The organism is Actinomyces sp. ZJ308, assembly GCF_011752065.1.
In the GTDB taxonomy this organism is placed as follows: Bacteria; Actinomycetota; Actinomycetes; order Actinomycetales; family Actinomycetaceae; genus Actinomyces.
The window spans coordinates 1-55455 of record NZ_JAAIJY010000019.1 but is presented as its reverse complement, the minus strand read 5'-3'; the positions used below and the strand labels follow the sequence as shown (position 1 = coordinate 55455).

At 69.0% G+C, this 55455-nt stretch carries 60 protein-coding genes (1 of these 60 only partly in view); 38 read left to right on the top strand and 22 right to left on the bottom strand.

All coding sequences use genetic code 11. The annotated features are described in order from the left end of the window. Both HCR68_RS09235 and HCR68_RS09230 read right to left on the bottom strand, forming a co-directional pair. Positions 1-223, bottom strand: partial view of an ABC transporter permease gene (locus tag HCR68_RS09235; RefSeq protein WP_167148801.1) — the 5' end (the start) only. Its footprint begins 920 nt before the window's first position; only the first 223 of its 1143 coding nucleotides appear in the window; its start codon is at positions 221-223; its stop codon lies off the left edge, out of view. A 1-nt stretch (position 224) separates the two neighbouring features. Further along, positions 225-1208: an ABC transporter ATP-binding protein gene (locus tag HCR68_RS09230; protein WP_167148799.1), complete on the bottom strand. Its 984-nt coding sequence runs from the start codon at positions 1206-1208 to the stop codon at positions 225-227. A gap of 193 nt (positions 1209-1401) precedes the next feature. Here HCR68_RS09230 and HCR68_RS09225 point away from each other — a divergent pair, with 193 nt between their 5' ends. Together HCR68_RS09225 and HCR68_RS09220 are read left to right on the top strand one after the other, a co-directional pair. Next, positions 1402-2538 (top strand): histidine kinase, encoded by a 1137-nt coding sequence (locus HCR68_RS09225; protein WP_243859028.1) that lies wholly within the window; start codon positions 1402-1404, stop codon positions 2536-2538. After that, positions 2535-3209 (top strand): response regulator transcription factor, encoded by a 675-nt coding sequence (locus HCR68_RS09220; protein WP_167148796.1) that lies wholly within the window; start codon positions 2535-2537, stop codon positions 3207-3209. The genes HCR68_RS09225 and HCR68_RS09220 overlap by 4 nt, the downstream gene beginning before the upstream one ends. A gap of 204 nt (positions 3210-3413) precedes the next feature. Here HCR68_RS09220 and HCR68_RS09215 read toward each other — a convergent pair whose 3' ends face one another. After that, positions 3414-4286 carry an alpha/beta hydrolase gene (locus HCR68_RS09215; protein ID WP_167148794.1) on the bottom strand — a complete coding sequence of 291 codons (873 nt, stop codon included), beginning with the start codon at positions 4284-4286 and terminating at the stop codon, positions 3414-3416. Positions 4287-4570: 284 nt separating this feature from the next. Here HCR68_RS09215 and HCR68_RS09210 point away from each other — a divergent pair, with 284 nt between their 5' ends. Both HCR68_RS09210 and HCR68_RS09205 read left to right on the top strand, forming a co-directional pair. Then, entirely contained in the window at positions 4571-4852 is a 282-nt protein-coding gene (locus HCR68_RS09210; protein ID WP_126412955.1) for a type II toxin-antitoxin system RelB/DinJ family antitoxin, read from the top strand. Next, entirely contained in the window at positions 4849-5127 is a 279-nt protein-coding gene (locus HCR68_RS09205; protein WP_347878325.1) for a type II toxin-antitoxin system YafQ family toxin, read from the top strand. The genes HCR68_RS09210 and HCR68_RS09205 overlap by 4 nt, the downstream gene beginning before the upstream one ends. 40 nt (positions 5128-5167) lie before the next feature. Here HCR68_RS09205 and HCR68_RS09200 read toward each other — a convergent pair whose 3' ends face one another. From HCR68_RS09200 to HCR68_RS09165, 8 genes are all read right to left on the bottom strand, one after another. Then, positions 5168-5638 (bottom strand): NAD(P)H-dependent oxidoreductase, encoded by a 471-nt coding sequence (locus HCR68_RS09200; RefSeq protein ID WP_167148790.1) that lies wholly within the window; start codon positions 5636-5638, stop codon positions 5168-5170. A 99-nt stretch (positions 5639-5737) separates the two neighbouring features. After that, entirely contained in the window at positions 5738-6463 is a 726-nt protein-coding gene (locus tag HCR68_RS09195) for a prolyl oligopeptidase family serine peptidase (protein WP_208320555.1), read from the bottom strand. 13 nt (positions 6464-6476) lie between these two features. Beyond that, positions 6477-7172 (bottom strand): flavodoxin, encoded by a 696-nt coding sequence (locus HCR68_RS09190; RefSeq protein ID WP_167148788.1) that lies wholly within the window; start codon positions 7170-7172, stop codon positions 6477-6479. A 36-nt stretch (positions 7173-7208) separates the two neighbouring features. After that, the gene (locus tag HCR68_RS09185; protein WP_167148786.1) at positions 7209-7952 is read right to left on the bottom strand and encodes an NAD(P)H-binding protein; all 744 of its coding nucleotides are present in this window, start codon (positions 7950-7952) and stop codon (positions 7209-7211) included. A 56-nt stretch (positions 7953-8008) separates the two neighbouring features. Next, positions 8009-9022, bottom strand: coding sequence for an alpha/beta hydrolase (locus HCR68_RS09180; protein ID WP_167148784.1), 1014 nt, complete (start codon positions 9020-9022; stop codon positions 8009-8011). Positions 9023-9034: 12 nt separating this feature from the next. Beyond that, positions 9035-9940, bottom strand: coding sequence for an alpha/beta hydrolase (locus HCR68_RS09175; RefSeq protein ID WP_167148782.1), 906 nt, complete (start codon positions 9938-9940; stop codon positions 9035-9037). 146 nt (positions 9941-10086) lie between these two features. Next, complete coding sequence (locus HCR68_RS09170; RefSeq protein WP_208320554.1) at positions 10087-11235, bottom strand: alpha/beta fold hydrolase; 1149 nt, start codon at positions 11233-11235, stop codon at positions 10087-10089. 136 nt (positions 11236-11371) lie between these two features. Continuing rightward, a complete protein-coding gene (locus HCR68_RS09165) occupies positions 11372-12250 on the bottom strand; it encodes an aldo/keto reductase (RefSeq protein ID WP_167148780.1) in 879 nt (292 codons plus the stop codon). Positions 12251-12374: 124 nt separating this feature from the next. On the opposite strand from HCR68_RS09165, the gene HCR68_RS09160 reads away from it, so the two are divergent. Together HCR68_RS09160 and HCR68_RS09155 are read left to right on the top strand one after the other, a co-directional pair. After that, the gene (locus HCR68_RS09160) at positions 12375-13226 is read left to right on the top strand and encodes a LysR family transcriptional regulator (protein ID WP_167148778.1); all 852 of its coding nucleotides are present in this window, start codon (positions 12375-12377) and stop codon (positions 13224-13226) included. 241 nt (positions 13227-13467) lie between these two features. Beyond that, the gene (locus HCR68_RS09155) at positions 13468-13965 is read left to right on the top strand and encodes a zinc ribbon domain-containing protein (RefSeq protein WP_243859027.1); all 498 of its coding nucleotides are present in this window, start codon (positions 13468-13470) and stop codon (positions 13963-13965) included. Positions 13966-14013: 48 nt separating this feature from the next. Here HCR68_RS09155 and HCR68_RS09150 read toward each other — a convergent pair whose 3' ends face one another. After that, positions 14014-14982 (bottom strand): Fic family protein, encoded by a 969-nt coding sequence (locus HCR68_RS09150; RefSeq protein ID WP_167148776.1) that lies wholly within the window; start codon positions 14980-14982, stop codon positions 14014-14016. A 103-nt stretch (positions 14983-15085) separates the two neighbouring features. After that, positions 15086-16102, bottom strand: coding sequence for an alpha/beta hydrolase (locus tag HCR68_RS09145; RefSeq protein ID WP_167148774.1), 1017 nt, complete (start codon positions 16100-16102; stop codon positions 15086-15088). Between the two features lie 355 nt (positions 16103-16457). Between HCR68_RS09145 and HCR68_RS14260 the strand changes: the two genes are divergently transcribed. The 7 genes from HCR68_RS14260 to HCR68_RS09110 all read left to right on the top strand — a co-directional run bounded on the left by HCR68_RS14260 (position 16458) and on the right by HCR68_RS09110 (position 24310). Continuing rightward, a complete protein-coding gene (locus tag HCR68_RS14260; protein WP_243859026.1) occupies positions 16458-17477 on the top strand; it encodes a DUF6199 family natural product biosynthesis protein in 1020 nt (339 codons plus the stop codon). Positions 17478-17524: 47 nt separating this feature from the next. Then, on the top strand, positions 17525-20026 hold the full coding sequence (locus tag HCR68_RS09135; protein ID WP_208320553.1) for a glycoside hydrolase family 3 protein: 2502 nt from the start codon (positions 17525-17527) through the stop codon (positions 20024-20026). 72 nt (positions 20027-20098) lie between these two features. Further along, positions 20099-20878, top strand: a complete 780-nt coding sequence (locus HCR68_RS09130; protein WP_167148772.1) for a carboxymuconolactone decarboxylase family protein — start codon at positions 20099-20101, stop codon at positions 20876-20878. A gap of 197 nt (positions 20879-21075) precedes the next feature. Further along, positions 21076-21942: an SDR family NAD(P)-dependent oxidoreductase gene (locus tag HCR68_RS09125; RefSeq protein ID WP_167148771.1), complete on the top strand. Its 867-nt coding sequence runs from the start codon at positions 21076-21078 to the stop codon at positions 21940-21942. A 49-nt stretch (positions 21943-21991) separates the two neighbouring features. Next, the gene (locus tag HCR68_RS09120) at positions 21992-22729 is read left to right on the top strand and encodes a TetR family transcriptional regulator (RefSeq protein WP_167148769.1); all 738 of its coding nucleotides are present in this window, start codon (positions 21992-21994) and stop codon (positions 22727-22729) included. A gap of 25 nt (positions 22730-22754) precedes the next feature. After that, on the top strand, positions 22755-23234 hold the full coding sequence (locus HCR68_RS09115; RefSeq protein ID WP_167148767.1) for a nuclear transport factor 2 family protein: 480 nt from the start codon (positions 22755-22757) through the stop codon (positions 23232-23234). Positions 23235-23527: 293 nt separating this feature from the next. After that, entirely contained in the window at positions 23528-24310 is a 783-nt protein-coding gene (locus tag HCR68_RS09110; protein ID WP_243859025.1) for an SDR family oxidoreductase, read from the top strand. 102 nt (positions 24311-24412) lie between these two features. Here the strand turns inward: HCR68_RS09110 and HCR68_RS09105 are convergent, their stop codons facing one another. Further along, positions 24413-24814: a helix-turn-helix domain-containing protein gene (locus tag HCR68_RS09105; protein WP_167148763.1), complete on the bottom strand. Its 402-nt coding sequence runs from the start codon at positions 24812-24814 to the stop codon at positions 24413-24415. A gap of 109 nt (positions 24815-24923) precedes the next feature. On the opposite strand from HCR68_RS09105, the gene HCR68_RS09100 reads away from it, so the two are divergent. From HCR68_RS09100 to HCR68_RS09090, 3 genes are all read left to right on the top strand, one after another. Continuing rightward, entirely contained in the window at positions 24924-25949 is a 1026-nt protein-coding gene (locus HCR68_RS09100) for an NADP-dependent oxidoreductase (RefSeq protein WP_167148761.1), read from the top strand. Next, positions 25942-26820: an alpha/beta hydrolase gene (locus HCR68_RS09095; protein ID WP_167148759.1), complete on the top strand. Its 879-nt coding sequence runs from the start codon at positions 25942-25944 to the stop codon at positions 26818-26820. The genes HCR68_RS09100 and HCR68_RS09095 overlap by 8 nt, the downstream gene beginning before the upstream one ends. Before the next feature lie 109 nt (positions 26821-26929). Next, positions 26930-27712, top strand: coding sequence for an alpha/beta fold hydrolase (locus HCR68_RS09090; RefSeq protein ID WP_167148757.1), 783 nt, complete (start codon positions 26930-26932; stop codon positions 27710-27712). A 117-nt stretch (positions 27713-27829) separates the two neighbouring features. Here the strand turns inward: HCR68_RS09090 and HCR68_RS09085 are convergent, their stop codons facing one another. Continuing rightward, positions 27830-28123: a YciI family protein gene (locus HCR68_RS09085; RefSeq protein ID WP_167148755.1), complete on the bottom strand. Its 294-nt coding sequence runs from the start codon at positions 28121-28123 to the stop codon at positions 27830-27832. A gap of 81 nt (positions 28124-28204) precedes the next feature. Beyond that, entirely contained in the window at positions 28205-29182 is a 978-nt protein-coding gene (locus HCR68_RS09080) for an aldo/keto reductase (RefSeq protein WP_208320552.1), read from the bottom strand. 184 nt (positions 29183-29366) lie between these two features. On the opposite strand from HCR68_RS09080, the gene HCR68_RS09075 reads away from it, so the two are divergent. The 4 genes from HCR68_RS09075 (at position 29367) to HCR68_RS09060 (ending at position 33610) form a co-directional block, all read left to right on the top strand. Beyond that, positions 29367-29849, top strand: coding sequence for a MerR family transcriptional regulator (locus tag HCR68_RS09075; protein ID WP_167148753.1), 483 nt, complete (start codon positions 29367-29369; stop codon positions 29847-29849). A gap of 92 nt (positions 29850-29941) precedes the next feature. Continuing rightward, a complete protein-coding gene (locus HCR68_RS09070) occupies positions 29942-30769 on the top strand; it encodes a class I SAM-dependent methyltransferase (RefSeq protein WP_167148751.1) in 828 nt (275 codons plus the stop codon). A 256-nt stretch (positions 30770-31025) separates the two neighbouring features. Continuing rightward, complete coding sequence (locus tag HCR68_RS09065) at positions 31026-32495, top strand: AAA family ATPase (RefSeq protein ID WP_167148749.1); 1470 nt, start codon at positions 31026-31028, stop codon at positions 32493-32495. Then, positions 32492-33610 carry a restriction endonuclease gene (locus HCR68_RS09060; protein ID WP_208320551.1) on the top strand — a complete coding sequence of 373 codons (1119 nt, stop codon included), beginning with the start codon at positions 32492-32494 and terminating at the stop codon, positions 33608-33610. Before HCR68_RS09065 ends, HCR68_RS09060 begins: the two co-directional genes overlap by 4 nt. Positions 33611-33622: 12 nt before the next feature. Here HCR68_RS09060 and HCR68_RS09055 read toward each other — a convergent pair whose 3' ends face one another. Next, positions 33623-34000, bottom strand: coding sequence for a type II toxin-antitoxin system death-on-curing family toxin (locus HCR68_RS09055; RefSeq protein ID WP_167148747.1), 378 nt, complete (start codon positions 33998-34000; stop codon positions 33623-33625). Between the two features lie 21 nt (positions 34001-34021). Further along, complete coding sequence (locus tag HCR68_RS09050; protein WP_243859030.1) at positions 34022-34219, bottom strand: CopG family transcriptional regulator; 198 nt, start codon at positions 34217-34219, stop codon at positions 34022-34024. A gap of 238 nt (positions 34220-34457) precedes the next feature. Between HCR68_RS09050 and HCR68_RS09045 the strand changes: the two genes are divergently transcribed. After that, complete coding sequence (locus HCR68_RS09045; protein WP_167148743.1) at positions 34458-35990, top strand: alpha-amylase; 1533 nt, start codon at positions 34458-34460, stop codon at positions 35988-35990. Between the two features lie 98 nt (positions 35991-36088). Further along, entirely contained in the window at positions 36089-36682 is a 594-nt protein-coding gene (locus tag HCR68_RS09040; RefSeq protein WP_167148741.1) for a DJ-1 family glyoxalase III, read from the top strand. 71 nt (positions 36683-36753) lie between these two features. Here the strand turns inward: HCR68_RS09040 and HCR68_RS09035 are convergent, their stop codons facing one another. The 4 genes from HCR68_RS09035 to HCR68_RS09020 form a co-directional block, all read right to left on the bottom strand. Then, the gene (locus HCR68_RS09035; RefSeq protein WP_167148739.1) at positions 36754-37479 is read right to left on the bottom strand and encodes a hypothetical protein; all 726 of its coding nucleotides are present in this window, start codon (positions 37477-37479) and stop codon (positions 36754-36756) included. A gap of 376 nt (positions 37480-37855) precedes the next feature. Further along, complete coding sequence (locus HCR68_RS09030) at positions 37856-38230, bottom strand: SdpI family protein (RefSeq protein ID WP_167148737.1); 375 nt, start codon at positions 38228-38230, stop codon at positions 37856-37858. Between the two features lie 170 nt (positions 38231-38400). Continuing rightward, the gene (locus tag HCR68_RS09025) at positions 38401-39123 is read right to left on the bottom strand and encodes a hypothetical protein (RefSeq protein ID WP_167148735.1); all 723 of its coding nucleotides are present in this window, start codon (positions 39121-39123) and stop codon (positions 38401-38403) included. Positions 39124-39212: 89 nt separating this feature from the next. Continuing rightward, the gene (locus tag HCR68_RS09020) at positions 39213-41303 is read right to left on the bottom strand and encodes a PspC domain-containing protein (RefSeq protein WP_167148733.1); all 2091 of its coding nucleotides are present in this window, start codon (positions 41301-41303) and stop codon (positions 39213-39215) included. A 125-nt stretch (positions 41304-41428) separates the two neighbouring features. On the opposite strand from HCR68_RS09020, the gene HCR68_RS09015 reads away from it, so the two are divergent. From HCR68_RS09015 to HCR68_RS08940, 16 genes are all read left to right on the top strand, one after another. Beyond that, positions 41429-42772 carry an ATP-binding protein gene (locus HCR68_RS09015; RefSeq protein WP_243859024.1) on the top strand — a complete coding sequence of 448 codons (1344 nt, stop codon included), beginning with the start codon at positions 41429-41431 and terminating at the stop codon, positions 42770-42772. Positions 42773-42856: 84 nt separating this feature from the next. After that, positions 42857-43570 (top strand): response regulator transcription factor, encoded by a 714-nt coding sequence (locus tag HCR68_RS09010; RefSeq protein ID WP_208320550.1) that lies wholly within the window; start codon positions 42857-42859, stop codon positions 43568-43570. A 129-nt stretch (positions 43571-43699) separates the two neighbouring features. Further along, the gene (locus HCR68_RS09005) at positions 43700-44455 is read left to right on the top strand and encodes an L-threonylcarbamoyladenylate synthase (protein WP_167148731.1); all 756 of its coding nucleotides are present in this window, start codon (positions 43700-43702) and stop codon (positions 44453-44455) included. Further along, positions 44452-45702, top strand: coding sequence for an MraY family glycosyltransferase (locus HCR68_RS09000; protein WP_167148729.1), 1251 nt, complete (start codon positions 44452-44454; stop codon positions 45700-45702). Before HCR68_RS09005 ends, HCR68_RS09000 begins: the two co-directional genes overlap by 4 nt. After that, the gene (locus tag HCR68_RS08995) at positions 45699-46169 is read left to right on the top strand and encodes a pseudouridine synthase (protein ID WP_347878323.1); all 471 of its coding nucleotides are present in this window, start codon (positions 45699-45701) and stop codon (positions 46167-46169) included. Before HCR68_RS09000 ends, HCR68_RS08995 begins: the two co-directional genes overlap by 4 nt. 249 nt (positions 46170-46418) lie before the next feature. Next, positions 46419-47252: a F0F1 ATP synthase subunit A gene (gene atpB, locus HCR68_RS08990; protein WP_243859029.1), complete on the top strand. Its 834-nt coding sequence runs from the start codon at positions 46419-46421 to the stop codon at positions 47250-47252. Positions 47253-47333: 81 nt separating this feature from the next. Continuing rightward, entirely contained in the window at positions 47334-47543 is a 210-nt protein-coding gene (gene atpE, locus HCR68_RS08985) for an ATP synthase F0 subunit C (RefSeq protein WP_126412978.1), read from the top strand. Next, the gene (locus HCR68_RS08980) at positions 47543-48148 is read left to right on the top strand and encodes a F0F1 ATP synthase subunit B (protein ID WP_167148727.1); all 606 of its coding nucleotides are present in this window, start codon (positions 47543-47545) and stop codon (positions 48146-48148) included. Before atpE ends, HCR68_RS08980 begins: the two co-directional genes overlap by 1 nt. After that, positions 48145-48960 (top strand): F0F1 ATP synthase subunit delta, encoded by an 816-nt coding sequence (locus tag HCR68_RS08975; protein ID WP_167148725.1) that lies wholly within the window; start codon positions 48145-48147, stop codon positions 48958-48960. Before HCR68_RS08980 ends, HCR68_RS08975 begins: the two co-directional genes overlap by 4 nt. A 130-nt stretch (positions 48961-49090) precedes the next feature. Further along, positions 49091-50722, top strand: a complete 1632-nt coding sequence (gene atpA / locus HCR68_RS08970) for a F0F1 ATP synthase subunit alpha (RefSeq protein WP_167148723.1) — start codon at positions 49091-49093, stop codon at positions 50720-50722. Position 50723: 1 nt separating this feature from the next. Beyond that, positions 50724-51668, top strand: a complete 945-nt coding sequence (locus HCR68_RS08965; RefSeq protein ID WP_167148721.1) for a F0F1 ATP synthase subunit gamma — start codon at positions 50724-50726, stop codon at positions 51666-51668. A 95-nt stretch (positions 51669-51763) separates the two neighbouring features. After that, positions 51764-53200: a F0F1 ATP synthase subunit beta gene (atpD, locus tag HCR68_RS08960; protein ID WP_167148719.1), complete on the top strand. Its 1437-nt coding sequence runs from the start codon at positions 51764-51766 to the stop codon at positions 53198-53200. A 53-nt stretch (positions 53201-53253) separates the two neighbouring features. After that, positions 53254-53523 carry an ATP synthase F1 subunit epsilon gene (gene atpC / locus HCR68_RS08955; RefSeq protein WP_167148717.1) on the top strand — a complete coding sequence of 90 codons (270 nt, stop codon included), beginning with the start codon at positions 53254-53256 and terminating at the stop codon, positions 53521-53523. Between the two features lie 3 nt (positions 53524-53526). Further along, positions 53527-53943 (top strand): DUF2550 family protein, encoded by a 417-nt coding sequence (locus tag HCR68_RS08950; RefSeq protein ID WP_167148715.1) that lies wholly within the window; start codon positions 53527-53529, stop codon positions 53941-53943. A gap of 491 nt (positions 53944-54434) precedes the next feature. Continuing rightward, positions 54435-55130 carry an endonuclease NucS gene (gene nucS, locus HCR68_RS08945; protein ID WP_167148713.1) on the top strand — a complete coding sequence of 232 codons (696 nt, stop codon included), beginning with the start codon at positions 54435-54437 and terminating at the stop codon, positions 55128-55130. A gap of 12 nt (positions 55131-55142) precedes the next feature. Then, entirely contained in the window at positions 55143-55361 is a 219-nt protein-coding gene (locus HCR68_RS08940; protein ID WP_243859023.1) for a hypothetical protein, read from the top strand. The last annotated feature ends 94 nt before the right edge of the window (positions 55362-55455 follow it).

Sequence of the window (55455 nt, the reverse complement as noted above, 5' to 3'; positions counted from 1 at the left end):
CGGCGGAGATCTGCTCGACGACGGCGTCCAGCCCGGGTGCCGTCCGGTAGGCCTCGTCCTGGACGATGCCGAAGCTCATGGGGGTGGCCTCGTAGGCCTTGTCCAGGTTGGAGAACATCGCCATGAAGATGAGGGACAGGACGACCGGGAAGCCGAGGGTCCACACGAGCAGGACCCGGTCGCGCAGGAGCCTGAGCACCTGGTAGGAGAAGACGGTCAGCATCTCAGGCCGCCTCGTCGCGCAGGGCCCGCCCGGTGATCTCCAGGAAGACGTCGTTGAGGGTCGGGGGCTCTGAGGTCACCCGGCCGCAGGTCGCCCCCGCCTCGTCCAGCGCCCGCATGACGTCGGAGAGGTTGTGCGAGCCGGAGGAGCACTCGACGGTGACCTCTCCCTCCCGATAGGTCGCCGTGCGCACGTGCTCCAGGCGCCGCAGCGTCTCCAGCGCCTCCTCTCCCAGGGGGACGGGGTCGACGATCCCGACCCGGATGCGCTCACCGGTTCCGATCATGGCCTTGAGCTCATCGGAGGTGCCGGAGGCGACCTGCCGGCCGGAGTCCATGATGACGATCCGGTCGCACAGCTGCTCCACCTCCTCCATGTAGTGGCTCGTGTAGATGACGGTGGCGCCCCGCTCGTTGAGGCGCTTGATGCCGTCGAGGATGGCGCTCCGGCTCTGCGGGTCGACGGCGACCGTGGGCTCGTCCAGGATGATGAGGTCAGGGCCGTGGGCGATCCCGCAGGCGATGTTGAGGCGGCGCAGCAGGCCTCCGGAGAGCTTTTTTGGCTTGAACCTCACGAATTTCTCCAGGCCCACGAAGGCGATCGCCTCGGCCACCAGGCGACGCCGCTCGGCGCGGTCACGCACATAGAGGGCGCAGAAGGCGTTGACGTTCTCCGCCACGGTCAGCTCATCGAAGACGGCCACGTCCTGGGGTACCACGCCGATGCGGCGCTTGAGCCCGTAGGCGGTGGGCGTCATCGGCTCACCGAAGACGCGGATCGAGCCCTTGTCATAGGTGAGCAGCTGGAGGATGCAGCTGATCGTCGTCGTCTTGCCCGAGCCGTTGGGGCCGAGCAGCCCCAGCACCTGCCCGCGCGGGATCCTCAGGGACAGGCCGTCGACCGCGACCAGCTCCCCGTAGCGCTTGACCAGGGACTCGACCTCGACGGCCTGGCCGGTGTCCCCGTCCTTGTCCTTGACTTCCATCTCGGCTCCTCTTCTCCTCCACCGGTGTCTGCCGGCTCATGACTCCCATGCTCCTGCGGGAGCAGCCGGCTCAGAAGTGCCCGCTGTCATGACCTGGGCGGGCAGCCATGACTTCTGTCATGAGATTCGCGAGCGGGGTCACCGAAGCTGCTTGCCGGCTCCATGCGCTGCGGCGATCGTCGATAATCGAGGTGTGAAGGTCCTGGTCGACAAAGGCGTGATCCTGTGCGGCTGCCTCCTGCTGGCCCTGCTCATCGGGGAGGCGGACGCGGCCGGCGTGGTCTGGCTGCTCGCGGCCGTGACCGCCGGCGGGCTGAGTACGCTCGCCGATCAGCACCGCTGGGTCGTCGCCGTCCCGGCCGCCTACCTCCTGCTGGGCATCCTCACGACGGCCTCCGTGCCCGGGGCGCCATTGGTCGCCTACGACCTGTCCCGCCTCGCCGTCGTCGGGTCCCGGAGAGAACGGATGGTGGCGGCCATCGGCTGCCTCCCGTTCGTGGTTGTCGTGGCCCGGCAGGTTCCGGGCACTCCCGTGTTGGCCCTCGCCCTGGTCGTCTGCGCGCTCGCGGTTCTCCTGGCGCTGCGCACCACCCAGGAGGAGGAGACGCGCAGGAGCCTGCACACCGTGCGAGACGACCTGCGTGAGAAGGTCCTGACCCTGCAGGACACGAACGCCCGGCTGCTCCAGGCCCAGGACCACGAGCTGCGCGCCGCCGCCCTGTCCGAGCGCACCAGGATCGCCCGGGAGATCCACGACGGCGTCGGGCACCTGCTCACCCGCCTCCTGCTGCAGGTCAAGGCCCTGCAGGTCACCCACCGGGGCGAGCCGGGCGTCGTCGACGACCTGGCTGTTCTCGATGAGGGGCTCGACGAGGCCCTGGACTCCATGCGCCGATCCGTCCACGCCCTGTCCGATGAGGGCGAGGAGCTGGCCACCTCCCTCAACCTGCTGGGCTCGCGCTGCGGTATCGCCGCCGTGAGCGTCGAGTGCTCCACCGACGTCGAGCCGCCGCCGGCGGTGGCTCGCTGCGTCGTCGCCGTGGTGCGCGAGGCCCTCACCAACGCCGCCCGCCACGGCGGGGCCCACTCGGCCCGCGTGGCGGTCACCGACTACCCTGCGTTCTGGCAGGTCGCGGTCGACAATGACGGCATCGTCCCCGCCGAGGGCGAGCCGGCCGTCGATGGTGGTGGGAGCTCGGGCCTGGGCCTGCGCTCCATGACCGAGCGGGTCGAGGCGCTGGGCGGCCGGGTCCGGATCACCCCGCGGCCACGGTTCACGGTCTTCGCCACGATCCCCAGGAACCAGGCAGACAGGGAAGGAACATCATGAAGGTCCTCATCGTCGACGACGACGCCCTCGTCGCCCAGTCCCTGTCCACGATCCTGTCGGTCGAGGACGACGTCGACGTCGTCGGCCTGGGAGGATCGGGGCCGGAGGCCGTCGAGCGGTACCGGGAGCTGGCCCCCGACATCCTCCTCATGGACATCCAAATGCCCGGCGGCGACGGGCTCAGCGCGGCCGAGCGGATCCTGGCCGAGGACGCAGGAGCGCGCATCGTCTTCCTCACCACCTTCTCCGACGACGAGTACATCGTGCGCGCCCTCAAGATGGGGTCGCGCGGCTACCTCATCAAGCAGGACGTCGCCCAGGTGGCCCCGGCGTTGCGCTCGGTCATGGCCGGGGTGTGCGTGCTGGAGGGGGAGGTGCTTGAGCGCAGCGCCACCATGGGGCTGAGTGCGCGGTCGGGTCAGCAGAGTCAGGCGCAGCCGGGCGGGAGCCGCGAGGACCTGCGGGGCACGGTCTTCGCGGCCCTGACCGACCGTGAGTACGAGGTGGTCGAGGCCGTGGCCGAGGGCCTGGACAACGCCGAGGCGGCGGCGCGGCTGTTCATGAGCGAGGGCACGGTGCGCAACCACATCAGCTCGATCCTGGCCAAGCTGGGCCTGCGCAACCGCACCCAGGTCGCGGTCATGTACTACCGCTCCGCCCAGACCGGGTAGAGAGGGGCCGGCTGCGCCTATCGAGGACTGCGTTATCCGTCCGGGACGTACTTCTCTCGCAGATGACTGGGACCAGACCCCAGTCATCTGCGGGAAAACGCAGTCCTCGGAGAAGGTCGCAGTCCCCGATATGCGCGTGGCAGCCCCGAGTTGACGTGACTTCTTAGGACCCGACGACGGACCTTGTAGGACAGTCCGTGATCGTCACAGGTTCTCGGCGAAGAAGGGGCCGATGACCTCGAAGGCCTTGGAGACGTAAGGGGCCAGGTCGTACATGTCGAAGTGGCCCGCCTCGCCGATGACGTGCATCTGCTTGTTCTGCCCCGGTACGGCCTCGAAGACCTCAGTGGAGGCCTCACGGTTCCAGGCGTTCTCGCCGGTGACGACGAGGTAGGGCTTGGTCATGCCCTTCATGATCTCGGGGACGTTGTAGGAGACCAGTTCGAGTTGGCTCCAGGCGACGACGTCGTTGCTCCAGCGAGGGTGGGTGCCGCGGGTGGAGTAGTAGTAGGCGGCGCCCTCCTCGAAGGCGCGCGGCATGAAGTTGAGGTGCTCCAGCTCGCCCTCGCCCTTCTCGTAGGCGGTCTTGGCGGCCCGCACCTCCTCCTCGGGCCTGAAGAAGCCGGCCATCGCCGAGGTCGAGATGTCGGAGATCGCGGGAACGATCGCGGTGATCGCCTTCAGTCGCGGCTCCTTGACGCCCGCGACGGACATGTAGGAGCCGGAGCCGCAGATGCCCAGGCCGCCGATGCGCTCGTCGTCGACGAAGGGAAGGGACTGGAGGAAGTCGACTGCTCCCTCGATGTCGGTCTCCTTGACGTCGGGCAGCTCCAGCTGACGCGGCGTGCCCTCGCTCTGGCCGAAGTAGGAACCGTCGAAGACGAGGGTCACGTAGCCGAGCTCGGTCAGGCGCTCGGCGTAGATGCTCTGCGCCTGCTCCTTGACCGAGAGCATCGGCCCGGTGACGACGACGGCCGGGTAGTTCCGGCTGAGGTCGAAGTCGCTGGGCAGGCGGAGCAGCCCCGCCAGGCGCAGGTCCAGGTCCTTGTTGGTGAAAACGACCTTCTGAGTGTCCATGCTGGTCTCCCTGGTCTCCGTTTCCTCGGGGTTACAGTCAATCAAATGACGATCCGTCACTTGTTGATGAGTTGAAATTACGTGACGGAACAGAACCACGGCTACCTGTGCCCCGAGGTTGCTGGCATTCCCCTGCCCAAGAGGGTTGACAGGAGAGCTCGTGGAGTTCGTTGAGACGTACCTGACCGGCGTCGCTCGGCGCTTCCCGCGGCGCCTATCCGCCGCCGAGTTGTGTCTCAGTGTGATACTTCGTGTTACCCTCGCCGTGGAGGGAGGAGGACACGATGTCGACTGCTATGGAGAATCTCAACGTCAAGATCGACGCCGAGGACAAGCGTCTGTTCGTTGAGCTCGCTCATCGGATGGGGACGACCCCCTCCAACGCCGTACGTATGTTCGTGCGTGCGTTCAATGACTTCCAGGGCTTCCCCTTCGACACCTCTCGCCCTTACGGCATGAGTGCTGAGGCGCGCCGTGCCTACGAGGAGGCTGACGCGGCTATCGCCGCAGGTACCGCCAAGCGCTATCGCAGTGTTGCTGACCTGCGCAAAGACCTGGATCTGTGATGCTCGAGATCGTCCTCTCGAACAAGTGCAAGAAGGACCTTAAGCGAGCGAAGAAGCGTGGTCTTGACCTGAATGAGTTCTTCGCCGTCGTTGAGATGCTCCAGCGCCAGGAGACGTTGCCCGCCCGCTACCGTGACCATGCGCTCACGGCGGATCGGATCGGATTGAGGGACTGCCATATCCGGCCCGACTGGGTGCTGATCTACGAGGTTCGAGAGGCAGAGCTCGTGCTGCTCCTGGTGGAGACCGGAAGTCATTTCGATCTTCGACTGTGACCGGTGCCGACGGCGGACCTTGTAGGGCAGCCCGCGATCGTCACAGGTTCTCGGCGAAGAAGGGCCCGACGATTCGCTGGCGCAGGGCCGGGATGCCGCGGGCGCCGTCGGCGATGCCGAGCAGCGGCATCCGGTACAGGTCAGTGAGTCGCTCGATCGTCGTGTGCATGACCTCGGTGACGGCCCTTCCGGGCCCTGAGCCCTGGAAGAAGAAGGCCAGGGGAGTGCCGGCGATCCGCTCGGCGGGCTCGTCGTTCATCCGCTCGATGAGGGTCTTGAGGGTGCCGGTCATGCCGTGCCAGTAGACGGGGGTGCCCCATACGAGCACGTCCGCCGCGCACATGCGCTCCCAGACCCGGGGCCACTGGTCCCCGGGCAGCGATGAGCCGCGAGCGTGGATGGCGTAGTCGATGAGGTGGAGCGTCTCGTAACCGGTGCCTTCAAGCAGCCTCTCCGCCATGGCGGTCGTGTTGCCGTCGCGCTTGGAGGAGGCGTTGACGAACAGCAGCATGTCAGTCCTTTCAACGTGGCCGGCCCAAGAGTAGCCGCCTGCCCCGGTCAACGAGTTCGGCCGCTGCTCGTGTCTGGGACGCGGTCTCCATGAGCACGGTCAGCGGTTGAAGAGCCAGGCCATGACCTCCCGGTCCCGGGCGAACAGGGTGTTGCCGGCGCCGTGCTGGTCGGAGGCGCCGCGCTGGGAGAAGTAGGAGCCCGGCTTGACGTCGAGCACCGCCAGCCGCGCCGTCTCATCCGTACTGACACCCCGTGCCTCATAGAGCGAGACCAGCTGGCGGTGGCTGGCCCGGTCGGGCTCGGCGCCGTAGTACTCGTCGTTCTCTCCCACCACGAGGCGCACGGGCAGCCGCGCATCGGCCACGGCCGCCAGGTCGCCGTCCCACCGGGAGGCGCAGTGCAGCACCGCGCAGAACAGGTCGGGTCGCGTGGCCGCCGCGAGTGAGGCCGTCTCGCCGCCCCCTGAGTACCCCTCGAGGAACACGTGGGTGCGGTCGATCGAGTACGCCCCCAGCAGGTACTCGACGAGCGCGATGGTCTGGTCCGCCGAGGTCTGTCCCCAGTCGCTGAGCTGCGGCGCCACGATGATCATGTCGTCGCGGTACGCCGGAGCCTCGAAGGCGAAGTCCTCGGTCTGCAGGTTGACGCCCACGCCCTGGAAGTAGAGCCCCTGCCACCCGGGCAGGGTGACGAACAGCGCGTGAGGTCTGGACGCGTCGTAGCCGGACGGAACGCTCAGGTGGAAGTGGATGTCTCCGTGTGCCGAGGAGTGCAGCACGTTGTCCATCGTGAACCCGCGGTAGGTCTGCGTCCCCTGAGTCACCGTGTCCTGGGAGTCAGGGGCGAAACTGCCTCGCCCACTGGGCGACCTCCTCAGTGCTCACGTTCTCCTCGAAACGTATGCCCTCCTGCCACGTTCCGGAGCCGCCGGCCATCTCAGCCAGCTCGGTGCCGCTGCTGCTGAGCGGCGAGGACAGCGACGTGCAGAAAGGAATGACGGTCTTTCCGGTGAAGTCGTTCTGGCGGGCGAAGTCCGTCATCGCCCAGGAGGCGCTCTGCCACCAGATGGGGTAACCGACGAACACCGTGTCGTAGCTCGAGAAGTCGGCCGGTGCGTTGGACGCGAGCTGGGTGGAGCGCTGGTCGGGATTCTCGTACTCGGTGACGACGCGACTCGAGCTGTCCCTCCAGTTGAGGTCGTCCTGGCTGAAGGGGTTGGCCGGCTCGATCACGAAGGTGCTGGCGCCGAGCTCGCCGGCGATGGTCTCGGCGACGGTCTTCGTGTGTCCCTGCGCCGAGTAGTAGGCGACCAGGACGCTGCTCCCCGAGGGCAGGGGCGAGGCGCTGCTCGACGACGAGGCTGCTGGCGCCGAGCCACTGGCGGCACTTGAGCCGGCGGAGGACGAGGATGAGCGTCCGCAGGCGGCGAGCAGGGCTCCTGACGCCGCGGTGGCCAGCACCCCGGCTCCGGTCAGGAAGGTTCTGCGGCTTGCGGAGGCGCCGACGGCGCGGGGCGTGTGTGCTGTTGTCATGACTGCTTTCTCAATCGTGTTTCTCAATTGTGGTGGTCAGGCGCCGAAGCGGGCGATATCGCTTTGAACCCGCGCCGGCTCGTCGGTGAGGGGGACGAGGACCCGGTCGAGGGCGCCGCGGCCGGTCTCGGTGTCCGGTCGGGTGCCGGCGAGGAGCGCCTCGAAGTCCGTGACCGGTTCACCGGCGCGCGAGAAGACCTCGACGGTGCGGTGCTCGCCCGAGGGGTTGAGCGCTCCCTCGATGAGCACCTGGGCGATGTGGCGCCGGTCCACGCCGGGCCTGCCCTCGACGAGGTCGCCCTGACGCAGATCGATTTGGGTGTCCTGCGGCCCCTGGTAGTCGAACCAGCCGGGACGCACGATCGTGTAGGGGTGGCCGCCGGCGCGCACCAGGCGCTCGGCGCGGCGCTTCCAGTCCCAGGACTCACCCGACGGGCGCGAGATGTACATGGAGGTCATGAAGCTGATGTGAACCTCCGGCCGGCCCTCCAGCGCCTCCAGCAGGGCAGGGACGACGGCGTAGAAGTTGTTCTCCAGATCGTCGTCGCCTCCTCCAGTGAAGATAACGGCGTCGACGCCCTCCACCGCCCTGGCCAGGGAGGCGGCGTCGGTGGGGGAGGCCTCGACGACCTCCGTGCCGGCGGGCAGCACGGCTGCGGCGCGGGAGGCGTTGCGGGACTGGGCGCGGACGCTCAGGCCGCGGGCCAGGGCCTCCTCGACGACGACGCGGCCGACCTGGCCGGTGGCACCGATGACGAGGGCGGTGCGGGGCTTGGACATGGGGTTTCCTCTCGTGAGTTGTGTGGACCTGCTGCGGGGTTTGGGGCGGTCGGTGGTCAGGTGGTCGCGAGGACCTCCTGCATGAACGCGTCGTACTCCTCGATCCAGCCTCCCTCGGCGCCGAATCCGTGCGGCCAGCCGTCGAGCACCCGGGCGCGCAGGGTGTCGCCGCGGCCCGCCAGGAGCTCGACCTGCGCCTCGAACTGGTCGTAGAAGGGGTCCTTCGTGCCGTAGCAGTAGTAGGTCGGCACGACTCCGGTCAGGCGGTCCGGGTTGAGCTCCGCCACGGACAGGCGACCGTAGAAGGAGTAGATCATCGCCGTCGCGGCGGCGTCGGCACTGGTCGCGTCGAGCTCGTCGGGCACGTAGCCGGCGTCGAGGACGGAGGGTGAGACGGTGCCAGACCAGTTGAGGATCGTCTCGCCGCACAGGATCCCGCCGGCGGAGTAGCCGCCCAGCGCGATGGCGTCCTGGCTGGGAAGACCGTAGTCGGCCGCGTGAGCGCGCACGAAGCGGATCGCCCGGGCCAGGTCGCACCCGGCCTCGGCCTGCGTGGAGGGCCGCACCCGGTAGTCGACGACGAAGCAGTGGTAGCCGCGGGCGGTCAGCTGCTCCGCCGTCGGGTAGCAGTCGGAGTTGTCCCCGCGCAGGGCGAAGGCCCCGCCCGCGCACAGCAGCACGGCGCCCTTGACGGCGTTGCCCCCTGTGGCGGGGACGCTGGTGACCGTGGGGCGGAAGCCGGCCGGGTCGTAGCCGCTGCCGCTGGGAGCCGTGGTGGCCGGGACCCTGCCGTCCTCCCACAGGAAGAGGCACTGCCTGCGGCCGGGATCAACCTTCGCGGTGAGGACCGTGCCCTCCGCCGTGGCCGGATTCGGGCTCACGTGGCCCAGGTCGACTCCGCTGAAGCCGGGGGTGGGGTTCCCCCTGACGTAGTCGCGTACCCCGCCCAGGTCCGCGCTGGCGGAGGAGCCGGCGGCCCTGGTGCCTGCGCGCCCGCAGGAGCTCAGGACCTGGGCCGCGGCCAGGGCGGTCAGTCCCCGGCCGAGTGCTCGTCGCGTCATTGTTCTCATCCGTCCTTCCTCTCAGCCCGCGGGTGTGCGGGCCTCGACCTGCGCGCGCCAGAAGGCGGCGGCGCCCTCGATCCACCCCTCGGAGACCGTCCCGGTACCGAGCCCGAAACCGTGGGGAAGGCCCTCGTAGGAGTGGAACTCCGACGCCGTCCCCGCGGCCGCGATGGCGTCGGTGCGCGCCTGCATGGTGCGCCAGGGCGCGATCGTGTCGGCCGTGCCCACGCAGGCGTAGGTGGGCGGCTCACTCCCGGTGACCTCGCTCAGACCCGTGTACTGCATGACGACGGCGCCCGCGCGGGGCACGTCGTCGCCCCCGAACCGGGTGGGGCCGTAGGAGCCGAGGGCAGCGGCCAGGCGCGCTCCCGCTGATCCTCCCCACAGCGAGTAGCCGGTCGGGTCCACGCCGAGCTCGGCGGCGCGGGAGTGGATGAAGGAGACGGCGCGAGCCAGGTCCTGGCAGCCGAGCCGGAAGTCGGGGCGGTACTGCAACGTGAAGGCCGTGTACCCGTGACGGGCCAGCCACAGGGCGTGCGGCATCGAGTCGTGGATGGAGCCCACGTAGGCGAAGCCGCCGCCCGCGCAGCACACCGCGACGCGGGGGAGCCGGCCGTCGGCGAGGCCCTGAGCCGGGAAGACGAACAGCCCGGTGTCCCTCAGGGTGGGGTCGGCGGCCTTTTCCGCCTCGGTGTAGATGTCGTGGAAGACCGTCTTGCCGGCTCGACGGCGCGAGAGCACGTCGTTCACGACGTCGACCGTGGCCCCGACGTCCACGTGGGAGTACCACGTGAGCAGCTTTCCGGCGTCGGCCAGCGTGTCTCCCCGCCCGGGCGGGCGGTGGGTGATGGGGAACAGGAAGCGGCCGTAGTCCTCCAGAAGAGGATCGTCGACGACGTCGGCGATGAGGGTGCTGCCGTCCACTGCTGCTTCACCTCCTGGGGATCGTGAGCCTGGTTCGTTCCTGGTCCGCCGGCCGGGCGCCGGCGAGCAGCCCGAGGCCAGTGCCGCCCCGGCGCTCGCCACAGCGGCGCCCGCCGCGACGCACAGGCCTCGCCTGCTCAGCATCCTCAGGACAGGCCCTTCGTCTTGAGCCAGGAGTGGATGTGCTCGGCCACCTCGTCGGAGTTGCGGTCCTGGAACATGAAGTGGTCGTTGCCGTGGATGCCCGCCTCCGGCAGGACGATGACCTCGCAGTCGCCCCCGTGGGCGTTGACGACGCGCTCGAACTCGCGGGCGATCTTGAGGTTGGCGCGCCAGAACTGGTTGGCGGGCAGGTCCTCGGCCGCGCCCTCGGCGGGGATGAAGTCCCCGTAGTAGATGCGGATCGGGAACGTGGTGAGGGCCTCGAACTGCTCGAGCGGTACGGCGGTGCCTCCCGCAGGACCCGGGTAGTCGGTCACGATGGGCTCGGGGTTCTCGCCCTCGGGGAAGAGGAAGCTGCCGGGTTCGATCGCGACCACCGACTCGGTGTTCGTGCTCCGGGCGGCGATGTACCAGCCGGGGATGCCGCCCTGCGAGTGGGTGACGAGGGTGGAGGGGCCGGCCTTCTCCATGACGGCGACGAGCGCAGCGGTGATGACCTCGACGTCGAACTCGCCCGTGTCCGGCGTCATCTGACGGAAGAACTGATCCATCGAGGCCTCGTCGGTGGGGATCTGGACGCCCTCGTTGAACTCGGGCCAGCGCCCCATGCGGAACTGGGTGAACCAGTTGAGATCGTCGGGCGTCGCCGAGATCTGCGCCGGCACGGAGGACTGGCCGGCCTGCCCGCGGCGCGGCTGGTCAACCAGGTAGACGCCGTAGCCGCGGCGCAGAAAGAAGTCCGACCAGCCCTCGCGCCCGTCGGGGGTGGACTGCCAGCCGGCGAAGGACTGGCCGTAGCCGTGCAGGAAGACCACGTTGTGCTTGTTGGCCTCCTGGGGCAGCTGGTAGAAGACGTGGGCGTGGTCCGAGTGGCGGGTCTGCCCGGCCTCGGCCATCTGCCCGCGAACGGGGTCGAAGGTGCCCGGGGCCGTCTGGACGGTGCCGCCGGCCTGGAAGGTGCCCTGCCGGCTGATGCAGATGGGCTTGGCGCCGTTCGGGGAACCGGTCTTCGAGTTGGACGGGTTGGCCGAGGGGGAGCTCTGGGCGGCGGAGGCGGTGCTCATGCCCAGGGCCTGCACTGCGGCGAGGGCCCCAAGACCCTGTCCGAGTGCGCGTCGCGTCATAGGACTCATGCGTATGTTCCTCTCAGTGTCAGGGGATGGAGGTGCCGGCCGGTCGCGGTCAGGGCGTGGTGCCCTGTTACCGCCCGGTTACTCGTCGTCGGACACCGACTCGTACGGCGCCACTCGGCGATGAGGGCCTGGCCGCTCAGTACAGGGTTCCGCCGTTCAGCTGGGCGTTCTTGACGTAGTCGCGCAGCAGCCACATGACGGTCTTGGGGTCGTAGTGGTCGAAGATGCGCGGCAGGCTGCCGTCGTCGAGGGCGGTGAAGGTGGCCAGGTCCTGCGCGCTCAGCTCGAAGTCGAAGACGTCGAAGTTCTCCTCCATGCGCTCGCGGCGCACCGACTTGGGGATGACCACGACGCCCTTCTGCATCAGCGCCCGCAGGATCACCTGTCCGGGCTTCTTGCCGTACTTCTCGCCGATCTCGGTCAGGACCGGGTTGGCGAAGATGTTGTTCTGCCCCTCGGCGAAGGGCGCCCAGGCCTCGTGGACGACGCCGAGCTCGGCCATCACCTCGTGGGCGGCGTCCTGCTGACGGAAGGGGTGCGTCTCGATCTGGTTGACCGCCGGCGGCACCTCGGCGAGCAGGGCGACGTCGATGAGACGCTCGGGGTAGAAGTTGGACACCCCGATGGCGCGCAGCTTGCCGGCCCGGTAGGCCTCCTCCATGGCGCGGTAGGCGCCGGGGTAGTCGCCCATGGCCTGGTGCAGGAGCATGAGGTCGATGTAGTCGGTGCCCAGCTTGCGCAGCGACTCGTCGATGGAGGCGGTGGCCCGCTCGTAGCTCATGCTGGCCACCCAGATCTTGGAGGTGATGAAGACGTCCTCGCGCGGCAGGCCGCTGGCGCGCACCCCGGCGCCGACGCCCTCCTCGTTGCCGTAGGCCTGGGCGGTGTCGATGAGTCGGTAGCCGACCTCGAGGGCCTGGGTCACGCAGCGCTCGGTCTCATCGGGCGGGGTCTGAAAGACGCCGTATCCGAGCATCGGCATCTCGACGCCGTTGTTGAGGGTCTGGTAGAGCATGGGGCTTCCTCCCGGTCTCTTCTGTCGTGTGCTGTCTTGTGCATCAGTCTTCACCGTGTTTCCATGTCTGTAAAATGCAGATGTCGGAACTACTGATGCACTAGGCGCATCAAGGGGAGGGAATGTGGAGCTGGAGCAGCTCAGACAGCTCGAAGCGATCGAGCGTGAGGGAACCATGAGCGCCGCGGCCAGGGAGCTGCACCTCTCTCAGCCGGCCCTTTCCCGCTCACTGGGAAGGCTGGAGAGCGAGCTCGGCCAGCCGCTCTTCGACCGGATGGGGCGCCGCCTCGTCCTCAACGAGGCCGGTCGCGTGGCGCTGGAGCACGTCCATCAGATTCTCCGGACCGAGAGGGCCATGCGTGAGGCACTGGGCGACGTCGCCCGCCGAACCCGTGCCCTGCGCGTGGGCACTGTCGCCCCGGCGCCGCTGTGGCGCCTGACCGCCCTCATGACGGAGCGGTTTCCCGGACAGGTGTTGACCTCTCAGATGCTTGCTGACTCCGAGGTGGAGACCGGGGTCGTCAACGGCGATCTCGACCTGGGTATCAGCCTGCGGCCGCTCGCGCTGCCGATGGTGCGTTCGAGCCGGCTCATGGTGGAGAACCTCTCCGTGGTGCTGCCGTCCGGGCACGCGCTCGCGGGGCGGCAGAGCCTGAACGCCGCCGAGCTCGACGGCGAGACCTTCCTGATCCTGAAGGACATCGGCTTCTGGCGGCAGGTGTGCGACCGGTGCTTCCCGCACTCGGAGCTCGTGGTGCAGGAGGATCCGGGAGTCTTCAAGGAGCTGACGCGCAGCTCATCGCTGTCCTACTTCGTCACAGACGCACCCTCCTTCGCCGACTTCTCGTCGTCGTTGTCGGACCGGGCGGTTGTGCCGATCCGCGACACCGTGGCGCACGTGACCTTCTACCTGCTGGTGCGCTCCGGAGGCCGGCAGGAGGCCATCGATCTCTTCGACTGGGCGAGTGGCCGGTGAGTGGTGGGGCTGCCCGGAGGCAGTCCTGGGTAGTGGTGCGTCGTCGTCGGCCCGCGGACCGGTGCGCGCAGTGTGTGACCACATGGTTGAAAAACGCCAACTGCCGGGTCGAAACGGCGCCAACTGCCGGATCGAGGATGGTGGCCGCTGCCGATCTGCTTTTGGGCGGCGAGCGTTGAGGCCCAGTGATATCGGCGCAACAACATGTTGCTCGACGCCGGGGTCGGGCCGTGGTTTCCTGATGAAGGTGGCTGTGCAGAGGGTCGCGATAAAGAAAGGGATCAACATGAGTATCGGAGAAGTCATCGGTGCGGCCCGGGAGGCTCAGGGGATGACTCAGAGCGACCTGGCGGGCAAGGTGCTTGTCACCCGCCAAGCCGTCTCGAGGTGGGAAACCGGAGTCACGACTCCGGGCGTCGACATGTGCAAGCTTCTTGCTGGTGCGCTCGATGTTCCGGTCACACGGCTTCTGGAGATGCCTCCGGAGCCGTGCTGTCAGAGCTGCGCTCTCCCCTTGGGTAAGGAGGCGGACTACGGCGCCGAGTCCGACGGAACGAAGTCGGAGGAGTACTGCGTCTGGTGCTATCCGGACGGGTCCTTCGACGGAGAGGAGTCGCTCGATGCCTTCATTGAGCACAATGCCCCTTATGTGGCTGAGGGAGTCGGCATCTCTCGGGACGAGGCGGTCTCCTACCTGGCTGTCGTCCTGCCAACCCTCAAGCGGTGGGCTCCCCGGTGACGGGACGGGCCAGGTTGCAGCGGCCCCTGTGACCCTCGCAGTCGGAGATTATGCAGAGCCGTCGTCGTCGACCACTTGCCAGGCTCCTGCTCGGGCACTTCCCTTCCTCCTCAGGCGTCCTGAGCGACGCAGCTCGGAGACGATGCGCTCCGCCGTTCTACGTGAGCACGCCAGGTGCCCCGCCAGATCGGCGATCGTTGCACTCGGGTTGGCACCCAGGAACAAGAGTGTCCGCGCCTGGCGGTCCGGCACCGACGAGCCTGATGCGTAGGGGAGTAGCGCGTCTCGGATAACCGTAAGCATGAAGGTGGCAAAGGACTCGCTCGACCCCGCTGTGTTCGAGCCGGCGATTGCCGCGTAGTACCCGGCCTGGCGATCTCGGATCACACTCTCAATCGGCAGCCAGGCCAGTGGCGATCGCCAGTGCGACAGCAGTAGCGTGTGCCATAGGCGCCCGGTGCGGCCATTGCCGTCCGCAAAGGGGTGTATGAACTCGAACTCGTAGTGGAAGACACACGAGACCAGCAGAGGGTGAAGGTCGGTCGAGGACATCCAGTCGAACAGGTCGGCCATGACCTCGGGAACGTACTGAGCCGGCGTCCCCGCGTGGATGAGCCTGTCCCCCCTGAAGACGCCGGCGTTCCCGGAGCGATACTGTCCAGCGTCGTCGATGAGCCCTTGCATCATGACACCATGGGCTCGCAGCAGGTCATTGGCGGAATGAGGGTTGAGGTCATTCATGAGCTGATACGCGAGACGCGCGTTGTCCACCTCGAGAATCTGCTCGGCGGGACCGAGAACCCGCTTGCCGTCGAGGATTGCCGTGACCATCTCACGTGAGAGCGTGTTCCCCTCGATCATGAGGGAGGAGTGGATGGTGGTGATGCGCAGCTCGCGGTGAAGGACGGGACTCGTACTGAGAGGGGATGCTGTTCCGAGAGCGCCGACGAGCTCGGCGATCTCCATGCAGAGCTCGTCGATCTCGGCTGTGCGGTTCAGCGGTGGCTCGTAGGCCATCTGGTCTCCCTTATGCGTGCTCGGCCCATCTGACATCGTCGCACGTCCCGTGTGACGGCGATTACCGCCACACTTTACCGCCAGTGGCGGTAATCGAGCGCGGTCAGGCCAGCTCCCCGGTGATGAGACGGGCCAGGTCGCGGCGCGCCCGGTGACCCTCGGGGGTGGGGAACATCGGGTAGACGTGGTTGAGGCTCTCGCCGACGTGCAGCGTCGAGTCGACCCCGGCCTCCAGGAGCTTGGCGTGGAAGAGCGCGTTATCCGGCAGGAAGATCTCCCGGGTCCCCACGAAGGTGGTCACCTTCCGCAGGCCCGACAGCTCACCGTAGATGGGGGAGAGGTGCCAGTCGGTCAACGGGGTCTCGCCCGCCCAGGACCGGCCGATCTCGGTGAGGGGCTCGGGCGCCATGAGTGGGTCGGCGTCGACGTAGTCGGCGATATCCGGGTTCACGTGGGTGATGTCGACCCAGGGGGAGATGAGGGCGAGCTCGTCGGGCTGGGCTGCGCCCTCCTCGGCCAGGGACAGGGCGATGACCACCGCCAGGCCCCCGCCGGCGCTGTCACCCATGAGGATGATCCGCTTGCCCGGGTTCTCGGCGACCGTGCGCCGGTAGAGGTCCAGCACCAGGCGGTGCGCCTCCTCCCACGTGTGGTGGGGCGTCAGCGGGTAGAGCGGCATGATGAACTCCGCCCCCGTCCTGCGGGCGAGGTGGTCCACCAGCCAGGCGTGCGCCGAGGCCGCCGTCGAGATGTAGGTGCCGCCGTGGAGGTAGACGACGATCGTGTTCGACGGCGTGCGCCCACGGACGTAGTAGACGGGCATCCCCTCGTCCTCGCGCCTCTCCAGCTCGTAGAAGAGACGCGCCCAGACCGGGAAGGCGACGGCGCGGCGAGGTTCGGGGCGGCCGGCCAGATGAGCGATCCTCTTGGTGGTCGACATGCGGGCGCCCAGCACCTTGACCGGCCGGGTGCCGTACTCCGCGAGGGTCGCCGCGGCCGAGCGCCGGTAGCGCCTGCGCGAGTAGGCGCTGAAGGCTCCCAGCGCCAGGCTCGTACCCGCGATGCCGAGGGCGGTCTTCAGGGTCGTGCTCCGAGCGGCCTTCCGGGACTTCCGGCTCATCATCATTCCTCCACATCACCGGGCGCCGGATGTCGCATGAAAACGCCTCCGGATCCGGCACCCTCACGTCTATCGTAGGTCGTGGAGCCCTGCGATGACGGGGCAGACCCCGACCTTCCGCGCAGTGCTGAGTAGTGACGGGCCATTGTGGTCGGTTCCGGTGTACGGCGTAGGACGACGACGATCAGGATCGGAAATACAGGCACTCGGATGGCTCGATTGCAATACAGTGGTGCTGCTCAAGCGCTGGTCTGACTGATCCGTCATCCCACTGCTCCGCGAGGTGGGATCAGTATCTGGATGAGCGCGAGGTGCAAGGCGTGTCATGGGCTGAATCTCTGAAAGGTGTTTAGTTGTGCGGGGATTGCAGGCGCTCCTTATAATTGCTGCCATTATTTGGGGTCTGTTGGGGTTGTGGCAGATGGTCAATCCAAAAGGTTCGTGGAGGGCCACTGAGGGATGGAAGTATAAGAATCCTGAGGCTAACGAACCGTCGGAAGCCTCTTATGGCTTGCGGAGTCTCGGGGGGTTCTTCTCCATCATCATGGCGGCAGTTTTGGTCGGCTATGCCGCCCAGGTAGGGAAATTGGATTCTTCTGATTCTCGATCAACGAATCCTGCAGCGCTTCCACTGTCCAGCTATTACGGGGGGTACGACGACGGTTTGGCTGATTACACGGTCCCCGGGCGGACGGTTGATCCCTTCTCCTCGGCGTCTGCGAGCCCGGTCGCCAACGGTGCGCCTGTCACCCTCTTCACCCCGGTCGTTGAGGGGCTCTCCGAGCACGGTCGGTCCGACTCCTCGACGGAGGTCGCGGTGAAACCCATCTACTACCCGTGGACCTCGAGTGACCAGCCCGCAGCATTCGCCTCCGCCACAGTCGTCGACTCCAAGGTGGCTCTGGCGACCCTGGATCCATCGCAGGCCACGACCGAAGGCGCGGGCGCCGGTGTGCTGGGGGAGGGGGTCTATATCGTGGTGCAGCTCGGTCGGGCCGTCTGCGCCATCACGTCGGTGAATGCCTCCCTTTCAGACAGGCAGAACAGCATCTCGCTCTCGGTCTATGGGATTTCTGACCTTAGTCGTTGCGGGCAGCCGGTGGAGGGGGCTTTTGTGGCCATTCCTCTTAGTGAGGAGTTGATCCAGGCGGCTCAGGCCTACCAGTCACCGGATTATCATCCGCTGGCGACTCCGACAAGCACTGAGCTGAATCCCCCATATCGGCGCAGTTACGGCCTGAATAAAGGAGAGTATAGTCCCACGATCTTCCATGCCAGTCGTCGAACTGAGTTTGAGGACACCTGGAATGATCCTGCAACCGATGCTGAGATCGATCGTCGTGCGCTCGTCCCCTGGATTGCTCCCGGCTCATGATGTCGCCTGAAGATGTCCTGACACCTGGAACCGTGGAGTAAGTGCATATGGAAACCTACGAGACCGACCACCTCGATACCGTCCGCGACCTGGCGCCCGAGTGCATGGTGCTGCTGCGCTCCGACGGCGCCTTCCCCCTGGCGGAACCGGGCGAGATCGCCCTGTTCGGCTCCGGCGCCCGCCGCACCATCAAAGGCGGCACCGGCAGCGGCGACGTCAACTCCCGCCACGTCGCCACCATCGAGGAGGGCCTGGAGGCGGCCGGCTTCACCGTCGTCACCAAGCCCTGGCTGGACGCCTACGACCGCGTCCACGAGCAGGCCCACCAGGACTTCATCGCCGGCATCAGGGCCGAGGCCGCGAAGCGCGGCGTCCCCGCCATCATGATCGGCATGGGCTCGGTCATGCCCGAGCCCGAGCACGCGATCCCCCTCGACGTCGAGACCGACACCGACCCTCAAGTGGCCGTCTACGTCCTGGCCCGCACCTGCGGGGAGGGCAGCGACCGCACCCCCGATGCCGGTGACCTCAGGCTCACCGCCTCCGAGATCCGTGACATCCGCGCGCTGAGTGAGCGCTTCGAACGCTTCCTGCTCGTCCTCAACGTGGGCGGTGTCGTCGACCTCAGCCCGATCGAGAACGTCACCAACATCCTCCTGCTCTCCCAGCTCGGCGCGACCATCGGCGACGCCTTCGCCGACGTCCTCCTGGGGCGGGCCCAGCCCTCCGGCAAGCTCACCACCACATGGGCCGCCTGGGACGAGACCGACCAGATCGGCGACTTCGGCGACCCCGACGACACCCGCTACCGCGAGGGCGTCTACGTCGGCTACCGCTTCTACGACTCGATCGGCAAGGAGCCCCTTTTCCCCTTCGGATTCGGTCTGGGCTACGCGACCTTCGACCTTTGCACCCGCCAGGTGAGCCTCGACGGCGCGCGCGTGAGCATCGACGTCGACGTCACCAACACCGGCTCCCACCCCGGCAAGGAGACCGTCCAGGTCTATGCCGCTGTTCCGTCCGGCCGCCTCGACCAGCCGCTCCAGGCGCTGGTCGGCTTCACCAAGACCGGACAGATCGCCCCCGGGGAGACGACGCGCGTCACCGTCGACGTCGACCTGACCGACCTGGCCTCCTACGACGCGGCCGCCCACGCCACCGTCCTGGAGGCCGGCCGCTACCTGCTGCGGGTGGGAACCTCCAGCCGGCACCTGAGCCCCGTCGCCGTCATCGGCCTCGGCGAGGATACGATCGTGCGTCGCCTGACCGGAGACCTGGGCGACCCCGGATTCACCGACTGGAGGCCCGAGTCCCCGGTAGTCCTCGACATCCCGGCCGACCTGCCACTGCTCGCCGTCGACCCGGCCCGTCTGCACCTCCCCGACCGGGATGAGCCCGCAGGCGCCGCAGACCTCGGCGAGGCGCTCGCCCTGGCTCGGACCCTGTCCGACGACGAGCTCATCCACACCGTTCTGGGCGACTACCGCAGCGGTAAGGAGTCCGGGTCCATCATCGGGGCGGCCTCCACAACCGTCGTCGGCGCGGCGGGCCAGTCCACCACCCGCATCGCCGGGGTGCCCAGCATCATCATGGCCGACGGGCCCGCCGGCCTGCGCCTGGCCCCCACCTACGGCGTCGACGCCGAGGGCCCCTTCTCCCTGGGCGACTCCAGCCTGCCTCCCACTTTCCTCGAGCTCATGGACGACGCCGGACGCGAGGCCCTGGGCATCGCAGGCGAGCCCGAGCCCCGCGAGCCCGTAGAGATCCGCGAGCAGTACGCCACGGCCATCCCCATCGGCACCGCGCTGGCCCAGTCCTGGAACCCGGCGCTGGCTGAGCGGCTCGGCGACGTCGTCGGGGCTGAGATGGAGCGCTTCGGCGTCCACCTCTGGCTCGCCCCGGCCTTCAACCTGCACCGGTCCGTCCTGTGCGGACGTAACTTCGAGTACCTCTCCGAGGACCCGCTCCTGGCCGGGATCATCGCCGCCGCCATCACCCGCGGCGTCCAGTCCCACCCCGGGCGGGGCGTGACCATCAAGCACCTGGCCTGCAACAACCAGGAGACCAACCGCCTCAACTCCAACAGCCGGGTCGGCCCGCGCGCCCTGCGGGACCTCTACCTGCGCGCCTTCGAGATCTGTGTGCGCCGGGCCCGGCCGGCCGCCGTCATGACCTCCTACAACCTCATCAACGGCGTCCACACCTCCGAGTCGGCCCAGCTGCTCGAGGTCATCCTGCGCCGGGAGTGGGGCTTCGACGGACTGGTCATGACCGACTGGGTCGTTGACGGCATGGCCCGCAGCGACATGAGGCACCCGCGTGCCACCGCCGCCGCCACCGTCAAGGCCGGCAACGAGCTCTTCATGCCCGGCGGCGAGCCGGACCGGCAGGACCTCCTGGCCGCCCTGGGACGGGGGAGTGAGGACCTCGGGGCGGCCGGCCGGCCCGAGCAGGCCGACGGCGCGGTGAGCCTGACGCGCGCCGAGCTCGAGACGCAGGCAGCCCGCGTCATCCGCATGGCCTGGAGGCTTGCCGCAGCCGGGGTGTGAAAGAACCTGTCGCCCGGGCGGTAGACATGACATGCTCAGGACAAGCCGCCCGCACATCGTAAGGAGCCCTCCATGGCGCTGACACCCCAGGCACGCGAGACCTTCACCAGGCTGTTCGGGGTGGAGCCCCAACCGCACCCCACGGACCCCGAGCTGTTCGACATCCTCCAGAACGGGATCTTCGACGAGGCCTTCTCCACGGGTGTCCTCACCGACGTCGAGCGCGAGCTGCTCACCGTCACCGTCCTGGCCGCTATGCAGACCCTCCCGCAGCTCAAGGCCCACGTGGGCGCCGCCCTCAACATCGGCGCCACGCCCCTGCAGCTGCGCGAGGTCATCTACCAGTGCGCCCCCTACATCGGATTCCCCAAGACCCTCAACGCCATCGGTGTGGCCAACGAGGTCTTCGAGGCGCACGGCATCTCCCTGCCCCTGGAGAACGCCGGCACCGTTGACGCCACCGACCCCAGCGCCCGGGAGGAGGAGGGAGCCGCCATCCAGACCCCGCTGTACGGCAACGAGGTCAGGGAGGTCTTCTCCGCCCTGCCCGAGCCCTTCGATGAGTTCGTGCCCCACCTGCTGACCTCCTGGGCCTTCGGCGACTTCGCCACCCGCGGCGGGCTCGACGTCGCCCAGCGCGAGCTCGTCAGCCTTGTGGCCATCGCCGCCATCGGCGCAGCCACCCAGCTGCGTCCGCACGTGGCCGGGGCCATCAAGGCCGGGTCCTCCCGCCAGAAGGTGGCGGCCGCCCTGGTCCAGGTCATGCCCTACATCGGCGGCCCCTACGCCCTGTCCGGCCTCGTCCTGGTGGCCAGGTACGACGAGAACGCCTCCTCGGAGGCCTACCGCTAGGCGAGGCCGTTAGGGACTCCCGGGAACTCTCGAGAACCGGGGTGGGGAGCCGGCACTGAGGTGCCGGATCCCCACCCCGGTTTCTTCTCGCCTCGCTGCTTCCATTCGATTCATGCCGGGGTTCGACACGAAGGCGTATGCCGACGGCATAACGAAACGCGGTTGCGTAAACGTAGTCGGCCTGACAGGCTGAACGCATGGCAACTCAGACATGGTTCATCACAGGATCCTCGCGCGGCTTCGGTCGCGCCCTGGCCGAGGCGGTGCTCGAGGCGGGAGACCGGCTTGTCGCCACCGCCCGCAAACCCGAGCAGCTGGCCGATCTCGTTGAGCGCTACGGAGAGAGCAGAGTGCTGCCCGTGGCCCTCGACGTCACGAGCGCGGAGCAGGCTCGCGTAGCGGCCCAGAGCGCCGTCGAGCACTTCGGTCAGATCGACGTCGTGGTCAACAATGCCGGCTACGCCAACATCGCCCCCATCGAGACCGCTCCGGAGGAGGACTTCCGCCGTCAGTTCGACACCAACTTCTGGGGCGTCTACAACGTCTCCACGGCCTTCATTCCGATCCTGAGGCGTCAGGGAAGCGGAGTGATCGTGCAGTTCTCCTCCCTGGGTGGACGAGTGGGCGGACACGCGGGCCTGGGCGCCTATCAGGCCGCCAAGTTCGCTGTCGACGGTTTCACCCGCGTCCTGGCCACCGAGCTCGCCCCCTTCGGGGTCCGTTGCCTGGTCGTCGAGCCCGGCGGGTTCGCCACCGACTGGGCCGGACCCTCCATGGAGATCCTGGATATCGATGAGGGCTACCGGGACACGGTTGGAGCCATGGCCAACCTCATGAGCACCGGCATCGCCTCCGAAGGCGACCCCGTGCGCGCCGGCCAGACCCTGGTGCGTATCCTCAAGCGTGACAACCTGCCCGGGCACATCCTCTTCGGTGCTCGAGCCGCGCAGACCGCCATCGACTACTCGCTCTCACAGATCGCCGAGGCCACGACCTGGCTGCCGGTCAGTGTCTCCCTGGACTTCGAGCGCCCCTACCCGGTGGAGCTTCCCAACGACGTGTGAGGCGGGCCCGCCGGGCTGCCCCGGAGGAGCGGCATGAAACCATAGGGCTATGCCCTCACCGCCCCCACAGCAGTTCCAGCGAGCCCGTGGCCCCGAGGCCAAGCAGCACAGGCGACGAGTGATCCTCGACGCGGCGGCCCAGCTGGCTCGCCGGCGTGGAGTGCGGGTCGTCACCCTGACCGACATCGCCGACGCCGTCGGGATGCACAAGTCGGCGATGCTGCGCTACTTCGAGACACGCGAGCAGATCTTCCTCATCCTGACCGGCGAGGGGTGGCAGGAGTGGGCGGACGTCCTGCACGAGCAGCTCGAACCCCGCCCAGCGCGGGAGACTGACGCCGAGTGTGCCGCGGCCATCGCGCGCGTCATGGCCCATACGCTGCGAGAGCGTCCTGTCCTGTGCGACCTGCTCGCGCAGGCTCCCCTCAACCTGGAGCGCAACGTGTCCCTGGACTCCCTGCGCACCTCCAAGCGGGAGATGGTGGGACAGGTTCAGCGTATCAGCGACCTGATCCGCCGGCTGCTGCCGCTGGATGAGGCACAAGCCCTCAACGTCGTCGCCACCGCCACCAGCATGGCCGGCGCCCTGTGGCAGATGGCGGCCCTGGACACCCCACTGCGGGACCTCTACGAGAGCGACCCCGAGCTGCGCTGCGCCGTCGTCGACGTCGAGGGGCAGCTCGCCGACATACTGACCGGCCTCATGACCGGTTACCTCGCGCCCGGACGCGCCTGTGTCCGGCGCGCCGGCCCGGCCGAGGCAAGGACGGCGGGCCCAGCCACCTGACATCATCCACAGAAACGAGACAGTCATGACCGACTCGCGCAACCTCGACCGCACCGTCAGCCTCGAGCAGGTTGCAGACCGAATCGCGATCCGCGAGCTCTTCGACGCCTACGCCCACTGCGCCGACCGGCGGGACCTGGAGGGCCAGAAGGCCCTGTTCACCGAGGACGCCCGTTTCTCCGTCCACATGGACGGGGCGGGAAGCGAGCCCAGCTACGTGCTCGAGGGGCGTGAGGCCCTCACCCCGGTCTTCGCCGACCTCAACCGTTATGACGTCACCACCCACTTCAACGGTCAGAGCACGGTGCAGCTCGACGGCGACCGTGCCACGGGCGAGAGTTACACCATCGCCTACCACTTCTACAACGAGGGCGGGACGCGCAAGGTCATGATCGCCTCCCTGCGCTACCTGGACGTCTTCGTCAAGCGCGACGACGTCTGGTACTTCGCCGAGCGGACCCTCGTCGTCGACTGGAGCGAGACGCGCGACAGTGACGCTCAGTAGGAGTCCCGCTGATGGGCTGAGCGGAGTCGCCTACGATCCTGTAGACCATCCGCCGCCGTCCAAGGGGCGTTCCCGAGTTTCGGGGACGCCCCTCGCTGTCGAGATGACAATGTGTGATGGGCGGCGATTTCTCGACTTGACGTCATTTACCCCAGGTCAACAACTGATTCATCATATGTACTAACAACTCTTTTCCTCATAGGTTCTTGTTCGTCAGGGTGCTCAACCCTGACGCCAAAAACCTCTCGGCCAACCGGCCCGGGAACGACTCAAGAATGACTCAAGGAAGAGAGATGACCATGGACCGCAACTACTTCGACCTGACCGGGCAGGTGGCCCTCGTGACCGGCTGCTCGTCGGGCATCGGCATCCAGATGGCCAAGGCGCTGGCCAGCGCCGGAGCCAACATTGTCGCGGTGGCCCGCCGCGTCGAGCGCGTCGAGGCCGTTGCCAAGGAGATCGCCGACGAGTTCGGGGTCAAGACCCTCGCCCTGCACTGCGACGTGCGCGACACCGCCGGCGTCGAATCCGCCGTCGACGCCGCTCTGGAGACCTTCGGCCGCCTCGACATCGTGGTCAACAACGCCGGAACCGGCAGCTTCGGCCCCGCCGAGGACCTGACCGACGAGCAGTTCGACACCGAGGTGGACATCGACCTGTACGGCATCTTCCGCGTCTCGCGCGCCGCGGCGAAGAAGGCCATGATCCCCGCCGGCTACGGACGCATCATCAACGTCGCCTCCATGTACGGCATGGTCGGCTCCAACGTTGCCGGCATGGCCGCCTACCACGCGGCCAAGGGCGGCGCCGTCAACCTCACCCGCGCCCTGGCCGCCGAGTGGGCCAAGTACGGCATCACCGTCAACGCCCTGTGTCCCGGCTACTTCTACTCCGAGCTGACCACCGACGTCCTGGACGCCGAGGACACCGGATCGGCCTTCCGTGCCATGATCCCGCTGGACCGCTTCGGCAAGGAGGGCGAGCTCGACACCGCCATCCTGTTCCTGGCCTCGAAGGCCTCCGGCTACGTCGTCGGATCGCCCATTCTCGTCGACGGCGGCTACAGCGCCATCTGATATCTCCGGGGTCCTGTCGTGTCGTGTCCTTGCGGGGGTGCGCCGGTCTCCGGCGTGCTCCCGCAGGCGGTTCTGGGGTCCTGCTCCCTGACCGAGATCGCGTCATGACTCCATGTGGGCCCTGCGCAGGGCGGACATGCGCTCGGTCAGGCCGGCCTCGTCGAGGTCGGGGGCGTTGTGCGTCGTCGTCGGGTCGATGCGTGCGCCGAGCCGGCCGAGCTCGATGAGCAGCGGCACGACGGCCAGACCCTGCTCGGTCAGTGAGTAGCGGCCCTGCCTGCCGCGAGTGACCTCGTTCTTGGTCAGGAAGCCCGTCTCGACCAGGTCGGCCAGTCGGCGGGACAGCACCGGGGCGCTGATGCCCTCCTGGCTGCCGGTGAGCAGCTCGCGGAAGGAACGTCTGTCATGCAGGACGATGTCGCGCAGAATCAGCAGGCTCCACCGGTCGCCGAGAAGCTCGAGGCTGCGGTTGATCGGGCAGTCAGAGCGGGGGTGGGGGATCATGCGCGCTCCTGGAGGTAGTTGCATTCTGTTACTGGATAGCATAACGTCTCCTCCAAGTGGTAACACAATGCAACTAGATGCAGTGATCCTGCATCACAGGAAGGACACGATGAAGGCTTTCGTCCTGGAGAAGTACGGCCGGCCCCTGCGCCCCGTGGACATGCCCGTTCCCGAGCCCGGTCCGCACCAGGTGCTCGTCAGGATGATCGCCTCCGGCGTCAACCATGCCGACGAGCGCACCCGCACCGGGGAGTTCAAGGCCGTCTTCCGTCTCGACCTGCCCAAGGTCATGGGAGGAGAGCTCTCCGGCGAGGTGATCGCCGTTGGCAGCCAGGTCACGGGGCTCGCCGTCGGCGACCTGGTCTACGGCTACACCGGCGTGGTCGCCATGGGGACCTGGGCGGAGATCGTCGCGGTCGATGCCGACTCCCTGGCCCCCGCCCCGCGCAGCATCCCACTGGTCCAGGCCGCCGCGCTGCCCGTCGTCGCACTGACCGCATGGCAGGCGCTCGTGACGATCGGTCGGCTCGAGGCGGGTCAGACGGTCCTCGTCCACGGCGGGGCCGGCGGCGTCGGCGCGGCAGCCATCCAGCTCGCCAAGCACCTGGGCGCCACCGTGGCCACCACGGCCTCCGCATCCAGCGCTGAGGTCGTCCGCGATCTTGGTGCCGACGTCATCATCGACTACCGCAACGAGGACTTCGTCGAGCGTCTGGCCGGTACCCCCGTCGACATCGTCATCGACACCCAGGCCGGCGAGGTCACCTCCCGGTCGCTCGAGGTGCTGCGCCCGGGAGGCATCGTGGTCGGTATCGCCGGCACGCCCGACCCCGCGCTGGCCGACCAGGCCGGAGCCGGCCCCGTCGTCAAGCTCGCCCTGTCCGCCCTCAGCCTCAGGCTGCGCCGCCGGGCCAGCAGGCTCGGCGTGCGCTACCGGTTCCTGTTCATCGAGCCCGACGGCGAGGCGCTGCGAGCCGTCGCCGGACTCGTCGACGACGGTGTCCTCAAACCCGTCGTCGACCGGGTCCTGCCCTTCGACGACACCCCCGCCGCGCTCGACCAGCTGCTGGCCGGCGGCACCCGGGGCAAGGTCCTGGTCACCATCGACTCCAAGGAGGTCACCACCCATGCCTGAGACAGGCGGCACCACACTGAACGGTGGGCGCGCGACTCGATGGACCTCCGCTCCCACCCGGCACCTGCGGGTCAGGAACGAGTCCCTCGCCTACCGGGATCTTGGGGCCGACGGCGCCATGCCCATCGTCCTGCTCACCCACCTCGGTGCCACCCTCGACGAGTGGGATCCCCGCGTCGTCGACGCCCTGGCGGCCGGTCGCCGCGTCATCGCGCTCGACCTGCCCGGCATCGGCTCCTCCGCCGGGAGCGTGCCACCGACCATCAAGGGCATGGCCGGCGCCGTACGGGCCTTCATCGCAGCGCTCGGCCTCAGTCGGATCGACCTCATGGGCTTCTCGCTGGGAGGATTCGTCGCCCAGCAGGTCGCCCTCGACGCCCCGAACCTGGTGCGACGGCTCGTCCTGGCTGGAACAGGCCCTGCCGGAGGCGAAGGGATCAACCGGCCCACCGGGGCGGCCTACGTCTACCTCGACATGCTGCGCGGGGCGCTGGCTCGCACCGACGCCAAGGAGTTCCTCTTCTTCCCGCGCACGCCCACCGGCAAGGCGGCGGCCCGCGACTACCTCGCCCGGATCCGCGAACGAGTCATGGACCGGGACACACCGATCACCCTCAAGGCCTTCCGCACCCAGATCGCCGCCATCAAGGCCTGGGGACGCCAGCAGCCGCAGGACCTGTCCCGGATCACGGCCCCCACCCTCATCGCCAACGGTGACCACGACCGTATGGTCCCGACCCCGCTGTCCCAGGACCTGCACCAACGCATCCCCGGCAGTGCGCTGGTCATCTACCCAGGGTCCGGGCACGGCGGCGTCTTCCAGCACCATGAGGAGTTCATTCCGACGCTGCTGGCGCACCTCGACGACTGAGGCGCAGGACCGGAGCGCGGCGGGGCTGTCCGGCGGGGCGTCTACCGTGGCTCTACCATGGCTGCCGGGCCGGGCGCCTTCCGCCTGGCCCGGACGGCAAGGAGCACATGTGACGACGACGCAGCCCTACCTCTCACGGCAGGTCACCTTCACCGCCCAGGGGCAGAGGATCGGGGGACTGGCCTACATCCCGCGCGCGGCGTCGTCGGCCCCCGCGCCCCTGGTCATCTGCGGCCACGGCATGGAGGGATCCCACACCCGCGTCGCCCCCATGGCGCGACGCTTTGCCGCGGCCGGTGCCGTGGCCGTCTGCTTCGACTTCCGCGGGGGCGGCGGCAGTGCCAGCCAGGGCGAGACCACCGCGATGTCGGCCCTCACCGAGCTGGCGGACCTGGAGGCCGTGCTCACCGCCGCCTGCGCCTGGCCGGAGGCGGACGCCTCCCGGGTCGCCCTGTTCGGGCTGAGCCTGGGAGGAGCGGTCGCTGCGCTCGCGGCCGCCCGGCACCCGCAGCGGATCGCCGCCCTGGCCCTGTGGTACCCGGCCCTGCGGCTGGGGGAGAACCTGCGCGCCGCCTTCCGCACCCTGGCGGCCGTGCCCGAGGAGTTCGACTGGGCGGGCAGCCGCCTGGGGCGCGCTTACGCCGTCGACGGCTGGAACCTGGAGGTCGGGGCCGAGCTGGCCACCTACCGCCGTCCCGTCCTCATCGTCCACGGGGAGCAGGACCGCGCCGTGCCCATCGAGGTCTCCCGGGCCGCCGCACGATCCCTTCCCGACGCCGAGCTCGTCACCATCCCCGGCGCCGCCCACGGCTTCGGGGACGCCAACTGGGAGGAGGCCATGCGCCGCACCGCCGACTTCCTGGCGTGGAACGGCGTCCTGGAGGAGGACTGAGCCGCACGGCCGGTCGCGCACAGCGGTGCAGACGTCGCCGGCCGGTCGCCACCCGGAGGCTGAGGGGGCAACCGGCCGAGCCCGGTGCCGCGCCGTTAGAAGGCGGGGCCACCGCTCCTACTCCAGAAGACCGGCGACCTCGGGCACGCCGGAGGCCGCCTTGAACTCGGCAACCTCGTAGGTGGCGCCGTCGGGGTAGTAGACGTCCTGGGACAGGATCTTCTCCAGGTCCTCGCGCGACGCCGCCCGGGCGACGATGATGCCGGCCTTCTCACGGTCCAGGCGCGGTCCCAGGAGGATGAAGTCTCCGGACTCGACGTGCGCGGAGAACCAGGCTCGGTGCGCGGCCAGGTGCTCCGCAGCGCTCTGCTCGTCAACGGTCTCGGTGATGGTCAGGTCAATGATGAACATGTCTGTTCCTTCAAGTAGGTGGGTGGTGGTGGCTGCGGGAGGTGGCCGTGCAGGTTGGCGTGCAGGTTGGCGTGCAGCCCCTCAGGACATCGGGCTCTCCCACGAGCCCCGGGTGTCGACGCCGGAGGCCTGCGCGGCCTCCTCCAACCTGGCGACCTCGTCCGCGCTCAGCGTCAGGCTGACGGCCTTGGCCGCGTCGTCGACCTGGGCGGGCGTGGTGACCCCGATGATCGGGATGGTGCCCTTGGCGATGGCCCAGGCGACGCTGACCTGAGCGGGGGCGACGTCGTGGGCCGCCGCGATGGCGCGCAGCGTCTCCAGCAGGGCCCCGAGCCTGGGCAGCAGCGGGTTGTAGGTGCGGCCGCGCTGGGAGTCGGCCGGCATGAGGTGGTCGGCGTCGTACTTGCCGGACAGGGCGCCCTGCTCCAGGGTCATGTAGGCGAAGAAGTCGATGCCGTTGTCGCGGCAGTAGTCCAGAAGGCCCGCGTCCTCGCTCGAGCGGTACAGGAGCGAGTAGTGGTTCTGGATGGCGGAGAGGTGGACGCCCCTGGTGGACAGGATCTCCTCAACCCGCTTGATCTGGGCGAGGTTGTGGTTCGAGACGCCCACGCGCCCGACCTTGCCCTCCGCGGCCAGCTGGGCCACCAGCGGGGTCCACCGCTCGACGTCACCGGGGTTGTGGATCCAGTAGAGGTCGATGTCGCTGGTGCCGAGGTTCTGCTCGGACTGCGCCAGCTCGTCGGCGACCGGGTCGGTCCCGTCTCCGGCGATCTGCGGAGTGAACTTGGTGGAGATGATGACGTCCTGGCGCGGGACGTCGGCGATCAGGGCGCCGAGCGCGCGCTCGGAGGCGCCCATGCCGTAGACGAGCGCCGTGTCCCACAGGCGCAGGCCCTGGCTCATGGCGGCGTCGAACACCTGCTTGAGGTCGTCATCCGTGAGGTGGTTGCCGAAGACCTGGTCGCCTCCGGCGGCGCCCGACCCCCAGGACCAGGTTCCCAGAGCGATGCGGGGCAGGGGAGCGTTCGGCGTGGCGGGTGAGGTGGAAGAGGCGGACACGATGATCTCCTGAGGTAGGTGGTGAGCAGACGGCGAGGCGGGCGGTGGGGTGGATACCGGCGGTGGGTTCCTCCCCGCGGGCCGTTGTCACTACTCTCGGATATGAAGTGCACTTCAGATCAAGCGCCGGGTGAGTGAGGTGCTGCACGTGCCTGCTCACCGAGGTCAGGAAGGAGAAGACACCATGACGATGCCGGTGACCGCCGACCAGGAACGCACCTACGGCATTGGCGAGGCCTCGCGGGCCACGGGACTGACGACGTCGGCCCTGCGCTTCTACGACCGCGAGGGCCTGCTGCCCCAGGTGGTTCGCACCGAGGGAGGTACCCGCCGCTTCACCGAGGACGACCTGGAGTGGATCCGCTACATCGAGAGGCTCCAGAAGTCCGGCATGCCGATCAGGGAGATCAAGGAGTACGTGCGCCTCTACGTCGAGGGCGACTCGACCATCGCGGCCAGGCGCCGGATCGTGGAGGCTCGGCGCGAGGAGGTTCTCCGCCAGATCAGGGACCTGGAGACCACCCTCGACTTCATCGACTACAAGTGCTGGTTCTACGAGGTGGCGACCCAGGCGGGCTCCTGCGACGTTCCGCGCACCATGGCGCCCGAGGAGCTGCCTCCCAGGATCCGCCGTATCAAGGAGGCCTGCGGCATCCACCGCTACTGAGCTGCGCAGGTCGATGTCGGGCATCGAGGGACGCCGGGAGATGTCGTGACGGCGGTAGCGGCCTGCGGCATCGGAGTCGCAGAATTGACCGCATGAGCGCATACGAGACAGCAGACCTGACCGGGGTCAGCAAGACGATGCTGCTGACCCTCTACGCCCGGGCGCAGCACACGCTCTCCGAGCGGCCCCGCTTCACCGACCCCGCCGCCGTCGAGCTCGTCTCCCGGCTCGACTACGACTTCACCATGGCGAGTCAGGACCGGCTCATGGCCGACGGCGTCGTGCTGCGCACCCTCACCCTCGACCCGCTCGTCGCCGGCTACCTCGCCACCCACCCCGGCTGCACGGTGGTCAACATCGCCTGCGGGCTCGATACCCGCTTCCAGCGCCTCGACGACGGGCGCGTCACCTGGTACGACCTCGATCTGCCCGACGTCATCGAGCTGCGACGCCGGCTGCTCGAGGACGGCGAGCGCCACCGCACGATCGCCGCCTCCGCCCTCGACCCCGCCTGGCCCGACCGGTTGGAAGAGGACAGGGCTAGCGGTGAGGGGAGCGGTGACATGCTCGTCATCATTGAGGGACTGAGCATGTACCTCGAGCAGGACGAGGTGCGCTCCCTGTTGGACATCATCGCTGCGCGGCTGCCCGGCGCGACGGTTCTCATCGAGGTCATGGCCCGCCTGTTCCAGAAGTACGGCAGGGAGCGCTCGGTGGAGGATGCGGGGGCGCGATACACCTACGGCTGCTCCAGCGCCGCCGAGTTCCGCCGCACGGTCGCGCCCGGCTTCACGCTGCTCCACGACGTCCCCTTCACCGACACCATTGCGCGCTACAACCCCGTGCTCGCGCCCCTGGTGCGGTTGCCGCTGGTGGGGCCGCTCTCCGAGCGCATCGTGGTACTGCGCGCACCGGCCTGAGGACGTCTTCCGGCGGGGACATCCTGCGCGTAGGGGTGCACATTCTTCTGGCCGGGGACATGCCACGCGTACGGGTGCAGGATTTCTGTCCCCGACGGCGTCGAATGTCCCCGCCCGGAGGTGAGCGCACCTGGCCGCGTGGAATGCCCCCGGCCGGAGGTGGCCGCACCCGGCTGGTACTGATGGCCGACGGTGGCACTACTATTCTCCCTGGACGTGCTCGCAGCGCCGCGAGCACGGGTGATGAGGAGGAACCATGAGCGAGTCGGTGACGACGTCGGCCGAGGACACGCCTGAGACGGCTGAGGAGCAGGAGCGCCGGTACTGGCTCTACGTCCCCGGCGAGGGCGCCGGGAAGTGGGAGGAGTTTCAGACGGCCGGGATCATGGCCCTCAACTGGGACCGGATCGGTGACCCCACGCGCTACCCGAACGAGGAGGCGATCATCGAGGCACTGGAGTCCAGCTATGGGGACTGGGGAGGGCGCCCGAGGGGCGCGGCGAGAATGATCCGGGACTTCGCCCACACCATCCGCCCCGGCGACGTCGTCTACGCCCGGCGCACTCCGACCGAGATCATCGGACGCGGCATCGTCCGCTCAGGGTTCCGCTACGACGACGTCCGGTCCTCCTACCGCTGTGTGCGCGACGTCGAGTGGACGCATATCGGCTCCTGGACGCTCGACCGTCGGGTCGGCGCCGTGACCCTGCAACGTGTCACGGAGAACACGAGCTACAACCCGGCCCAGCTCGAGTCGCTGTTCAGGGAGCGCGAGGAACTGGCGCCGTCCCCGGACTCCATCCAGGCCCCGGGCGCTGAGGACGCCGATCGGGTCAGCGGTGACGTCGTCGACCTCTACACGCGAGAGAATTTCCTGGAGGAGGTCTTTCTCGATCCCGAGGACCTGGAGCAGATGCTCGGGCTGCTGCGACGCAAGAAGAACCTCATCCTTCAGGGCGCTCCCGGGGCGGGCAAGACCTTCGCGGCCAAGCGCCTGGCCTATGCGCTCATGGGGCAGGTGGACGACTCGCGGGTGGAGATGGTGCAGTTCCACCAGTCGACCGCCTACGAGGACGTCGTCGTCGGGCTGCGGCCCACGAGCGAGGGCGGGTTCGCGGCCGTCGAGGGCGTGTTCGCCAGGTTCTGCCGGCGTGCCGCCGCGGAGCCGGGTCGGGACTACGTGTTCATCATCGACGAGATCAACCGCGCCAACATCTCCAAGGCCTTCGGCGAGCTGCTCATGCTCATCGAGGCCGAGCACCGCGGGGATGCACTGCGCCTGCCGGTCTCCGGGGAGCTGCTGGCCGTCCCGGAGCGGCTCCACCTCATCGGCATGATGAATACGGCCGACCGGGGCCTGGCTCTCATCGACTACGCGCTGCGGCGCCGCTTCGCCTTCTTCGAGATGAAACCGGCCCTCGACCACCCCGGCTTCCTCCGGCACGTCGCGGCCGTGGGCAGCCCGAGGCTGGAGGCTCTGGTCGACGTTGTACGTCGCCTCAACCAGCGGATCATCGAGGACGAGACCCTCGGGCCCGGGTTCCAGATCGGCCACTCCTACCTGTGCCTGCCGCCCAGGGGCTCCGGGAGCGCAGAGGGCGCTGCAGACGCGGACGTCGCCTCGGTGGTGCGCTACGAGCTCGAACCGCTGGTGCGCGAGTACTGGTTCGATAACCGGGCCGCCATGGAGGAGAGCATTCACCAGCTGGAGAGCGTCCTGCTGTGACGGCCACCGCATCCCCCGGCCGGGTAGCCAACGGGGAGCCCGGCCGGCCCCACCCCGAGGGCCCCAGCACCGTGCTGCTCAAGAACGTCTACTACATGCTCGCCTACGCCTTCACCGCGTTGGAGACCGGTGAGCACCGGCGCCTGGCTGCTGAGGACTTCGATCATGCCCACGACCTGCTCGCCGCCGTCCTCGCCGAGGGACTCGACAACCAGCGTCGACGCGGCTTCGAGCGGGACTACGAGTCCTTCACCGAGGACCTGGCGCTCGTGCGGGGACGCATCGACCCCGCCGCCACCTTGCGGCTGCAGGCCCGCCGCAAGGGGCTCATGCGCTGCGGCTACGACGAACGTACCGAGAACACCCTCATGAACCGGCTCCTCAAGACCGCCGCCCTGCGCCTGATCCTGCACGGCGACATCACCTCGGCTCGCAGGACCAGGCTGAAGTCCACGCTGCTCGTCATGGGCGGCGTCGAGCTGATGAGCGCGAGCGAGCTCGGATGCCTTCGCTGGGAGACGCTGCGCTTCCACCGCGGCAACCGCTCCTACCGGCTGCTCATGGGGGTGTGCCGGCTCGTCCTGGACCAGCGGCTGCTCAGCAGTGCCGACGGCGCAGTCGCCCTCGCGGACCTCCTCGACCCTCAGGAGCTGAGCGCCCTCTACGAGCGCTTCGTCCTGGCCTACTTCCGGCGCCATCATCCCCACCTGCGTGCCGGGGCCCCGTGGGTGAGCGGCGGCATCGAGGACGCCCCGGTCTTCCTGCCGGGACTGCACACGGACATCGTCCTGACCGGGGCGGCGCGCACCCTCATCATCGACACCAAGTGCTACGGACGGATCCTCGGGTCCCGTTTCGACAGGCAGATCCTGTCCCCGGCCAACCGCAACCAGATCTACAGCTACGTCATGCACGAGGCCAGCGACCCCCGCCAGAGCGGGCGCGAGGTCGAGGGCATGCTGCTCTATGCCCAGACCACCGTCGACCCGCCGATCCGCGAGACCTGGACGGAGACCGGGCACCGCTTCCACGTGCGCACCCTCGACCTGGACCGGGACTTCACCGAGATCGCCGCCCAGCTCGACGACGTCGCAGCCCTGCTCCCTCCTGCCTGATCCACTCCGGATCTACTCCGGGCCGCGACCATGCCATCGTGCGAGAGCCTTGGTGATCTCCTCCAGCGACAGCTCTCCAGCCGCGACAGCGATCACCAGCTGGTAGGCGTCGTCGTCGGGAGCCTCGATCCAGTGGCCGTTGACATCGAGAAAGACCAGTGTGGCCAACCATCCCAACCGCTTGTTGCCGTCTACCAGCGGATGATTGAGGACCAGGGAGTCGAGCAGGGCCGCAGCCTTCTCGTCGATCGTGGCGTAGGCGTCGCGTCCCCAGAGAGTGGCCGCAGGCCGGTGCAGCGCCGAGTCAAGCAGGCCGAGATCCCGGACCGGTCCCACGGCGAGATCCTCGATGAGTGAGAGGGCGTCCTCGAGTGTCAGGTACTCGATCATCTGCGGTTGGTCGGCGACCGATCAGCGGCCGAGGCGTTCCAGGACATCGGCGTACCGGCTGCGGACGCGGGCGGAAGCCTTCTTGACCCGCTGCTCATGCCCGCGGCGCGCGGCCGCCTCGTGGATCGCCCGGATCGTCGCCTCCTGACGGCTGATCCCGTCCTCCTGTGCCAGGAGTGTCAGAAGGCGCTCATCCTCCTTGCTCAAGCGCAGTGTCATCGCCACGCACCAAGACTAACAGGTGGTACCAAAGTGGTATCAGAGGGATGTGCGGGCTCGGCTGGTGGGGACATCCTGCGCGTAGGGGTGCACATTTTCCTGGCCGGGGACATCTTGCACGTGCGGGGACAGAAATTCTGTCCCCGACGGCGCCGAATGTCCCCGGCCAGAGGTGAGCGCACCCTTCGGTTGCCCGTTCGGCTTTCGCCGTCGGGAGCGGACTGGCAGCATCGGTGCCGTGACCGAGAACCACGCCCAGCCCCGCCCCGCCCACACGGACGACGTCGTCAACCCCCTCCTGCTCCAGGCCTTCGCCTGGGACCTGCCCGCCGACGCCGGCCACTGGCGTCTCCTGGCCGACAACGCCGCCCTCCTGGCCGACTGCGGGGTCAGCTCGGCCTGGCTGCCGCCCGCCTACAAGGGACAGGCCGGCGTGGAGGACGTCGGCTACGGCGTCTACGACACCTACGACCTGGGCGAGTTCGACCAGAAGGGCACCATCCCCACCAAGTACGGAACCAAGGAGGACTACCTGGCCGCCATCGAGGCCCTGCACGCCGCGGGCGTCAGCGTCGTGGCCGACATCGTCCTCAACCACCGCATGGGCGGCGACGACACCGAGGTCGTGCGCGCCACCCCGGTCGACCCTCACGACCGGCTTCGCCCCATCGGCGAGGCCGAGGAGATCACGGCCTGGACCCGCTACACCTTCCCGGGGCGCGCCGGCGCCTACTCGGACTTCACCTGGGACTGGACCTGCTTCCACGGCACCGACTGGGACGAGGCCCGCCGGCTCAAGGGCGTGTGGCTCTTCGAGGGCAAGCAGTGGAACGAGAACGTCACCGACGAGCTCGGCAACTACGACTACCTCATGGGCTCCGACGTCCACGTCACCGACCCCGCCGTCAGCGCCGAGATGGACCGCTGGGGGCGCTGGTACGTGGAGACCACCGGCGTCGACGGCCTGCGCCTGGACGCCCTCAAGCACGTCGGCGCCGACTTCTTCGCCCGCTGGCTGCCCGAGCTGCGCCGCGCCACCGGGCGCGCCCTGCCGGCCGTGGGCGAGTACTGGTCCCGCGACGTCGCCGAGCTGGAGGGCTACCTGGAGGCCGTCCCCTTCACGAGCCTGTTCGACGTCCCCCTCCACTTCCACCTGCACGCCGCCTCCACCTCCAACGGCGACGTCGACCTGTCCCGCCTCTTCGAGGGCACCCTCGTGGCCACCGACCCCGCGCGCGCCGTCACCTTCGTGGAGAACCACGACACCCAGCCGGGCCAGTCGCTGGCCTCCACCATCGAGTCGTGGTTCAAGCCGTCGGCCTACGCCCTCATCCTCCTGCGCGAGGCCGGAACCCCCTGCGTCTTCTGGGGTGACCTGTTCGGCACGCCCGAGACCGGCGACCTGCCGGCCGTCACCGAACTGCCGCTGCTCATGACCATGCGGCGCGCCCTGGCCCACGGTCCCCAGCACGACGCCCTCGACGAGCCCGACGTCGTCGGCTTCGCACGCGAGGGCGACGACGCCCACCCCGGTTCCGGACTCGCCGTCGTCCTGTCCGACCGCCGCGCAGGCGCCAAGCGACTCCACGTCGGAGCCCGGCACGCCGGCGAGCAGTGGGTCTGCGTCCTGGGCGGGCACGAGCCGGTCACCATCGGCGGCGACGGCGGAGTCGAGCTGCCCGTCTCCGACGGGGGCCTGAGCGTCTACGCGCCCGAGACCGCCCGTCCGATCCTGGAGCGCGCCGAGCAGTACCTCCTGCGCCAGCGCTGATTCTGCGCCCCGAGCCGTCGCCTTCCCGGCCGGCACCGTGGGCGCGTAGGGTGATGGCGGCAGCCGCACACCGCTGAGACGACCTTCCTGGAGGAGACATGCCCGCTTTCCACGCGCCCACCGACCAGAGGACCGACAAGTCCGTCGCCGTCCTCATCGCGCCGGGACTGGAGGAGGTCGAGGCGCTGGCGACCGTGGACGTCCTCTTCCGCGCCGGCATCCCGACGACGATGATCTCCGTGACCCCCGAGCGGACCGTCACCTCCTCCCACAACATCGTGGTCACCTGCGACCTCACCCTGGCCGAGGCGGACCTGGCCGACTACGACATGCTCGTCCTGCCCGGCGGCATCCCCGGCACCCCCAACCTCAAGGCCGTCGAGCCGCTCATGGCCGAGGTCACCGAGCGGGTCCGCGCCGGACGACCGGTGGCCGCCATCTGCGCCGCCCCCTCGATCCTGGCCGAACTGGGCCTGCTCGAGGGGCGTCAGGCGACGTCGAACCCCGGCTTCATCGGCGTCCTGGCCGACCACGGAGCACAGGTCAGTCAGGCCGCCGTGGTGACCGACGGCCCCGTCATCACCTCCCGCGGCATGGGCACCGCCATCGACTTCGGCCTGGAGATCGTGCGCCACTACCTGGGCGAGGAGGCCGTCGACGACGTCAAGGCCAAGATCGTCTACCAGGGCTGATGAGCGGGAGGGCCATGCTTCGGCAACAAGCTCGGACCCAGGTCACCTCGCCTGATGACAATGCTGCGGCATCAGCCGCCTGTGTGACTGGAGGTGGCTCCAGCAGTCGACTGCTGGGTCGCGGTCGAGGGGCTGGCCGAGGAGGTGTCATTACCGCACGTCCCCACATCGGCGGTACGTTGCTGCTTCACCACCCATTTTTTGTCGTCATTTAGAACCAGCGTCGTTTCGACTCTGTACTTTCCTATATCCGTCGACATGGTGACGTCCTCACCCTTGGTGTTGACCGCCTTGCTCTCGTTCAGATCGAGACAGGTGGTCACCTGGGCGAGGTCGCGTCTATTGGCTTCAAAGTCCACGATGTCAATCGACACCTTGATGGGTGCTGTGCGGTGTACTCTCCTCGGAAATTCTGGATTCTCGATGAGGTCATCCCGGGCCTTGTCGATCGCAAGTGAGTCGGGATTGTCGGCGGACTTTCCGGTGATATTGAGGCGCCAGAGTGCTTGGTCGTAGGCGACGGAGGCCTTGAGGACCGGAAGCTTCTCGTCTGTCATCTCGGGGGTGACTTCGGTGACTATGTAACCCAGTTCCGTGTCTGAGACGGATTCGGGTGACACTGTCACGTTCTTGGCCGTGGGAGTTGGGGAAGCGCTGATCGACTGTGTCGCGGAGCTGCTTGCGGGCGCCCCTGCCGTACTGCCTCCGGAAGAGCATCCTGCCAATGCGCATGATCCAGCGATCACTGCTCCGCCCAGCATGGTGGTGAGGCGATGGCGACGAACGAGTTTGCGCATAGCGGTTCCTTGTGTGCGGTAGAAGGGAATCGAAATGAATCGAAATGGGAGTAACTGAACGGTAGCTCGCTCCTGGGTTGACGGTCAGGTTGATCTCAAAATATGGACCATTAAGAATGATGTTGCGGCCGACACGAGATACTCCGGAGAGCGTTTCCGCATAAAAAATATGCGACTATTATTCGGACTGGATTCGCACCATGGTTGAGGATCCGTGGTCAGGACGTGCTGTGACTTACGGAAGAATTATTGTTCGAGGATCGGGATAAAGTGTCTTACGCCCTTAAGTTCTTGATTTTTATGAGGGGGTGTTGCTGACGATCTCCCGGAGGTGCGTCCTTCTTGAATTTATCTGACGTCGGTTGTCTAGATGGGTTCACTTCGCATTTCTCAGAAGGTGCGTTCGGTACTTGCGGGCTCGCACGTGAAGCAGCGCGATGCCGGCAGCCACCTGAATCAGCATGACGACCATGGGGATCACGACTGAGATCGTGTCGCGGAGAAACGCCTGAATGGCGAACAGGACGGCGGAGTCGATGAGGACGACGCCCAGGCCTGCCGTGGCCGTCGCGCACTGGGCCTGCATCTCGTACCAGTTCTCCTCGGACTGGAGGGCCACCGCGTACCGCACTCCGGCCCACGAGTTCGGCGGGAGTCTGCGCTGAGACATCCTGCACCCCATGACCAGGAGCAATATCCCCGCCGCGCCCAGGAGCAGGATCATGAGCACGGAGAACGCGGTCTCAGCCATCAGCACCCCTCGCTCTCATCGGCCTGGCAAAGAATCGTGGAGACGGTGAGCCGTCTGTCGCTTCTTTGTCATGGTACGTCCGCGCGGACGCACCGAGGGATCGCGTGCCCACCGTGCCGGGACGGTTGCGAATTCTCAGGTGCGTCCGCGCGGACGTAAGTCCGGTCGGATCAGGCCTTGGTGCTGTGGCGCCGTTTGGGAATGAGGGCGGCGACGACGAGCAGGGCTCCCAGTCCCGCCAGGCAGACGATGGCCGTCGTCGTGAAGTCGAAGCGCAGCCCCAGGCCCGCCGCGATGAGCAGCCCGCCCACCAGGAGCAGGAACGCCCCCCACAGGAGCGTGGATCCCCTGATGTCGCTGGGAGCCTGCGGCTGCTGGTCCTTGCCGGCCACCGTCCCGGCGCTCCACACCGAGTCGGGTGCCGACGACGCGGGTGCCGAATCCGCTGACGCGCTGCGGCTCCTGCCGTTCCTGCCGTCCTGACCGAAGGGGGCGGCATCGAAGGCGGTGGAGAAACCGTCCTGGTTCGAGGCCGAGCTCGAGGCCGGAGAGGTGATGGTGTCAGTGACCGCCATCGCCTCGGTCTCGGTGGTCTCGGCGTCAGCCGAGGGAGCGTCCGGGACGCTGTCGTCCGGTGCCTCCCCGGTGCTCAGGACGTCGGTGGCCACGCCGTCGGAGGCGGGAAGCGGCATGGTCGGTGGCTGAGTCAGCGGTTGAGTCAGCGGCTGGGTCGGTGGCTGAGTCAGGGGCTGGGTGTCTGCCGAGGCGGGGAGGGGTGCCGTGGGGTTCTCAGAGGTGTCCTCAGTGGGGTTCTCAGTGAGATTCTCGGTGGGATTCTCGGTGGTGTCTGTGCTCGTGTCGTCTGGCGAGGTCGCGGACGAGGTGCTGCTCATGGGGGTCTCCTTGCGTGAGGTTCGGGCAGTGCCCGAGTAAGAGGTCTGGGTGTCTGGAGCGAGTGCCGGAGCGTGGGCGGGTGAGCCGATCAGCCGGCGTCCGCCGGGGCGTCGGCGGGAGGCTGCTGCTCAGTCGGGGCCGGGGACGGCGCTGGTGTGGTCGTCCCGGAAGCACTCGGCTGCGCAGTGGGCTGCTCGGACAGGGCCTTCTGCACGCAGGCGTCGTAGGAGGCGCGCTCCTTGGAGGTGAGGTCGGACGGGTTGCGCCAGGTGACGCCCTCGCTGCGGTTGGCCTCGTCCTCGCTCTCGTGGGCCGTGCGGATGCAGGCCTCGGCGTCGTCGGCCGTGACGGCCTGGTGGCTCATGCCCGGAACCGGGAGGGCGCCGTGGTGGGACTCCCCTTTCTCGTCAGTCCAGAAGCTCACGATCCACACGGACTCCTCGATGTTGCCGTACCAGGAGACGGCGCCGCTGTGCTCCTCGACCTCGATCGTCCCGGTGTCCACCGAGGCGTTGATCGTGATCGCCGGCCGGCCGTCCTCGCCGCCGGGGGAGGTCAAGGTGGACGTGACGTTCAGGCCACCCTGGGAGTTCCTGTAGGCGGGAACGGTTGCACCGCCCACGTCGTAGCTGGTCGGGCTCTCGTCGTCCTTCTCCATCTGTCTTCCGTCGACGCTCCAGGCCCGGGAGACCCGCGACTCGATCGCGCCCATGTCGATGTCGGTCTTGACCGTCACCCGCTGGTTGCCGTCGGTCTTGATGATCAGGCGTCCGACGTCGAGGTGAGCGTTGATCGTGGAGAGCCTGCCGGCCTCATCGGCGGGCATGTCGCGCAGGTCCAGGGTGAGGTTGCCGACCTCCTTGCTGTGGGTGACGGTGCCGCTGCTGGCCGATGACGTCAGCTCCTTCCAGGTCACCGTGCTCGAGTCGTAGGTGGCCTCGTTGGTGATGGTTCCGAAGGGCATGCGGGCCAGGCTGGTGGGCACGACCGAGGCGGTCACGAGAGCCGGGATCGCCATGACGAACAAGGCCGGCCAGCCCAGTACCGTCATCCAGCCGCCGCCACGACGGCGCAGACCACTGATGACGATGCCTGCGCCCAGGAGCGCGACCAGGGTGCCGATGAGGATGAACTGGCCCTGGAGCAGTCCAAGGCGGTGGGTCGCCGTGCCGTACCAGACGCCCGCTCCGGTCAGGAGCCCCAGGCCCAGTACCGCCAGGGAGATCGAGGAATCGGGGCCGGGACGGCGCGGGCGCGGCGGACGGACCGGCATGGGAGCCGGCCGGTAGTGCTGGTGCTGGCGGTAGGAGCGGTTCTGCCAGGCCGGACCGTTGACGGGGCCGTTGAAGGTCGAGGCCCCGGAGCCGGGAGCGGTGAAGACGGGGGAGCCGGAGGGTACGGCGGAGTCCGAGGCCGCCGAGGCGGCCCCTGCCTGGCCCGTCTGGGCGCCAGGGCGGGGCCCCGGTGCCTGCGCGGTGCTGTTCCGGGTGGTCTGCCAGGGCTGCGGTCCCTGCGGTCCCTGTGCTCCCTGGGGGCCCCGGGGGTCCTGGGACGCACGCCTGCCGCCGCGACGGTTCTGGACGAATCGGATGGCGAAGATGACGGCCAGGACCGTCAGCCCCAACCAGAAGAGCGACCACACCGGAGCGGCGATGCCCGGAATGCCCCACAGATTGACGTACCAGCCGGGGATGAAGCCGTTGTCGATCGTCGACATGCCGACGATCGTGGCACCGATGGCGCCCGCCAGACCGGCGTTGAAACGGCCGGAGAGGGCCTCCTCCAGGTGGATGCGCCCATCGGACTCCTCGGGCAGGAGCGCCCAGGCCACGCCGTAGAGGACCAGTCCGACGCCGGAGAAGATCGAGAGCACCACCCACACGCAGCGCACCAGGATGGGGTCCAGGCCGAAGCGGTGGGCGACGCCGCCGGCCACCCCGGCGATCCAGCGGTCGTTGGTGCGCATGAGGCCCGAGCCGCGCAGTGAGTCGAAGAAGCGGCGGCTCGCGGCGCCGTCGGGACCGTACTGAGACGGCCCGTACTGCTGGTAGGAGGGCGCGGGGCCGGGCTGAGGACCGGTGGCGCCGGCGTTGTTGCCTGCGTTGCCGGTGGAGAAGCCGGGGAATGAGGAGTCGGCGGCGGAGTCGCCGTCAGACGGGGGAGTGGGCATGTCGTTCATGTCATCAATTCTTCGTGTCGACGCCGCTCCCCACGATCAGGGGACCCCCTGAATGATCCCCGATTGTCCCCCGAAACCCCCGGGGGACGGCCGGACCGGGACCCCTGACGTGCCACGATGGTGCCATGACGACAGCTCAGCAGTGGGGCGCGCAGCCTGCGGGGCCGGGACGCCCGTGGAGCCCGCCCCCGCCCCCGCAGCGTCCCCCTCTGCGACGCCTGCCCCACCATCTGGGGCCGGCCCCGGCCGACCTGCCCGAGGAGGCCGCCCGGCTGCGCAGGCCCGCCCGCATCGCCGGGGTCTGCGCGGGGCTGAGCCTCCATCTGGGAATCCCCGTGCGCTACGTCCGTGCGGCCATGGCCGTCCTCGCGCTCGGCGGCGGTGCGGGCGCCTTCCTCTACGCCCTGCTGTGGGCGACCCTGCCCGGAGAGAGCGCCCCGGCAGGATCCGGCTCGGCCTCGCAGGTCTCCCGGGCCCGCCTGGCCACCCGCGCCGCGGACGGCGTCGGCGCTGAAGGCCACGGGGCAGACGGCGGCTCCGTTCCCGGTCTGTCGCAGACGGTCATCGACGGCGGCTCGCTCCTGCTGGCCGCACTCTTCCTGGCCTCCTGGCGCTTCGGGCTGCTGGACCGGGTCGGCGCGGTGGGAATCGTCATCGTCATCATCGCGGGGGCGGCCCTGGCCTGGTCCCAGATGGACAACCTCGTGGGACCGGACCGCAACCTGGGTGCCGTCGTGCGGGTCGCCGGCGGAGTGTGCCTGGCCGTCGTCGGCATCCTGGTATGGGTGGCCGCGGACAGCTCCCCCTACAAGCTCATCTCCGGGCTCGTCACCGGAGGGGCGCTCGTGGCCGGGATCGGCGTGGTCCTGGCGCCCCTGTGGCTGCGGACCAACCGGGCCCTGGCCGACACCCGCGCCGCCGAGATCCGCGAGGCCGAGCGCGCCGACATCGCCGCCCACCTGCACGACTCGGTCCTGCAGACCCTCACCCTCATCCGCAAGCGCGCCGACGAGCCCGAGACGGTCGCCCGCCTGGCCCGCTCCCAGGAGCGCGAGCTGCGCGCCTGGCTCTACACCGACCGCCCCGCGCCGGGCACCTCCGCGGCCGACGCCTTCACCGACCTGGCCGGCGAGATCGAGGACCGCCACGGCGTGGCCGTCGACACCGTGTGCGTCGGCGACCGGACCCCCGACCGCGACACCGAGGTCATCGTCGCCGCCACCCGCGAGGCCCTGTCCAACGCCGTGCGCCACGGCGCCGCGCCGGTCTCCCTCTACGTCGAGGCCGGCGACCAGCGCCTCGAGGTGTTCGTGCGCGACCACGGTCCCGGATTCGACCTCGATGCCATCGCCGAGGACCGCCACGGCGTGCGCGAGTCCATCATCGCCCGCATGGAGCGCCACGGCGGCAGCGCCAGGGTGCGCCGCATGGCCACCGGCACGGAGGTGGCCCTGTCCCTGCCCGCCTGAGCCGCACCCTCCCGCCTGTCCCCGCCTGTCCCCGCCTATCGTTGTCCCCGTCACACCCCACCGACGTCACCACCAGGAAGGCCCATGGCTGACACACCCGCCGGCACCCCGTCAGACAACCACCCGACCGCTGCGACGACCGCGCCCCTGCGCGTCCTGGTCGTCGACGACCACGCCCTGGTCCGCTCCGGGGTCCGCTCCGAGCTGACGGCCCACGCCCCCGACCTGGACGTCATCGCCGAGGCCGACGACGTCGAGGGCGCCGTCGCCGCCGTCCACGCACTGAGGCCCGACGTCGTCCTGCTCGACGTCCACCTGCCCGGAGGCAACGGCGGGGGAGGGGCCGAGGTCGTCGTCTCCTGCCAGGACGTGCCCGAGACGCGCTTCCTGGCGCTGAGCGTCTCCGACGCCAGCGACGACGTCGTCGGCGTCATCCGGGCCGGCGCCCGCGGCTACGTCACCAAGGCCATCTCCACGGAGGACCTGGCCCAGGCCGTGCGGCGCGTGGCCGCGGGAGACGCCGCCTTCTCCCCGCGCCTGGCCGGCTTCGTCCTGGACGCCTTCGGCGCCGGGGCGGGGGAGGTGGCCGTGGCCGACACCGAGCTCGACCGTCTCTCGGCGCGCGAGCGGGAGGTCATGCGACTCATCGCCCGCGGCTACACCTACAAGGAGTGCGCCTCCGAGCTGTTCATCTCGGTCAAGACCGTCGAGACCCACGTCTCCGCGGTCCTGCGCAAGCTCCAGCTGTCCAACCGCAACGAGCTCACCCGCTGGGCCATGGCCCGCCGCATCGTCTAGCCGCATCGTCTCAACCGGGCCGGGCCGGGGTACTCGCAGGTGATGGACGGTTGCGTCAGGTGACGGTCCGGCATCGCGGCCCGGCCCACACCGTCGCACTGTCCCGCCACCGGCCCGATCCGTGGCAGGATGCGGGACGTGAGCCACCCCCCGCAGCCCTCCGCGAGCACCGCTCATCCCCACCCCGACCCCATCGGTCCGGCCTGCGAGCACCTGCGCGCGGGCGGGCTCGTCATCCTGCCCACGGACACCGTCTACGGCATCGGATGCGAGGCCGCCGACGCCGGGGCGGTCGAGCGACTGCTGGCCGCCAAGGGGCGCGGACGCCGGATGCCACCGCCGGTGCTCGTGGCCGACCCCGCCGACCTGGACGGCGTCGTCTCCGAGGTTCCCGACGCCGCCCGCGCCCTCATGGACGTCTTCTGGCCCGGGCCGCTCACCCTCATCCTTACCGCCGATGAGTCCCTGACCTGGGACCTGGGGGAGACCGGCGGCACCATCGCCGTGCGCATGCCCGACCACGAGCTCGCCCTGGAGCTCCTGGGCGCCAGCGGACCACTCGCGGTCACCTCCGCCAACCCCACCGGCGCACCGCCCGCCACCGACGCCGCCTCCGCCCGTGCCGCCTTCCCCGGACGGGTCCGTGCCGCCGGCGCCGCCGGGGGCGGGGACATCCTCCTGCTCGACGGCGGGGCCACCCCCGGCCCGGTCCCCTCCACCATCGTCACCCTCGCCGGAGTGCACGCCCGCGCCCCCCGCGTCCTGCGCCAGGGAGTCCTGACGCCCGCGGACCTGGCGCGGAAAGCCGGCGTCGACCTGGTCGGGCGGGCGGACGCAGCGGACACAGCGGACACAGCGGACGACAGGACGGAGGTGGGCGCGTGAGGGTCTACCTCCTGGTCATGGCCATCGCCACCGTGACCACCTATGTGGCCGTGCCGATCGTCCGGCACGTCGCCCTGGTGGGCAACGCGCTCACCCCGGTGCGGGCCCGCGACGTCCACTCCACCCCCATCCCGCGCCTGGGCGGGGTCGCCATGTTCTTCGGCCTGTTCTCAGCGATCTCCGTGGCCTCCCAGATCCCCTACCTCTCCGACGTCATCGACTCCAGCGCCTGGGCCGTGGTCCTAGGGGCGGGGCTGGTGTGCCTGCTCGGCGTCGTCGACGACCTGTGGGAGCTGGACTGGATGACCAAGCTCGCAGGCCAGATCCTGGCCGCCGGCGTCATGGCCTGGCAGGGGGTCCAGCTCCTCACCTTCCCGGTGGCGGGGCTGACGATCGGCTCCTCGCGCCTGTCCCTCATCTCCACCGTCATCGTCGTCGTGGCCGCCATCAACGCCGTCAACTTCGTCGACGGGCTCGACGGGCTGGCCGCCGGCATCATCGGGATCGGCTCGACCGCCTTCTTCCTCTACACCTACGTCCTCACCCGCGCCACGAGCCCGGGCTCCTACAGCTCCCTGGCCGCCACGATCGTGGCCGCGCTCATCGGCGTGTGCCTGGGCTTCCTGCCCCACAACTTCAACCCGGCCACCATCTTCATGGGCGACTCCGGGGCGATGCAGCTGGGCCTGGTCTCGGCCGCCTCCACCATCATCGTCACCGGGCAGATCGACCCCGGCAGCTTCGACGGCTCACGCGCCCTGCCCGCCTTCATGCCGATCCTCCTGCCGCTGGCCATCCTCCTGCTGCCCCTGACCGACATGCTCATGGCGATCGTTCGCCGCACCCGCAAGGGGCTCAGCCCCACCCATCCCGACCGCATGCACATGCACCACCGGCTCCTGGCGGCCGGGCACTCCCACCGCCGCGCCGTTCTGGTCATGTACCTGTGGGCCGCCGTCGCCTCCTTCCCCGTGGCCGCGATGGCCTTCTTCCCCCTGCCCTGGGTGATGGTCGGAGCCGCCATCGCGGTCCTGTTCGCCTTCGTCGTCACCGTCGACCTCATGCCCGGGGTGCGTCACGGCCTGCGCTCGGCGCTGCGGCGCCGTCAGGACCGCCAGGAGCAGCGGATCGTCATCTCCCGCAACGTGTCGGGAACCGGTGAGGTGACGCGCCCGGCAGAGGGGCAGGCGCCGCACGGGGCCGCTGTGCCGGCCTCGTCCGGACCGGCTGAGGGGACGCACCGGTGAGTGGAGTGAGTGAGTCGGGCAGCGCCAACACCCGCACCCTGCGCGAGGCCTCCGCCCGTCTGCGCCGGATCCTCACCGTGGCCGCCGTGGTCCTCGTGGTCGGTGAGGCCCTGTGGTGCCTCATCGGCGGTGCCCGCGGCGCCGTGGCCCGCCCGCTGGGCACGCTGCCGGCCGCCGTGGGCTCGACGACGGTGCTGCTGGCCGCGACCTGGTGGTTCCTGGACCGCATGGTCCGCTCCGGCATGGGGGTCCTCGTGGTCTGGATGGCGGGCGGGTACCTGGGAAAGGTCGCAATCCTGGCCGTGGCGCTCCTGGGAGGGCGGGCCCTGGGACTCGACATCAGAGTGATTGGGCTCTCACTCATCGCTGCGATCCTGGTGGGCATGCTCGCCGAGGCGACTGTCCTGGCACAGGCGCGAATCCTTGCCGTGGAGCCGATGCGGGGAGACTCGACGGACCGGTCCTGACCGAGGCGCAGGTTCCTCCGCGGAACGCGGCAGCCATGGTGGCCAGCAGGAAGCCTGCCAGTTCGCTTCGTTGAAACATCCCTAAGCGCTAGCATTGCCAGTGGTTAGCAGGCCTGTGAGGACAGACCTCGAAGCGTGAGAGACATTCGGGAGGATCTCCTGTCCACCAACACCGTCACCGAGAACGGCGCAGCAGTCGACGACGCTGCCGCGCCGCGGACGGCTGACGCCAAGCCGTTCGTCAAGCCGCTGTGGTACTGGGTGCTCCTGGTCATCCTGGTCGCGGTCATCGCGGCGACCGCCGTGCCCGCCTTCACCCAGCACCCTCACTCGCCCAGCGTCGAGGACTTCTTCCCCGAGGCGATCTTCGGCCAGGGCACCCTCCTGGAGTTCAACCGGCTCACCTTCGTGCGCCTCGTCATGGGGGGCCTCCTGTGCCTGACCCTGGGGGTCGCCGCCGCACGCCGGTTCCGGATGGTCCCCGGACGCGGCCAGGCGCCGCTGGAGATCATCGCCGACTTCGTGCGCAGCAACGTCGCCCTCATGCTCCTGGGCAACAAGAACGGACGCCGCTTCGCGCCTCTGCTGGGCACCCTCTTCCTGGGGGTGCTGGCGATGAACCTCTCCGGCATCATCCCGGGACTCAATATCGCCGCCTCCTCCGTGGTGGCCGTGCCCATGGTGTTCGCGGCCCTGACCTACATCACCTTCATCGGAGCCGGCATCAAGGAGCAGGGGGCCGGGCACTTCTTCGCCTCCCAGCTCTTCCCGCCCGGTCTGCCCAAGGCGATGTACCTGCTCATCACCCCCATCGAGTTCCTCTCGAACTTCATCGTGCGGCCGGTGACGCTCACCCTGCGTCTGCTGTGCAACATGGTCTCCGGGCACCTGCTGCTCGGTATGACCTTCTTCGGCACCACCAGCCTGCTCCTGCACCTGCAGGCCTCCTCGACGATCAGTCTCCTGACCGGCGCCGCCATGATCGTGGTGACGCTGTTCGAGGTCTTCGTCGCCGTCCTGCAGGCCTACATCTTCACGATCCTCAGCGCCGTCTACATCAAGCTCTCCATCGAGGCCCACTAGACGCTGCCGACTCCTCGCCCCAGACTCTTCACGACCCACCGACCCCACGCGCCACCCGGCGCCAGAAAGAAGGAACCACACATGTCCCTCACCGCGCTCGCATACGTCGGCTACGGCCTGGCCACGCTCGGCCCGGGCATCGGCATCGGCCTGCTGGTCGGCAAGACCCAGGAGGCCACGGCCCGTCAGCCCGAGGTGGCCGGACGCCTGTTCACCAACATGATCATCGGCGCGGGCATGGTCGAGGCCCTGGGCCTCATCGGCTTCGTCCTGCCGCTCGTCGTTCGCTGATGCTTCCCCTGGCTGCCGAGGGCGGGCAGGGGGGAGGCACGGCCTTCATCCTGCCCCCGCTCTACGAGATCTTCTGGGCGGCGGTCGTCCTCCTGCTCATCCTCCTGGTGGTGGGCCGCTACGCCCTGCCCCGGCTCTACGCCGTCCTGGACGAGCGCGCCAAGCGCATCCAGGAGGGCCTCGACCTGGCCGACAAGGCCGAGCAGGACCAGGCCGACGCCGAGAAGCGCGCCGCCCGGCTGGTGGACGAGGCCCGCCGCGAGGCCGCCCGCATCCGCGACAACGCCCAGAGCGAGGCCAAGGACATCATCGCCCAGGCCCGCGCCGACGCCCAGGCCGAGGCCGCCGGCGTCCTGGAGGGCGCCCAGCGCCAGATCCTCGCGGACAAGCAGGCCGCGCAGATCTCCCTGCGCACCGACGTCGGCATGCTCGCCTCCACCCTGGCCGAGCGCATCGTCGGCGAGCAGCTCAAGGACACGGCCCTGTCCGAGCGCGTCATCGACCGCTTCCTCGACGAGCTCGAGGACATGCCCCCCGTCGAGGGCGTTGACGCGTCCGTGACCGCCGGTTCCGCCTCCGAGCCCACCACGGAGGAGAGGCAGTGAGGACCGGAACCGCCGCCACCCGCGAGACCGTGAGCCAGGCCTGGAGCCCGGTACTCACGGCGGCGGGCGTCGAGGGCCAGGAGCTCGGGCGCCAGATCCTCGCCCTGGCCCACCAGGTCGCGGTCCACTCGCTGTCCGGGCCGCTGACCGACCCGGGCCGCGAGCCCGAGGACAAGGCGGCCCTGGCCCGACGGCTCTTCACCGGGAGCGCGGATGAGCGCGTCGTCGACCTGCTCAGCGCCATGGTCCGCGGCCGCTGGTCCAAGCCGGTCGACCTCATCTCCGCCCTCCACGACCTGGGCATCGAGGCGATCCTCGCCGGCGCCCACGTCGACGGCACCACCGGCGAGATCGAGCAGCAGCTCTTCGAGGTCCACGAGCAGGTCGCCGACAACCGCGAGCTGCGCGAGGCCCTGGCACCCTCCCGGCGCACCCGCACCGAGGCCCGGGTCCGTCTGGCCGAGTCCGTCTTCGGCCCCCACATCAGCGCCCCGGCCATGAGCCTGGTGCGCTGGTGCGTGCGCCACCGCGCCGAGGGCGGGCCGCTGCGCAACCTGCGCCGCGTCGTCGAGCTGGCCGCCGCCATGCGTCACCGCACCATCGCCGACGTCGTCACGGCCATCCCCATGACCACGGCCCAGGAGGCGCGTCTGCGCACCATCCTGGAGCGCCGCCTGGGCACCCGCATCGACCTCAACTGCGAGGTCGACCCCGAGGTCATCGGCGGGGCGCGCGTCATGATCCGCAACCACGTCCTGGACCACACCGTGCGCGGCGCCGTCGCCGAGCTGCGCACCCGCCTGGCCGGATAGCTCCCACCGCAGCCGCACCCGCTGCGAACCGGTCACGCACCGGAGACCACAACTTCACCACCCACCCCGCGCCGACGCCGCCCTCGCCTCGCGCCGCCGGCCCCCAGAACGCAACCAGCAAGGAGACGAGATGGCAGAGCTGACCATCAGGCCCGAGGAGATCCGCTCGGCCCTGAACGAGTTCGCCGAGTCCTACAAGCCCGCCGAGGTCGCGGCCGAGGAGGTCGGGCACGTCGTCTTCGCCGCTGACGGCATCGCGCACGTCGAGGGCCTGCCCGGCGTCATGGCCAACGAGCTGCTCACCTTCGAGGACGGCACCGCGGGCCTGGCCATGAACCTCGAGGAGCGCAAGATCGGCGTCGTCGTCCTGGGCTCCTTCGACGGCATCGACGAGGGCCAGGTCGTGCGCCGCACCGGAGAGGTCCTGTCCGTGCCCGTGGGGGACGCCTACCTGGGCCGCGTCGTCGACCCGCTGGGCCGGCCCATCGACGGCCTGGGCGAGATCGAGGCCGAGGGCCGCCGCGCCCTGGAGCTCCAGGCCCCCGGGGTCATGTCCCGCAAGTCCGTCCACGAGCCCCTTCAGACCGGGCTCAAGGCCATCGACTCGATGATCCCGATCGGCCGCGGCCAGCGCCAGCTCATCATCGGCGACCGCCAGACCGGCAAGACCGCCATCGCCCTGGACACGATCCTCAACCAGAAGGCCGCCTGGGAGACCGGTGACCCGGACAAGCAGGTGCGCTGCATCTACGTGGCCACCGGCCAGAAGGGCTCCACCATCGCCTCCGTGCGCGCCGTCCTGGAGGAGCGCGGCGCCCTGGAGTACACCACGATCGTGGCCTCCCCGGCCTCCGACCCGGCCGGCTTCAAGTACCTCTCGCCCTACACGGGCTCGGCCATCGGCCAGCACTGGATGTACCAGGGCAAGCACGTCCTCATCGTCTTCGACGACCTGTCCAAGCAGGCCGAGGCCTACCGCGCAGTCTCCCTGCTGCTGCGCCGCCCGCCGGGCCGTGAGGCCTACCCCGGTGACGTCTTCTACCTGCACTCGCGCCTGCTGGAGCGCTGCTCCAAGCTCTCCGACGACCTGGGGGCCGGCTCCATGACCGGACTGCCGATCATCGAGACCAAGGCCAACGACGTCTCGGCCTACATCCCCACCAACGTCATCTCCATCACCGACGGGCAGATCTTCCTCCAGTCCGACCTGTTCAACGCCGACCAGCGCCCCGCCGTCGACGTCGGCATCTCCGTGTCCCGCGTGGGCGGCGCCGCCCAGGTCAAGGCCATGAAGAAGGTCGCCGGAACCCTCAAGATCACGCTGGCCCAGTACCGCTCCATGCAGGCCTTCGCCATGTTCGCCTCCGACCTGGACGCCGCCACCCGCGCCCAGCTCACCCGCGGCGAGCGCCTCATGGAGCTGCTCAAGCAGCCCCAGTACACGCCCTACCCGGTGGCCGAGCAGGTCGCCAGCGTCTGGGCCGGGACCAAGGGCTACCTCGACGACCTCGACGTCGCCGACGTCCTGCCCTTCGAGGCGGCCTTCCTGGACTACCTGCGGCGCAACACCGACATCCTGGACACCATCGAGTCCACCGGTCAGCTGGAGGAGGACACCGAGCAGGCCCTCGTCGAGGCCGTGGAGACCTTCCGGCGCACCTTCGCCTCCGGCGAGCAGATGCTCGACGCCCAGGTCGCCGCCCCCGAGGAGGAGCCCACCGCCGAGAGAACCACCGAGCAGCTCGTGGTCAAGAGGGGCTGACGTGGCAGGTAACCAGCGCGTCTACAAGCAGCGCATTCGATCGACCCAGACCCTCCAGAAGGTGTTCCGGGCGATGGAGCTCATCGCCTCGTCCCGGATCGGGCAGGCGCGCCGCAACGCGCAGGAGGCCTCGCCCTACGACCACGCCCTGAGCCAGGCGGTGGCCGCCCTGGGCTCCTACGCCAGGCTGGACCACCCCATCACCCAGGAGCGCACGGACACCAACCGCGTGGCCATCCTCGTGGTCACCTCCGACCGCGGCATGGCCGGCGCCTACTCGGCCACCATCCTGCGCGAGACCGGCCGCCTCATCGAGGAGCTGGTCAAGGACGGCAAGGAGCCGGTCATCTTCACCTTCGGCCGGCGCGCCCACAGCTACTTCAGCTTCCGGGGCACACCGATCGAGTTCTCCTGGACCGGACAGTCCGACCGCCCCAGCGACGCGGCCATCGAGGAGGTGGCCACCACCCTGCTGGACTACTTCCTCCAGTCGCCCGAGGCCGGCGGGGTGGCCGAGGTCCACATCGTCTTCACCCGCTACGTCTCGATGGTCTCCCAGGTCCCCGAGGTGCGCCGGATGCTGCCGCTCAAGGTGGTCGACGTCGCCGGGGCCGGTGAGCTCGACGACGCCGGCAACGAGGCCCTGGAGAAGGAGCTGGCGGCCAAGCACGGCGGCTCCATGCCGCTCTACGAGTTCGAGCCCAGTCCAGGTGAGGTGCTCGACGCGCTCCTGACCCGCTACATGGGCAGCCGCATCCGCAACGCCCTGCTGCAGTCGGCCGCCTCCGAGCTGGCCAGCCGCCAGCAGGCCATGCACACGGCCACGGACAACGCCGAGGACCTCATCATCACCTACACCCGCCTGGCCAATGCGGCGCGCCAGGGCGACATCACCCAGGAGATCACCGAGATCGTCTCGGGTGCCGACGCCCTGGGGGCCGAGTAGGCCGAAGGCAGCACCCGACGTCGTCGAGACCCCATACAGACTCACCTCACCGAGCAGGACCCCCTCTCAGCTCTGGAAGATACGGAAGAACGCACATGGCTGACACCACCACCCCCGGGACGGGACGCATCACCCGCATCATCGGCGCCGTCGTCGACGTCGAGTTCCCGCCTGATGCGATCCCGGCGATGTACAACGCCCTCAAGGTGACCGTCCAGGCCACCAGCGCCGGCGAGGAGCCCCACGAGATCACCCTGGAGGTCGCCCAGCACCTGGGTGACAACATCGTGCGCACGATCTCGCTCAAGCCCACCGACGGCCTGGTGCGCGGCTCGCTGGTGCGCGACACCGGCGCGCCGATCTCCGTGCCCGTGGGCGACGTGACCAAGGGCCACGTCTTCAACGTCACCGGCGACGTCCTCAACCTCGCCGACGGCGAGCAGCTGGAGATCACCGAGCGCTGGCCCATCCACCGCCAGCCCCCGGCCTTCGACCAGCTCGAGTCCAAGGAGCAGATGTTCGAGACCGGCATCAAGGTCATCGACCTGCTCACCCCCTACGTCCAGGGCGGCAAGATCGGCCTGTTCGGCGGCGCGGGCGTGGGCAAGACCGTCCTCATCCAGGAGATGATCCAGCGCGTGGCCCAGAACCACGGCGGTGTCTCCGTGTTCGCCGGGGTGGGGGAGCGCACCCGTGAGGGTAACGACCTCATCGTCGAGATGGACGAGGCCGGCGTGTTCGACAAGACCGCCCTGGTCTTCGGCCAGATGGACGAGCCGCCGGGCACGCGTCTGCGCGTGGCCCTGTCCGCCCTGACCATGGCCGAGTACTTCCGCGACGTCCAGCACCAGGACGTGCTGCTGTTCATCGACAACATCTTCCGCTTCACCCAGGCCGGCTCCGAGGTCTCCACGCTGCTGGGCCGCATGCCCTCGGCCGTGGGCTACCAGCCCAACCTGGCCGACGAGATGGGTCAGCTCCAGGAGCGCATCACCTCAGCGGGCGGCCACTCCATCACCTCCCTGCAGGCGATCTACGTGCCCGCCGACGACTACACCGACCCGGCGCCGGCCACGACCTTCGCCCACCTGGACGCCACCACTGAGCTCAGCCGTGAGATCGCCTCGCGCGGCATCTACCCGGCCGTGGACCCGCTGACCTCCACCTCGCGCCTGCTGGCCCCCGGCTACGTGGGCCAGGAGCACTACGACGTCGCCACCCGCGTGAAGTCCATCCTCCAGAAGAACAAGGAGCTCCAGGACATCATCGCGATCCTCGGCGTCGACGAGCTCGGTGAGGAGGACAAGGTGACGGTGGCCCGAGCCCGCCGCATCGAGCAGTTCCTGTCCCAGAACACCTACATGGCGGAGAAGTTCACCGGCGTGCCCGGCTCCACCGTGCCGCTGTCTGAGACCATCGAGGCCTTCCGCCGCATCTGCGACGGCGACTACGATGACCTGCCGGAGCAGGCCTTCTTCAACATCGGTGGCATCGAGGACCTGGAGCGTCGCGCCGCCGAGCTCAAGGACTGAGACGTAGGATTCGGGTCAGGCCCGGTACAGGAGCAGGAAAGGGGGAGACGCGCTTGAGTGCCCTGAGCGTTGAGGTGGTCTCGCCGGCGGGCGAGGCCTGGACCGGTGAGGTGACGCAGGTTTCCGTCCCTCTGGTCGATGGGGAGCTGGGCATCCTGCCCGGCCGTCAGCCCCTCCTGGCGGTCCTCGGATCCGGGCCGGTGCGCCTGAGCCCGGTGGCCGGAGAGGCGCACAGGATCGAGGTGTCCGGCGGCTTCTGCTCCGTGGACCACGACGTCATCACGATCGCCGCCGACCATGTGAAGCAGGACGCGGAGGTCTGAGGCATGGGGCAGCACGTATGGATGATCGTGGCGATCGGCGCCATCGTCCTCGTGCTGCTGACCGGCGGGTTCCTGGTGCGCCTGCGCTACCTGGCCGGACAGGTCGGCTCCTTCGAGTGCGCCATGCGCCCGCCCGGGGCGCAGCGCTGGCTGAGCGGGGTGGCCTCCTTCCGGCTCGACTCCCTGGAGTGGTACCGGCTCATGTCCCTGTCCACGCGGCCCTCACGGGTGTGGAGGCGCCTGGACCTGGAGCTCTCCGCGGGCCGGCGGCGCCGCGAGCAGGGGCGCGTCGTCGAGGTCCACTGCGTGGATGCCACCGCTAGCCCCGAGGGCTTCGACCTGGCCATGATGGAGGAGTCGCACTCGGCCCTCATCGCCTGGGTGGAGTCCGCCTCCCCCGAGCAGCCCAGCCTGTACTGAGGTCCGGCTGATGAGGCCCGTTGGCCTCCACCGGCCCTCGTGAGCCGGGTCGCTGTCTGGCTCACCCTGTCTCAGGGGCGTTTCCGCGCGCTGGACCACCCCGGTGCCGGATCGGCGACGTACCTTTCACTCGAGGACTGCGTTCCCCCGCAGATCACTGGGACCAGACCCCAGTCATCTGCGAGAAGAGGCAGTCCTCGCGGCAAAAGTACGTCCTCGACGGGGCTCATGACCGTGGACTACCCATGCGTTGGCCTGAGGACGACTCTGCCGCCTGCACTCCACGAGCCTTGGGTCCTACTGGGCGAAGGTGTGGGTGTGCTGCATCGGGGTTGGGGTCCCGTGCAGTGCGGTCAACCCTTGCAGTAGAGCCCGGCCCTCGCGCAGTGGCGTTCCGGCACACCTGAGCGGCCCGCCCGGGTGACGCGATGCTCAGGTGCGCCCGCCCCGGCGTCGCGCCGCCTCGGCCGCGTCCCGGCTAGGGTGGGCGGGTGCGCCTCGTCATTGCCTCCTGCTCCGTCGACTACTCCGGCCGCCTGGATGCCCACCTGCCCCGGGCCACCCGCGTCCTCATGCTCAAGGCCGACGGCTCGGTCCTCGTCCACTCCGACGGCGGCTCCTACAAGCCCCTGAACTGGATGAGCGCCCCGGCCCGCCTCGCCGTCACCGAGCCCGATGAGGAGGCCGCCGCCGACGGTGTGCGCGAGGTCTGGGAGGTGCGCGCCACCAAGACCGACGACCGCCTCGTCATCCGCGTCTTCGAGACGATCTCCGACGTCAGCCATGAGCTCGGCGTGGACCCGGGCCTGACCAAGGATGGCGTCGAGGCCCACCTCCAGGAGCTCCTGGCCGAGCAGATCGAGGTCCTGGGCGACGGCTACCGCCTGGTGCGCCGCGAGTTCCCCACCGCCATCGGCCCGGTCGACATCATGGCCAAGGACCCCGAGGGCCGCTCCGTGGCCGTGGAGATCAAGCGCGTCGGCGGGATCGACGGCGTCGAGCAGCTCACCCGCTACCTCGAGCTCCTCGACCGCGACCCGCTGCTGACCCCCGTCCAGGGCGTCTTCGCCGCCCAGACGATCAAGCCCCAGGCCCGCGTGCTCGCCGAGGACCGCGGCATCCGCTGCGTCACCCTCGACTACGACGCCATGCGCGGCATGGACGACCCCACCTCCCGCCTGTTCTAAGGGGAGACAGCCATGACCGCCGCCCGCGAGTCCTCCCCGCCGCTGCCGCGCGAGGTGAGCCTGGCCCGCATCATCTCCCAGGGCCTTGTGACGGCAACCGCCGCGCCCGACGTCGTCCAGGCGGTGGCTCACCGCCTCGCCATTCAGGGCCAGCAGGTCTCCGCCGTCCCGCACGCCCTGCTCGCGCGCACCCCTAGCTGTACTTCCTCGGGAGGTTGTGAACAGGGCTGAGGTTGTGTGAAGGCCTCCGGCAGGATGTGGGTTGACACATCGCATCACTGACCGGAGGCCTTCATGACCCACGCTAACGCACCGCTGACCCCCA

Coding starts and splice junctions, on each gene's coding strand:
- HCR68_RS09065 (WP_167148749.1), top strand. CDS start 31,026: ATGAGCGAGTCGGTGACGACGTCGGCCGAGGACACGCCTGAGACGGCT.
- HCR68_RS09220 (WP_167148796.1), top strand. CDS start 2,535: ATGAAGGTCCTCATCGTCGACGACGACGCCCTCGTCGCCCAGTCCCTG.
- HCR68_RS09170 (WP_208320554.1), bottom strand. CDS start 11,235: ATGAGTCCTATGACGCGACGCGCACTCGGACAGGGTCTTGGGGCCCTC.
- atpD (WP_167148719.1), top strand. CDS start 51,764: ATGGCTGACACCACCACCCCCGGGACGGGACGCATCACCCGCATCATC.
- HCR68_RS08980 (WP_167148727.1), top strand. CDS start 47,543: ATGCTTCCCCTGGCTGCCGAGGGCGGGCAGGGGGGAGGCACGGCCTTC.
- HCR68_RS09210 (WP_126412955.1), top strand. CDS start 4,571: ATGTCGACTGCTATGGAGAATCTCAACGTCAAGATCGACGCCGAGGAC.
- HCR68_RS09155 (WP_243859027.1), top strand. CDS start 13,468: ATGAAGGTGGCTGTGCAGAGGGTCGCGATAAAGAAAGGGATCAACATG.
- HCR68_RS09005 (WP_167148731.1), top strand. CDS start 43,700: ATGCGGGACGTGAGCCACCCCCCGCAGCCCTCCGCGAGCACCGCTCAT.
- HCR68_RS09105 (WP_167148763.1), bottom strand. CDS start 24,814: ATGATCCCCCACCCCCGCTCTGACTGCCCGATCAACCGCAGCCTCGAG.
- HCR68_RS09120 (WP_167148769.1), top strand. CDS start 21,992: ATGCCCTCACCGCCCCCACAGCAGTTCCAGCGAGCCCGTGGCCCCGAG.
- HCR68_RS09215 (WP_167148794.1), bottom strand. CDS start 4,286: ATGGACACTCAGAAGGTCGTTTTCACCAACAAGGACCTGGACCTGCGC.
- HCR68_RS09035 (WP_167148739.1), bottom strand. CDS start 37,479: ATGCGCAAACTCGTTCGTCGCCATCGCCTCACCACCATGCTGGGCGGA.
- HCR68_RS09050 (WP_243859030.1), bottom strand. CDS start 34,219: ATGACACTGCGCTTGAGCAAGGAGGATGAGCGCCTTCTGACACTCCTG.
- atpA (WP_167148723.1), top strand. CDS start 49,091: ATGGCAGAGCTGACCATCAGGCCCGAGGAGATCCGCTCGGCCCTGAAC.
- atpE (WP_126412978.1), top strand. CDS start 47,334: ATGTCCCTCACCGCGCTCGCATACGTCGGCTACGGCCTGGCCACGCTC.
- HCR68_RS09230 (WP_167148799.1), bottom strand. CDS start 1,208: ATGGAAGTCAAGGACAAGGACGGGGACACCGGCCAGGCCGTCGAGGTC.
- HCR68_RS09150 (WP_167148776.1), bottom strand. CDS start 14,982: ATGGCCTACGAGCCACCGCTGAACCGCACAGCCGAGATCGACGAGCTC.
- HCR68_RS09020 (WP_167148733.1), bottom strand. CDS start 41,303: ATGAACGACATGCCCACTCCCCCGTCTGACGGCGACTCCGCCGCCGAC.
- HCR68_RS09010 (WP_208320550.1), top strand. CDS start 42,857: ATGGCTGACACACCCGCCGGCACCCCGTCAGACAACCACCCGACCGCT.
- HCR68_RS09135 (WP_208320553.1), top strand. CDS start 17,525: ATGGAAACCTACGAGACCGACCACCTCGATACCGTCCGCGACCTGGCG.
- HCR68_RS09200 (WP_167148790.1), bottom strand. CDS start 5,638: ATGCTGCTGTTCGTCAACGCCTCCTCCAAGCGCGACGGCAACACGACC.
- HCR68_RS09180 (WP_167148784.1), bottom strand. CDS start 9,022: ATGAGAACAATGACGCGACGAGCACTCGGCCGGGGACTGACCGCCCTG.
- HCR68_RS09015 (WP_243859024.1), top strand. CDS start 41,429: ATGACGACAGCTCAGCAGTGGGGCGCGCAGCCTGCGGGGCCGGGACGC.
- HCR68_RS09040 (WP_167148741.1), top strand. CDS start 36,089: ATGCCCGCTTTCCACGCGCCCACCGACCAGAGGACCGACAAGTCCGTC.
- HCR68_RS09190 (WP_167148788.1), bottom strand. CDS start 7,172: ATGACAACAGCACACACGCCCCGCGCCGTCGGCGCCTCCGCAAGCCGC.
- HCR68_RS09025 (WP_167148735.1), bottom strand. CDS start 39,123: ATGAGCAGCACCTCGTCCGCGACCTCGCCAGACGACACGAGCACAGAC.
- HCR68_RS09075 (WP_167148753.1), top strand. CDS start 29,367: ATGACGATGCCGGTGACCGCCGACCAGGAACGCACCTACGGCATTGGC.
- HCR68_RS09095 (WP_167148759.1), top strand. CDS start 25,942: ATGCCTGAGACAGGCGGCACCACACTGAACGGTGGGCGCGCGACTCGA.
- HCR68_RS09185 (WP_167148786.1), bottom strand. CDS start 7,952: ATGTCCAAGCCCCGCACCGCCCTCGTCATCGGTGCCACCGGCCAGGTC.
- HCR68_RS09145 (WP_167148774.1), bottom strand. CDS start 16,102: ATGAGCCGGAAGTCCCGGAAGGCCGCTCGGAGCACGACCCTGAAGACC.
- HCR68_RS09070 (WP_167148751.1), top strand. CDS start 29,942: ATGAGCGCATACGAGACAGCAGACCTGACCGGGGTCAGCAAGACGATG.
- HCR68_RS08950 (WP_167148715.1), top strand. CDS start 53,527: ATGGGGCAGCACGTATGGATGATCGTGGCGATCGGCGCCATCGTCCTC.
- HCR68_RS09110 (WP_243859025.1), top strand. CDS start 23,528: ATGACCATGGACCGCAACTACTTCGACCTGACCGGGCAGGTGGCCCTC.
- HCR68_RS09125 (WP_167148771.1), top strand. CDS start 21,076: ATGGCAACTCAGACATGGTTCATCACAGGATCCTCGCGCGGCTTCGGT.
- HCR68_RS09100 (WP_167148761.1), top strand. CDS start 24,924: ATGAAGGCTTTCGTCCTGGAGAAGTACGGCCGGCCCCTGCGCCCCGTG.
- HCR68_RS09130 (WP_167148772.1), top strand. CDS start 20,099: ATGGCGCTGACACCCCAGGCACGCGAGACCTTCACCAGGCTGTTCGGG.
- HCR68_RS09030 (WP_167148737.1), bottom strand. CDS start 38,230: ATGGCTGAGACCGCGTTCTCCGTGCTCATGATCCTGCTCCTGGGCGCG.
- HCR68_RS09165 (WP_167148780.1), bottom strand. CDS start 12,250: ATGCTCTACCAGACCCTCAACAACGGCGTCGAGATGCCGATGCTCGGA.
- HCR68_RS09115 (WP_167148767.1), top strand. CDS start 22,755: ATGACCGACTCGCGCAACCTCGACCGCACCGTCAGCCTCGAGCAGGTT.
- HCR68_RS09055 (WP_167148747.1), bottom strand. CDS start 34,000: ATGATCGAGTACCTGACACTCGAGGACGCCCTCTCACTCATCGAGGAT.
- HCR68_RS08940 (WP_243859023.1), top strand. CDS start 55,143: ATGACCGCCGCCCGCGAGTCCTCCCCGCCGCTGCCGCGCGAGGTGAGC.
- HCR68_RS09085 (WP_167148755.1), bottom strand. CDS start 28,123: ATGTTCATCATTGACCTGACCATCACCGAGACCGTTGACGAGCAGAGC.